This is a genomic window from Bradyrhizobium sp. 141 (assembly GCF_023074055.1).
Classification (GTDB): Bacteria; Pseudomonadota; Alphaproteobacteria; order Rhizobiales; family Xanthobacteraceae; genus Bradyrhizobium.
This window is the reverse complement of the sequence record NZ_JADPKR010000053.1, coordinates 1-54583: the sequence shown is the minus strand read 5'-3', so window position 1 is coordinate 54583 and position 54583 is coordinate 1. Positions and strand designations below refer to the sequence as shown.

Sequence of the window (54583 nt, the reverse complement as noted above, 5' to 3'; positions counted from 1 at the left end):
CGAGGTCAAGCTGCGCGACTATTACCGCGGCAAGGGCGGCGGCAAGACCGATGCCGAGCTCGACGAGCTGTTCGCAAAGCGCTTCGAGTACCAGAAGGCCTATGCCGCCACCAACATGCGCGAGATCGTGGCGCTGGCGCAGGCCTACAAGATACCGCTCGCAAGCCATGACGACACCACCGACGAGAACGTCGCGGACGCCGTGCGCGACGGCGTGGCCGTGGCGGAGTTCCCGACCACGCTGGAGGTCGCGCGCGGTTTGCACGAGGCCGGCATCGATATCCTGATGGGCGCGCCCAACGTCGTGCGCGGCGGTTCGCATTCCGGCAACATCGCCGCGGTCGATCTCGCCCGCGAAGGCCTGCTCGACATCCTGTCGTCGGACTACATCCCCTCGAGCCTCTTGATGGGCGCGCTGCAGCTGCCCGAGCACGTACCCGCGATCAGCCTTCCCGCCGCGATCCGCACGGTGACGAAGACGCCGGCCGAGGCGGTTGGCCTCACCGACCGCGGCGAGGTCGCGATCGGCAAGCGCGCCGATCTCATTCGCGTGCACGTCGCCGGCAGCGTTCCGGTCGTCCGCAGCGTCTGGCGCGAAGGAAGCCGCGTCGCATGAGCGAGACCGCGACCATGGCGCAGGACGAGACAGGCAGGATCGGACCCGGGCGGCTCGTGCTCGTGGTCGGCCCCAGCGGCGCCGGCAAGGACACGCTGCTGCGGCTGGCGCGAGCGGCGAGCGTCGATGACGACAGCGTCGTCTTTCCGCGCCGTGTCGTGACGCGCGAATCCTCCGCCGACGAGGACAACATCGCGGTGACATCCGACGAATTCCGCCGTGCGCGCGAGCACGGCGATTTCGCCGTGCATTGGCAGGCGCACGGGCATTCCTACGCCTTGTCGGCCGAGATCAACGACGATATCCGTGCCGGACGCACGGTCGTCGTCAACGTCTCGCGCACGGTGATCTCCGCACTTCGCCAGACCTATGCCAACGTCGTGGTGGTCGCGATTACGGCGCCACCGGACGTGTTGGCCGCGCGGCTTGCCGCGCGCGCGCGGCACAGCGACGGCAACATCGCCGAACGCCTCACCCGCAGCGTCGATGAGGCCTCGGCGCATGCCGATGTCACCATCCTCAACGCCGGCAGCGCGGATTATCATAGCCGCCAGCTCCTGCGCGTGATCAGGAACCAGGGCTGGCAGGAATAGCCAGCACAACCAGGAGAACGGAATGTCGGTGATCGAAACGGTCGAACAGCTGGAGGCCATCTACGGCGTCACCAATGACGCCTCTACCGTGAAAGTCGCCGACCATGTCACGCCGCTCTACCGCATCTACATCGAGAAGGCGCCGTTCGCGGCCCTCGCCACCATCGGACCGGAGGGCATCGATTGCTCGCCGCGGGGCGATCTGCCCGGCTTCGTCCGCATCCACGATCCCAAAACGCTGATGCTGCCGGATCGCCGCGGCAACAACCGCGTCGATTCCTTGCGCAACATCGTGCGCGATCCCCGGGTGTCGCTGATGTTCCTGATCCCCGGCTCCGGCAACGCGACCCGCGTCAACGGCCGCGCGCATCTCTCGGTCGATCCCGAGTTGCTGGCCTCGTTCAAGGTCGAGGGCAAGGCGCCGCGTAGCGTCATGGTAATGAAGGTCGACGAGATCTACTTCCAGTGCGCCCGCGCCATCGTGCGCTCCGACCTCTGGAATCCCGACAAGCGGGTCGACCCGAAGACGCTGCCGACGCCCGGCCAGATCCTCGCCGAGATGAGCGAGAACAAGGTCGGTGGCGCGGAATATGATCGCGCGTGGCCGGAGCGCGCTGCCGCGACCATGTGGTGACCTTTCTTGAGTGAGGGGTCTCTCTCCTCACGAAAAGAATCGTAGGGTGGGCAAAGGCGCACTTGCGCCGTGCCCACGAACTCTCTCCAGTTACACGCACTTCTTTCCCTCTCCCCTTGTGGGAGAGGGTGGCTCGTCGCGAAGCGGCGAGACGGGTGAGGGGTATCTCCCTCACGAAAAGTGTTGCACGCGGACAGATACCCCTCATCCGGCGCTTCGCGCCACCTTCTCCCACAAGGGGAGAAGGGAACGGGAGCGCCGCGCGAGATGAATCTGGCTGTCGGCGTTTGCTGCGAGAGAAGCGCCCCAGCGCGCTCACGACAAATATGGATAGCCATTTCATTGACCAATCGAGCCAACCGCTCGATATTCGGAGCGTTGAGACTGCTCCTCGAGCCCGAAGCCGCGATATGAGAACCGATCACCAGCGCAATCCCGATGACATGCATGCGTGCATGACGCGGCGCTGTTTCTCGGCGGCGACGGGCGCCTGTTGTTGTTGCTGACCGCCTCCTAGCAACTCCCAGCACCAAGAACTCCCTAACAGGAACGCCGAGCCATCGGCGAACGAGCAGCCATGTCCCAAGCCCAGTCGAACGCCTACATCATCGAGATCCACGATCGCGCCGCCGGCATCGTCATGCGAGATGCGCGCGGTTTCCGCTTCTTCTCCTCCGAGCGGCTGTTCGACAGTCTCGAAGGCCGCCAGTTCCGCACGGCGCGCGAGGCCGAGCGTGCTGCCCGCGCCGTGTTCGCCGATCGGAGCCGCCGCGCGACCGCCTCACTCTTCGCCAACTGAACCGGACGCAAAGGACCGCAACATGTATGCACGACGACATATCCTCACCGCAGCGCTGCTCGTCGCCACCGTAATCGCCGTGCCGGCACGCGCCGAGGACAAGCCCACCGAAATCCGCATCGGCACGCAGAAGGGCGGGTTCTTCCCGGCGGTACGCCAGCGCCAGACGCTCGAAAGCGCCTTCAAGCCACTGGGCATCGACGTCAAGTGGATCGACTTCCAGTTCGGCCCGCCGCTGCTGGAAGCCATCAATGTCGGCAGCGTCGATTTCGGCTTCGTCGGCGACACGCCGCCGATCTTCGCGCAGGCCGGAGGCGCCAGGATCCGCTATGTCGCGGCCGTGAAGTCCGAAGGCGACAACCAGGCGATCATCGTGCCCAAGGACTCGCCAATCAAGACGCTGGCTGATCTCAATGGCAAGCGCGTGGCTTTCGGCAAGGGATCGAGCGCGCATAACCTCCTCGTTACCTCGCTCGAAAAGGCCGGCCTGTCCTGGTCGGACATCACGCCGGCGCCGCTCGCGCCGGCGGATGCGACAGCGGCCTTCGTGAAGGGCTCGGTCGACGCCTGGTCGATCTGGGATCCCTATCTCGCGCTCGCCGAATTGAAGGAGAATGCCCGAGTCCTGGTGTTCGACAAGGATGTTCACAAGCCGAACGCCTACTACATCGCCAACACCGATTTCGTCGAGAAGTACCCGTCACTGGTCGCAAAGCTCAACACGGCCTTCGCGTCCGAAGGCAAGTGGGCGGATGCGCATCACGAGGAAGTCGCGAAAGCGCAGTCCGAGGCTACCGGCGTGGACATCGAGGCCGTCAGGCGTTTCGTCAACCGCTCCACCTATAGTGTGGTGCCGCTCGACGCCGAGGTGATCAAGACCCAGCAGGCGGTCGCCGATCGCTTCGCAAAGCTCGGCCTGATCCCGAAGCCGGTCAGCGTTTCCGACATCGTGTGGAAGTGGACGCCGGGCTCCTGATCGGTCCGCGCACGCCTCGTCCTTCGAGACGCGCGCGAAGGGCGCCCTCCTCAGGATAAGGCCAAGCGGCATCGGTGCCAGTCAAGTTGCTGCCGCGAACTCCGCCCTCATCCTGAGGAGCCCGCTAAAGCGGGCGTCTCGAAGGATGGCCGCAGGGAATAAAGCCTCGTCACCCCCTGCGGCGCGTCCTGGTGCGCGCTGCCTTCTTTGCCGCGGCGGCTGAACGCGACGCGGCGGTTCGCCGGCTCGCGGCACGCTTGCCCTGCTTCGACAGCGCGCTGCGCGATGCGGTCGAGCGCGGCTCCTTCTTCAACACGCCTTCGACGGCGCGTGACACTTTCGGCCGGCGCTTCGGCGTGCGCTTGCCCTGACCGACCTCGTAGGCGTATTTGGCGCTGCGGCGCGTCGCCTTCTTGGTTCGCCCCTTGCGCGGCGGCGGCAGATCAACGCCGGCGCGCCGCGCTTCGGAGAGGCCGATGGCGATGGCCTGCTTCGTCGAGCGTGCGCCGTGCTTGCCTTTGCGGATTCTGTCGATCTCATCCTTGACGAATTCGCCGGCCTGCGTGCTTGCCGATTTGCCGGCGCGCTTGTCCTGCTTCGCTTTGCGAATGATCTCTTCTCTCGGCATGGGTCGAGTTCCCTCTGAAGACATAGGGATATCTGACCGCAACGCATGACGCGGAGGATTGATCCTTTTCAGTTCCGTAGGGCCGCCAGCAGTTCATCAGGGTGCTCGGCCATGATCATGTGCCCGGCGCCCGGCACCACGACGGTCTTCGCATGCGGGATCGCCGCCGCGAGCGCCTTCCCGGCCTTCGCCGGCGTCATCATGTCCCGCTCGCCGAGGATCAGCGTTGTCGGCACCTTGACGCTCGCGGCGGCGGCAAGCGCGTTCGCGTAGGCATTGCAGGCCGACAAATCCCTGAACAGCACGCCGGGCTCGCAAGCCTTCAGCACCGCCTGCGCGCCACCATGCATCCACAGGCCCGGCGCGAGACTGCCGCCGAGCTCCGCGTTGAAGCCAAGGCCCCAGATCGACACCATGTCGTTTGCGTCCTGCGAGTTGGCCTCGGCTGCCTTCAGCAAATCCGGGCCGACAGTCATGGTCGCGGCAGTGCCGATCAGGCTCAGCGCGGACACCTTGTCGGGATGCCGCGCCGCCGTCTCCAGTGAGATCAGCGATCCCATGGAATGGCCGATCAGATGCGCCTTCGCAGCTCCCGCCGCATCAAGCAGTGCCGCGGTCCAGTCGGCCATCTCGGCGATGCTGCCGAGCGAAGGTCCGGCCGAGCGGCCGTGACCGGGGAGATCAGGTGCCAGCACGGCAAAGCCGTGATGGGCGAACCAGCGCGTATGCAGCGCCCAGGTCGAATGGTCGAAGCCGGCGCCATGGATGAAGGCGACTGCGGGCAGGGATTTGTCGAAGTCGCGGCCGCCGGTCGCGACAAACACCTCGGTGCCGTTGACGGAGAGCTTCATGGCTTAAACCTTTTGCGAGATGCGCAGCGCTTGGGCGAGATCGTCGATGATGTCGCTCGCGGTCTCGATGCCGACCGACAGCCGCACCAGCTCCTCGCCGATGCCGGCCGCCTTGAGCTGCTCGGCATCCATCTGCTGATGGGTCGTCGAGGCCGGGTGGATCACCAGCGTCTTGGCGTCGCCGACATTGGCGAGATGGCTGATCACGCGCAGGGATTCGATGAACTTGCGCCCGGCGGGACGCCCACCCTTGATGCCGAAGGAGATGATCGAGCCGGCGCCGCGCGGCAGGAGCTGCTTTGCGAGCTGATAGTCCGTGTGCGTCTCCAGCGAGGGATGCAGCACCCAGTCGACGGCCTTGTTGGACTTCAATGCTTCCAGCACGAGGTGCGTGTTCTGCATGTGGCGGTCCATGCGCACGCCGAGCGTCTCGACGCCCTGCAGCAGCTGGAAGGCGTTGGTCGGCGACAGGCAGGCGCCGAAATCGCGCAGGCCTTCGGTGCGCGCGCGCATGATGAAGGCGGCCGTGCCGAACTGCTCGTCGAAGACGATGCCGTGATAGCCGCCATAGGGCTCGGTCAGCACGGCGAACTTGGAGGACGCCCGCCAGTCGAAGCGGCCGCCGTCGACGATGGCGCCGCCGATCGCGATGCCATGGCCGCCGATCCATTTGGTCGCCGAGTGCATGACGATGTCGGCACCAAGCTCGATCGGGCGGCTGAGATAGGGCGTGGCAAAGGTGTTGTCGATCAGCAGCGGAATCTTTGCGTCATGCGCGATGGCCGCGACCTTCGGAATGTCCAGCACCTCCAGCCCCGGATTGCCGATGGTCTCGCCGATTACGAGCTTCGTGTTCGGCTTGATGGCGCTGCGGAACGCGTGGAGATCGCGCGGCTTGACGAAGGTCGTGGTGATGCCAAAACGCGGCAGCGTGTGCGCCAGGAGGTTGATGGTGCCGCCATAGAGCGAGCTCGACGCCACGATGTGATCGCCGGCATTTAAAAGCGTCGCGATCGCCAGATGCAGCGCGGCCATGCCGCTCGCGGTGCAGATAGCGCCGACGCCGCCCTCCAGCGCCGCGAGCCGCTCCTCCAGCACGCCGGTGGTCGGATTGGAGATGCGCGTATAGATGTGGCCGGCGCGTTCGAGATTGAACAGCGCAGCCGCGTGATCGGAGTCCTGGAACACGTAGGACGTGGTCTGGTAGATCGGCACCGCGCGGGCCCCGGTCGCGGGGTCCGGATGCTGGCCGGCATGCAGGCTCAGGGTCTCGAAGGCAGGCGGTTTTGGCGCGGGCATGCGTGGCCTCGTTGGGTCTGTCGGCGATGGGGGCGTTGTGCCATAAAATCGCACGCGGCGTCAGCCCATTGACTCTCCGCAGGAGGCCGTCATGCCCGGGCTTGTCCCGGGCATCCACGTTCTTCATACCGCATGGCAAGGCGTGGATGGCCGGGACAAGCCCGGCCATGACGCCGTGGAAGCATGAGTGCACCCAACTTCTATCCGCAGGGCTATCCCCCGATCGCCTGCTCGATAATCCGCGCCTCCCGCAGCAATATCTCCACAACCTCCTGCTCGCGCCTTGGCCCGAGCCTCGTCCGAACGGCGGAGACGGTGATCGCCGCAGCCGGCTGTCCGTCCGGGGTCTTGATCCAGGTCGAGATCGATTTCGTGCCCTGCACGAGGCCGATCTCTCTCATGTTGTAGCCTCGTCGCCGCGCCGTGGTGACATGGCTCATCACGGCGGCGACGTCGGTCTGGTAGGTCTCGAACCTCTTTTCGTTGGCTGCGACGATCTTTCGCGCGTCCTGCGCCGGCATCGCGGCAAGGATGGCGACGCCTGCACTGGAGACGCCGAGCGGCCGGCGCGCGCCGATCTCGATCGACAGTACCTGGATCGGATAGACGCCGATCCTGCGATCGACGCAGAGTGTGTCGTTGCCGGTGCGCACCGTCAGGAACAGCGTGTCGCCGATCTCGGTGGAGGCACGTTGCAGCGACGGATTGGCGGCAATCAGCAGCCGCGACGGTCGCGGCCGGGCCAGCGCCAGCTCCGGCACCTGGTTGCCGATCGCGTAGCGGCCGCTCCGCTCGTTCCACTCGACGATGCCTTCCTCGATCAGCACGTGGACGATGCGATGCACGGTCGGACGGGCGAGGCCGGTCGCGCGCACGACGTCGGCCAATGGCACACCGGCCTCGCGGCCTGCGGCGAGAATGCGCAGCACCGCGAGCGCGCGCCGGATCGCCTGCGCGCCTTGCCGCGGTGCCATCGCGTTGCGGGCTACTCTGGTTCTGTCCATAATATGGACAAGAACGCCACAATTCACTCGACAGGTAAAGCGCGCCTTTGGAGATTGCGCTCCGATCGAGTTGCCTCAGCGCGACGTCAGGCCATTCGACGAAATTGGAAGCGCCGCCGGGAGGTTAACATGAGATTAATCTGGATTGCCATAGCTGCCGCAGCCGCGATGCTGGCGGGGCCCGCGTTGGGCCAGCAATGGCCGGCACGCAACGTCAAGCTGATCGTGCCTTATCCCGCCGGCGGCAATGTCGACAGCGCCGCGCGCATCGTCGCCGACAAGCTGCAGGAAAAGCTCGGCCAGCCCTTCATCATCGAGAACAAGGCCGGCGCCGGCGGCATGATCGCGGGCGAGGCCTTCGCGAAATCGGCGCCCGACGGCTACACGCTGTTCGTCGGCGCCAACGGCCCGGTGCTGTTCGCGACCGAGATCAACAAGCGCGACGCCTACAACTGGAAGAAGGACTTCCTGCCGATCTCGACGATCTCGATGACGCCGCTGGTACTCGAGGTCCATCCGTCGGTGCAGGCGACGACGCTCAAGGAGTTTATCGATCTCGCCAAGCGCGAGCCCGGCAAGCTGACCATGGCCTCGCCCGGTCCCGGCACCACCAACCATCTGCTCAGCGAGCTGATGCAATCCAGCCTCGAGGTGCAATGGGTCACCGCGCATTACCGCGGCAATGCGCCTGCGATCAACGATCTGCTCGGCGGCCAGGTGCAGTTCGCGTTCGACCAGCTCACCGTCAGCCTCCAGCACATCAAGGCCGGCCTGTTCCGTGCGCTGGCGGTCACCAGCCCGCACCGCCTGAAGTCGCTCCCCGACGTGCCGACCTTCGCTGAACTCGGCTACAAGGATTTCGACGGCCAGACCTTCACCGGCCTGTTCGCGCCCGCGGGCACGCCGGCGCCGATCGTGGAGAAGCTGCACGAGACGCTCGTCGCGATCCTGAAGGACCCCAGCGTGGTCGACAAATTCGAAAAACTCGGCGGCGAAGCCACGCCGATGACGCCGGACGAATTCAAGGCCTATCTCGAGCGCGAGGACGCCAAGTGGATTCCGGTCGTGCGCAAGGCCAACATCACGGCGAATTGAGCCATGCGGATCGATCCCACCGAGCTCGGCGCCGAGCGCATCTACCGCCTGATGACCGGCATCGTGGTGCCGCGTCCGATCGCCTGGGTGACCAGCCTGTCGCGCAGCGGCGTGCTCAACCTCGCCCCGTTCAGCGCCTTCACCTTCGTCTCGCAGAAGCCGCCGATGCTCGCCATCAGCGTCGGCCGCAAGGGCCCCGATTACAAGGACACCGCGCACAACATCCTCGATACCGAGGAATATGTGATCCACATCGCCGATACGCCGCTGATGTCGGCGGTGCACGATTCATCGGTCGAGCATCCGCCTGAAATCAGCGAGGTCGAACATCTCGGGCTCGAAACGCTGCCCTGCGAGCTCATCAAGGTGCGCCGGCTGGCGGCAGCGCCGGTCGCGATGGAATGCCGCTTCCGGCAGTGCCTCGAATTCGGCGAGGCCAGGAGCCGGCTCATCGTCGGCGAGGTCGTGATGTTCCACATCCGCGACGGCCTCGTGAATGACGGCAAGGTCGAGACCGCCGCGCTCGACCCGATCGCCCGCATCGGCGGTCCCCGTTACGCCCGGCTCGGCGAGATCGTGACGCTCAAGACCGTGTTCCAGACCCCGAAATCGAAAGACTGAGCGCCGCCGCCCGCCGCGCTGCCCGAACACCATTGGAGAACACCATGCGCCTCGTAAGCTATCTCGTGGATGGAGAGCCGCGCTACGGCGCGGCCGTCGAAGGCGGTGTGATCGATCTGACCAGGCGGATCGGCCGCGACTTCTCCGACGTGCGCGCCCTGATCGCGGCCAACGCGCTCGCCGATGCGCAGGAGGCGACGGCCGGCGCCAAGCCCGACTACGCGCTGGACGAACTCGTCCTGCTTCCGCCGGTGCTGGCGCCGGAAAAGCTCTGGTGCATCGGCGTCAACTATGCCGAGCGCAACGCCGAATACAAAGACGATTCAGACCTGCCCAAATATCCGAGCCTGTTCGTGCGCAGCATGTCGTCCATGACCGGTTCCGGCCAGCCGCTGGAGAAGCCGAAGGTTTCGGAACAGCTCGACTACGAGGGCGAGCTCGTCATCGTGATCGGGCAGGGCGGCCGTCACATCCCGCGAGAGAAGGCCTGGTCGCACATCTTTGGCATGACGCTGTGCAACGAGGGCACGATCCGCGACTGGCTGCCTCACGGCAAGTTCAACGTCACCCAAGGCAAGAACTTCGACCGCTCCGGCAGCATCGGCCCGTGGATCGTCACGGCCGACGAGCTCGACCCGCGCGGACCTCATGACATCACCACGCGAGTCAACGGCGAGGTACGGCAGCAGGACACGACCGAGCGGCTGATGTTCCCGTTCGATTTCATCATCTCCTATCTCTCCACCTTTGCCACGCTGAAGCCCGGCGACATGATCGTGACGGGCACGCCAACCGGCGCGGGCGCACGCTTCAATCCGCCGCGCTGGCTGAAAGTCGGCGACGTCGTCGAGGTCGAATCGAGCCGCATCGGCGTGCTGCGCAACACCGTGGCCGCGGAGAGCTAGATCATGCTGGATGCCGCCACGATCGAACGTCTTGCCGCGCGGCTGGATGAGGCCGAGCGCACCAAATCGCTGATCCCGATGTTCACGAAAGAGTATCCGGATTTCAGCATCGAGGATGCCTATGCGGTCCAGCGCGCCTGGACAAAGCTTCAGCTCGGTCGCGGCCGCATCATCAAGGGCCACAAGATCGGCTTGACCTCGAAGGCGATGCAGAACGCGGTCGGCATCTCCGAGCCCGATTACGGCGTGCTGTTCGCCGACATGTTCTATGCCGACGCGACGCCGATTCCATTCGACCGCTTCCACGCGCCGCGCATCGAGGTCGAGCTCGCCTTCGTGCTGAAGGCACCGCTGCGCGGTCCTGATTGCACCATCTTCGACGTGCTCAACGCCACCGATTACGTGACGCCGGCGCTCGAGATCCTGGAGACGCGGATGCATCGCATCGATCCGGAAACCGGCAAGACCCGCAAGGTCATGGACACCATCTCGGACAACGCGGCGAATGCCGCGCTGGTGCTCGGCGGCCGGCCGTTCCGCCCCTTGGATGCGGATCTGCGCTGGATCGGTGCGCTCTTGTTTCGCAACGGCGAAGTCGAGGAAACCGGCCTTGCAGCCGGCGTGCTCAATCACCCCGCCAACGGCATCGCCTGGCTCGCCAACCGCCTCGCGCCGCATGACGAGCATCTCAAGGCCGGCGAGGTCGTGCTGGCGGGATCGTTCACGCGCCCGGTCGACATCCGCCGCGGCGACACTTTTCATGCCGACTACGGCGCGTTCGGCTCGGTGTCGTGCCAGTTCGTCTGAACCAATAACAAACAGGGAGCGCATCATGAGTGGTCACACGCGCCGCAAGAGCATCCATATCGGCGGCTTCAAGCACGTCAATCCGATTCCGAACGCCTGCCGCATCGGCAATCTCGTGATGTCGGGCGTCATCCTCGGCCGCGATCCCACGACCAACGCCATGCCGGAGAGTCTCGACGCCCAATGCGCCAACATGTTCGCGCATATGAAGGCGACGGTGGAGGCCGCCGGCGGCAGCACCGACGACATCATCAAGATGACGGTGTGGCTGAAGGACCGCAACGACCGCGGGCCCGTCAATGTCGAGTGGCTCAAAATGTTTCCGGACGAGCATTCGCGCCCGGCGCGCCACGCGCTGCCGATGGACAACATGGACGGCGGCGCGCTGGTGCAGTGCGACTTCACCGCCGTGATCGACTGAAGGAGTTCCAGCGCATGCCGACCTATCTGCCGTTCGATCCCAATCCGCGCCGCCCAAGCAAGGCGCCGCCGCCGAAGACCGTCGACAGCCAGTTTCACGTGCTGGGTCCGATCGACAAATATCCGGAGCGTCCCGGTGCTGCCTATCGCATGCCGAGTGCGACCTGGGAAGCGGCGCTGCGCATGCACAAGGCGCTCGGCATCGAGCGCGGCATCATCGTGCAGACCACGACCTATGGCGCCGACCACGCCGTCGTGCTCGACGGCCTCGCCGCGATGGGCCCGAACTATCGCGGTTGCGCCAACGCGCTGGTGTTCGCGGAGGCAAGCGATTCTTATCTCGCCACGCTGCACGATGCCGGCGTGCGCGGCGCGCGCTTCAGCTTCCGCCAGGAGCTCGGTGCCGTGCTGTCCGATGCCGATTTCGCCCGCGCCATCGCCCGCATCCGCGAGCTCGGCTGGTACGTCAAGATCCAGCCCGAGAAGGACGGCATCATGTCGAGCGTCGCCAAGTACGAAAATCTCGACGTGCCCGTGCTGATCGACCACATGGCGCGTCCCGATCCCGAAGCCGGCAAGGCCGATCCGAATCTGCGCAAGATGCTCGAGCTGCTCGCCAAGGGTAATTTCTGGGTGATGCTGTCGCTCGGCGAGAAGACCTCGAAGGCCGGCGCGCCCTACGACGACGTCATCCCGATCGCGCGTGCCTATATCGAGGCAGCCCCCGACCGCTGCGTCTGGGCCAGCGACTGGCCGCATCCGGTCTCGGTCAAGCAGCCGCCCAACGATGCCGACCTGTTGGAGCTGATGTATCGCTACGCGCCGGACCAGGCGGAGCTGGAAAAGATTTTGGTGCACAATCCGGCCAAGCTGTTCGGGTTTGCGGATTAGAGTCTGGGCGCACGCCACGCGCGCAGTGCGCTCCCTCTCCCGCTTGCGGGAGAGGGCGGGGGTGAGGGCTCTTTCCTCTAGGGGATTGCCCCATTGCGGAGGCACCCTCTCCCCAGCCCTCCCGCGCAAGCGGGGGAGGGGGCGCACCGCCGTCGGTGCGAACGCTCACACCACCGCCTGCTTCCCCACCCTGTCCCGCACCTCGGCCGCGATCTCGAATGAGCGCAGCCGCGCGGAATGGTCGTAGATCTGCCCCGTGGTCATCAGCTCGTCCGCGCCGGTCTCGGCGATCAGTGCCTTCAATTTCTCTTCCACCATTTCGGGCGAGCCGACCGCGGAGCAGGACAGCGACTGGTCGACCATGGCCTTCTCCGCCGGCGACCATAGCGCGTCCATGTCGTCCACCGGCGGCGGCAGCGGGCCTGGCGTGCCGCGGCGCAGATTGATGAATTGCTGCTGCAGCGAGGAGAACATGCGCTGCGCCTCCGCCTCGCTATCGGCGGCGAACACGTTGACGCCGATCATCGCATAGGGCTTGTCGAGCTGCGCTGATGGCTCGAAGCGCGCGCGATATTCGCGCAGCGCCGGCATCATCATCTGCGGCGCGAAATGCGAGGCGAACGCGAACGGCAGCCCGAGCATCGCGGCAAGCTGCGCGCCAAAGGTGCTGGATCCCAGGATCCACAGCGGCACCTTCGTCCCCATGCCGGGCACGGCGCGGATCGCCTGGTTCGGTTTGATATCGCCGAGCAGCGCCTGCAACTCCAGCACGTCATGCGGAAAATTCTCGGAACTGGTCGCGAGATCGCGCCGCAGCGCCCGTGCGGTGAACTGATCGGTGCCCGGCGCCCGCCCGAGCCCGAGATCGATCCGCCCGGGATAGAGCGATTCCAGCGTGCCGAACTGCTCGGCGATGACCAGCGGCGAATGGTTCGGCAGCATGATCCCGCCCGAGCCGACGCGGATCGTCCTGGTCCCGCCCGCGATGTGCCCGATCACCACCGATGTCGCCGCGCTGGCGATCCCCGTCATGTTGTGATGCTCGGCCAGCCAGAACCGCTTGTAGCCCCAGGTCTCCGCATGCTGCGCCAGATCGAGCGAGTTGCGAAACGCCTGCGCGGCGTCGCCGCCTTGGCAGATGGGCGCGAGGTCGAGCACGGAGAAGGGGATCATGGGGGGACCTGAAGGGGAGGATGACGCGTGTCTGTAGCGTCACATGTAGTGTCGGGACGAAGCCGTTGCCGCCACGGTTTGACCTGCGGCGCTATCGTTCACAACACTGTTATTGCGGCCTATGGCGCCCTTCGTCGCAACTGGGCGTTTTGCGCCTGTTGTTGTAGCTTGCGCAGCCATTGCACGGCAGTCCCGTGTCCCGGACGCGGTGCGGCGTGAAACGCTGCGCCGCAGGGCCGGGACCCATACCGCCATGTGGGCCCCCGGCTCAGCGACGCACCACTACGTGCTGCGTCGCGTCCGGGGCAAGCGAATTCATCGCACGGCGCGCATCTCGCCGCTCGCCAGGAGGAACCGACATGACCACGGTCCTATTCAACCGCCGAAGCCTGCTCGCGGGCGGCTCCGTCCTCGCAACCGGCGTCTTGGTATCAGGCGTTTCCGGATTGCTTTTGCCAGCCCGTGCGGCAGGCCTCGCGCCGACCGAAACGATGTCGGGCGGGGCGAACAATTATCGCAAGGGCGCGGCGACCGTGGACCGGATCGGCAAGGGCGGCTTCTGGATGAGCGGCACCGTCCGCCGCGCCGGCGACGGCGCGCCGCTTGTCGGGCAGCGCATCCAGATCTGGGCGCACACGGTCGAAGGGCAGGAGCACGAGCCGCAGAGTCACGGCGCCACGCTCACCGACAAGGACGGCAAGTTCCGGCTGGAGATGCCGCAGATCATTCCGATCTTTGGCCAGCCGCATGGCCATCTCGCCTATGACAGCGGTGAGTTCAAGACCGTCTTCCTGCGGCCGGTGATGCGGAGCGCAAAGGAAACCAGCCTCGAGGCGCACTTCGTCCTGCAGCCGGCCTGACCGGGCCAGCGAATGGCGGGGTGGAGATCGGCGCGGGTGATCCTGATCTGGGTCGCCCTTGCTTTGGCCGTCGGCGTGCCGATCGCGCTGGCTGCGACAAGCGAGCAGCTCGCATGGCGCGGTCCGGTCTACATCCTCGCCGGCTTCGCCGGGATCATTGCCCTCGGCCTCGTGCTGGTTCAGCCTCTGCTGGTCGGCGGTTATCTGCCGGGACTGTCGGCCTATCGCGGCCGACGTGCCCATCATTGGATCGGCCGCGCGCTTGCGCTTGCGGTCGTGATCCACGTCGCCGGCCTCTGGATCACCAGTCCGCCCGATATGATCGACGCGCTGACCTACGCATCGCCGACGCCGTTCTCCCCCTTCGGCGTGACCGCGATGTGGGCCATCTTCATTGTTGCAATTCTCGCCGCGTTGCGCCGGCGATTGGGACTGCGCCTCCGAACCTGGCGCATCGTCCATATTCCCCTCGCAATCGTCATCGTCGCAGGCAGCGTCGCCCATTGCCTGCTGATCGAGGGGACGATGGAGACGATCTCGAAGGTCGCGCTTTGTGCGCTGGTCCTCGCGGCGAGCATCAAGGTCATGGTTGATCTGCAGGTGTGGCGAAAGCGAAGGACGCTGCGCGGGGAAAGCCCGTAGCCCGGATGGAGCGACTTGTCCGCCGTAGCTCCAAAGAGCGAAGGCGGAAGCGAAATCCGGGGTAACTGCATCCGTGGTTGACAGCCCCGGATTACGCTTGCGCTCCATCCGGGCTACTCAGCTTGCCGCAAATAGCGACGGGGCGTATTCTCGCCCGATGATTGTGACTGCCCCCGATCTGAAAGCGTTCCTGCTCGCGACGCCGTTCTTCGGCGGCCTTTCGGACCCGGGCCTCGATCTGCTGATGTCGATGCTGGTCGAGCGCCGCTTCGATTGCAACGCGACCGTCGTGGCGGAGGGCGAGCCGGGACGCTCGATGTTCATCGTCAAATCCGGCCGGCTGGCGGTGAGCAAGCGGGCGAATGCAGGCAGCGCCATCCCCATTTCCCGTCTGGAGCCCGGGGACTTCTTCGGTGAAATGACGCTGATCGAAATGCAAAACCGCTCTGCGACGGTGGTCGCGGAGGCACCGACGGTGCTGTACGAGCTGACGGCCCAAAATCTCTACGCCTGCTACAAGGCCGACATCCACGCCTATGTGGTCGTCCTGCAGAACATCAACCGCGAACTGTGCCGGCGCTTGCGCCGGGCAGACAATCGGTTCACGAGGCAGCAGCTGGGTGACGACAATTGATGGTGCGCAGGCGGGTAGAGCGGTCGCGAAACCATCATGTCTCGCCACTGAGCAAGGCCTCGACGGGTCTTGGAAGTCACGACTTATCGTGCGCGTACTTCTCCAAGACCAGCCGATTATATTCATCTCTTACGGCTCTTCGTGAAACTTGCCCTTTTCGGTCTTTGGCAATTTTCAGAAGGTCGGGATCGGTCGGTACCCTCCGCCTAAATCTCGCAAAGAGTCGGGTCGGAGGCGCCGACGTCCTTCCAAACAGCCGGTCAAGCCATTCCATCATGTCCTCCCGGACAGACCGCGAATTACGACACTATCACCATGAATCTAGTGGTCAAAAGGACAGTGTGACGCATCTTTTCGAAGGGGCGCCATCAAAGCCGACATCGATTGCAACGATTTGACACGTCGGGCAACACACCTGCCTCCCGCCAAAACCCGTCAACCCCTCCTAGCAAAAATATTCTACTTTACCGAAATTCGGAATTGCGGCATATTCCTGCCATCCCGGCCCAAGGAGAGGGGCGATCGTACGTCGCAACGAACGTGGGCCGGGGTGCGGTGGACGCGGCTGCGTCGGGCACGGGAAGGCGGGACCAGGGCGGATGAACCTCGTGAGGTCCTTCTCCGTGCGACGAACGATGTTGCTGCGTACGGCAAAACCATGTCGTCCTGGCTGTCGTTGCTACAGCCAAGCTCTCGCGAAGATGCATCGGCCGACCGGACGCGGTGCATCGGTTTTCGCGAGGTGACGGAGGCCAGAAGGAACTCGGCTCCGGGGAGAGCAGGCATAAGCCGTCAACCCATCGCGCAGGGAAGGCCGGGTGTTTTCCGGCCCACCTGTTGTCCGCCTGCGCATTTGCGTGTGCAAATCTTTCGCGCAGCGGGTCATGGGTGCCAGCCGGCACCCGGTCTTCCCTGCGCCCTCTTCAAAGAAGAGGGTCAAGGAAACGAGCAAAACTCGGGCGTTTCAAGCCGCGAGAACGCGGCTTCATGTGTGGACGCAGACCGAGCGTTCTCGCCTCGCCGGTGCCGCCTGTATCAGCGACGGGCGGCGATCGCCGTCAGCTCCAGCCTGACGCTAGGTCCGAGATCCGCAACGCCGATGGCGGCACGCGCCGGCAGATGGTCCGCGGTGAAATAGCGCTTCCACACTTGGTTGAACGCCGCCTTGTCGGCGAGATCAGCCATAAAGATGGTCACCTGCAGAACGCAGGAGAGATCGGAGCCGGCCCCATCAAGCAGGGTCTTCAACTGTCGAAGCACATCGTCGGCCTGGCCTGCCATGTCGAGCCCCGCATCTTCAGGGACGATGCCGCCGAGATAGAGCACGCCGTTATGCTCGACGATCTCGTGGAGCAGTCCTTCATAGGGCAGGGAACGTTTGATCACGATGGCATCCGTGGAAGTTGCGGACTCGCTGGCCGGGGGGCAAGACTTGTTTCAACAAGGCTTGTTTCAATAGGGCTCGCTTCAGGAGGGGAAGCTGGTGCTGCCAGACAGGATTGAACTGTCGACCTCTCCATTACCAATGGAGTGCTCTACCACTGAGCTACGGCAGCATGTGCTGGTGAAGAATCGGGCGCCCGAGGGGCCTACCAAGCGGGCCGATATCTGCCACAAGCCCCCCTCCTGTGCAAGCTTGCTCGGCCCGTCAAAACGAGAAAATCGGGCCGATATCGAGGCCAAATTGGCTATTTTGGCTCGAAACGGCCGGCTTTCCGTCGATTCGGGTCCGATATCCCCACCCAACTGGCCAGTTGCCTGAAAGCTTGCGCTGGATCCATTTCGCGTTTCGCACGATCGGATCGCGCGGGCCTCTTGAGCTGCCGTATTCCTCGGGCATGGTATCGCCGATCGCTGCGATGGACACGTGATGGCCGACGAGACCGACAAGAGCGCGAAGCAGAATCAGGGCCGGGCGTCCCGGGACGACCGGCTGAAATCGGCGCTGCGCGAAAATTTGAAGCGGCGGAAGGTGCAGGCGCGCGAACGCGCCGCAAGCACTGAGCCCTCGCAGAATGACGATGATTCCCTAGATGAGGGGACTGCCGGGAAAGCCGGCGGCTAGAATTTTGGAATGAGCGAGAGTGACGATGGCGCAGGACGAGGTGCAACGAACCGGCAGGGAGGCGCAGTTGGCGCAGTTCTCGCGTCCCGAGCAGACTTTTCCGGTGCTGATGCCTGCCGAGATCGAGCGCCTCCGCCATTTCGGCGAGCTCAGGCAATATAAAGACGGCGAACTCCTGTTCGAGACCGGCAAGCGGGGGCCGGGCATGTTCGTGGTGCTGTCGGGTCATGTCGCGATCACCCAGCGCGACGGGCTCGGCCACGTCACGCCCGTGATCGACCAGGGGCCCGGGCAATTCTTGGCCGAACTCGGCCAGCTCTCGGGACGGCCGGCGCTGGTCGACGGACGTGCCGAAGGCGAGGTCGAGGTGCTGCTGGTTCCGCCGGACCGGTTGCGCGCGCTGCTGGTGGCCGAAGCCGATCTCGGCGAGCGCATCATGCGCGCACTCATCCTGCGCCGGGTCAGCCTGATCCAGGCCGGCATCGGCGGCCCCGTGCTGATCGGGCCGTCGAACTCCGCCGGCGTGGTGCGCCTGCAAGGCTTTCTCACCCGCAACGGCCAGCCGCATCATCTGCTCGACCCCGACAGCGAGCATGACGCCGCCGAGATCATCGCGCGCTATTCGCCGAAGCCGGAGGATTGGCCGCTCGTCGTCACCGCCGACGGCACCGTGCTGCGCAATCCCAGCGAAACCGCGCTCGGCCGCGCCATCGGCATGATCGGCGGGGCCAAGGACAACCGCATCTACGACGTCGCGATCGTCGGCTGCGGACCGGCGGGGCTTGCGACGGCGGTCTACGCGGCCTCCGAAGGCCTGTCGGTCGCGGTCGTCGACACCCGTGCCTTCGGCGGCCAGGCCGGCGCCAGCGCGCGCATCGAGAATTATCTGGGCTTTCCGACCGGCATCTCCGGTCAGGCGCTCGCTGGCCGTGCCTTCACCCAGGCGCAGAAATTCGGCGCCGACATCATGATTCCGATGTCGGTCAAATCGCTCGATTGCTCGCGCGCCAGCGGCACCTTCGCGCTGGCGCTGGATTGCGGCGACACCTTGCGCTCGCGCGCGGTGGTGGTCGCGAGCGGCGCGCGCTATCGCCGGCCGGAGATCGACAAGCTCGACAAATTCGAAGGCCGCGGCGTCTGGTACTGGGCTTCGCCGGTCGAGGCGCGGCTCTGCGCCGGCGAGGAGGTGGCTCTGGTCGGCGCCGGCAATTCGGCCGGGCAGGCGGCCGTGTTCCTGTCGGGGCACGCCAAACGCGTGCTGATGATCATCCGCGGCGGCGGCCTGGGGGCCAGCATGTCGCGCTATCTCATCGAGCGCATCGAAGCGACGCCGAACATCGAACTGCTGTTCAACACCGAGATCACGGCGCTCGAGGGTGACGAGGCCTCGCTGCTGCGGCGCATCCGCTGGAAGAGCCGGCTGTCGAGCGACGAAGACTCCGCCGACATCCGCAATCTGTTTCTGTTCGTCGGCGCCGATCCCGCCACCTCCTGGCTCGACGGCTGCGGTGTCACGCTCGATCGCGGCGGCTTCGTCGTAACAGGCGCGCAGTCCGAGCAGAACCAGGGCCGGTTGGTGGCGCCGCTGGAGACCTCCGTGCCCGGCGTCTATGCCGTCGGCGACGTCCGCTCCGGTTCGGTCAAGCGCGTCGGCGGCGCCATCGGCGAGGGCGCCCAGGTCGTGGCCTCCCTGCACGGCTATCTCGGCGACGCCGCAAAACCGGCGCTTTAGAGCACGATCCGGAAAAGTGTGAAGCAGTTTTCCGCAAGATCGCGCTCACCAATAAGTCAAGCAGAAGACAAGCGGGTGGCAAGACGAATCCGGCTTGCCATTGCGCCGCGTCATGCGTGACTATCTCCCCTCATCCTGAGGAGCGCGCCCAAGCGCGCGTCTCGAAGGATGAAGGCCCGGATGCATCTGGGCCTTTCGTGGTTCGCGCGGCGATGCGCAAGCATCGTCCGCAAGCGTGCTTCGCACGCTCCTCACCATGAGGATCTACAAACAAAATATCTAACGGGAGGACTAAATGGCTGAAATCGTCGTGCTCTACAAGACACCCAAGGATGCTGCCGCCTTCGACAAGTACTATGCCGAGACGCACATTCCGCTCGCCAAGAAGCTTCCCGGCCTGAAGAAATACGCCATCAGCAAGGGGCCGGTCGCATCTCCCGCCGGGCCTTCCGGAATCCATCTCGTCGCCATCCTCACCTTCGATAGCGTGGCCGCCATCCAGGCGGCATTCGGCAGCGAGGAAGGCAAGGCGACCGGCGCCGACGTGCCGAAATTCGCCAGCGGCGGCGCCGACCTGCTGATCTTCGACACCAAGGAAGTGTGAGGAATCGATTCAACTTTCGTCGAAGGCGACGAACCACCAACTGCTGTCGCTTGTGACAGCGATGCAAAAAATTCAGCCATGCGTTTGTCGATTTGCACGATGACGCATGGCTGCGCGCATGCATGCGACGACAACGCATGTGGCAATTCCATGAGCACCGTAATACTACTCTCCCCATCTCAACGCGGAGAGTAGGAGAGATGTCATGGTCCTTGGCTTGAGCCTGCCCGCCCTTACTCTGATCCATGTCGTCATCAGCCTGATCGCGATCGCCGCCGGCCTCGTCGTGATGTTCGGTCTGCTCGGCTCGAAGTCGATGCCGGCCCTCACCGCGATCTTCCTGGCTTTCACGATCCTCACCAGCGCCACCGGCTTCCTGTTTCCGTTCGAGAAGCTGCTGCCCTCGCACATCATCGGCATCATCTCGCTGGTCCTGCTCGCGATCGCCTGCGTCGCGCTGTACGGCATGAAGCTCACCGGCGTCTGGCGTCCGGTCTACATCGTGACCGCGATGATCTCGCTCTATTTCAACGTCTTCGTGCTGGTGATCCAGTCGTTCCTCAAGGTGCCGGCGCTGGCCGCGCTCGCGCCGGCCGTGGCGCCCGCGCCACCGTCGGGTCCCGTGTTCGCGGTGGTGCAGGGCATCGTGCTGGTGTTCTTCGTCGTGATCACCATCGGCGCCTGGCGGCGCTTCAGGCCGATGGCGTTTGCCTGATCACACGATTCTCAACGTTCCCAGTTGATGCGCGCATCGCATTCGGACCTCGCGCACCTATCTGCGCATCATCGGCGCGTGCTTGATCACGCGTAGCGCAACTGATTTTCACTGAAAGAGAGCAGTCCATGCCCACCATTACCAGCAAAGACGGCGTCGAGATCTTCTACAAGGACTGGGGAAGCGGTCGGCCGATCGTGTTCAGCCATGGCTGGCCGCTGTCGTCCGACGACTGGGACGCGCAGATGATTTTCTTCGTCAACAACGGCTACCGCGTCATCGCCCATGACCGCCGCGGTCATGGCCGCTCGTCGCAGGTCGCCGACGGTCACGACATGGATCACTATGCCGACGACCTCGCGGCCGTCACGGCGCATCTCGACCTCAAGAACGCCATCCATGTCGGCCATTCCACCGGCGGCGGCGAGGTCGTGCATTACATCGCGCGCCACGGCGAGAGCCGGGTGGCGAAAGCCGCGATCCTCTCCGCGGTGCCGCCGCTGATGGTGCAGACCGCGGCCAATCCCGGCGGCCTGCCGAAGAGCGTGTTCGACGATCTCCAGAAGCAACTCGCCGCCAGTCGCACGCAATTCTATCGCGACCTCCCCGCCGGCCCGTTCTATGGCTACAACCGTCCCGGCGCAAAGCCGTCGGAAGCGGTGATCCAGAACTGGTGGCGCCAGGGCATGATGGGCGGCGCCAAGGCGCATTACGACGGCATCGTCGCCTTCTCGCAGACCGACTTCACCCAAGACCTCAAGAAGATCAACGTGCCCGTGCTGGTGATGCACGGTGACGACGACCAGATCGTGCCTTACGCCGATTCCGCCCCGCTCTCGGCCAAGCTGCTCAAGAAGGGCATTTTGAAAACCTACAAGGGCTTTCCGCACGGCATGCCGACCACGCACGCCGAAATCATCAACGCGGATCTCCTGGCGTTTTTCAGGGAGTAAGGCGTAACTTGCGTACCAATACGCGACGCTCTCTTCCCCTCTCCCACAAAGGGGAGAAGGGAAGAACTCTCACTTCAAGATCGCTCTGATCGCATCGAAGGTGCGCTTGACGAAAGCTTCCGGCTTCTCCCGCGCGCCTTCGCCGATCCAGCTCTCGCCGCCGACGCGCATCGCGCCGGTGGCGATCATGGCGACGAGCCGCGCCTTCAGCTGGTCCGATTTGGTTCTGGCGCGCCGGGCAAGCCCGTCGGCCAGCGCGCGTTCGAGCTTCTCGTATTTGAGCTGGTCACGGGCCCGAAGCGCGGGATTGTCGCGCTTGAGCCGCGACATCGCCGCGGCTTCCGCCGGATCGATCCGCTTGACCGTTGCTGCGATCGCATTCTCCGCGGCCGTCAGCATGGGTTCATCCGCAGGTCGGGCAACGATCTCGGCGACCAACGCGCTTGCTGCGCCTTCCTGCCAGGCGGCGACCACGTCCTCCTTGGACGCGAAATAATGGAAGAAGCTGCGGCGCGACACGTCCGCCATTGCTGCGATGTCGTCGATGGTCGTGGCTTCGAAACCGCGCTCCAGGAACAGCGTCATCGCCGCCCGGGTCAGCCGCGCGCGGGTCTCCTGCTGCTTGCGCTGGCGCAGGCCGGTGCCTTCAGGGGAATTTCCGCCCGCAGGCAATGACTTGACGCGTTTCCGGACGACCTTTGAAGGCTTCAAATCGGTTCGCCTCTTGCAAACTTGCACTCAGTGCACATTTAGACCGGTCGCGGGCCTCATTCCAGCCCCGAAGGGAGACATGGCATGACCGACTGGACCACGGCAGACATCCCCTCTCTCGCCGGCAAGACGGCCGTCGTGACCGGAGCGACGGGCGGCCTCGGTTATGAGACGGCGATGGCGCTGGCGGGCGCCGGTGCCATTGTCATACTCACCGGACGCAGCGACGCAAAGGGCCTGCGGGCGATCGAAGGCATTTGCGAGCGGTTTCCCAACGCGCTGATCGCCTACGAGCATCTCGATCTCGCAAGCCTCGCTTCCGTCGCCGATTTCGCCAGGCGCTTTGCCGCCGGCAACGAGCAGCTCGACCTCCTCGTCAACAATGCCGGCGTGATGGCGCTGCCGAAACGACAGCAGACCGAAGATGGTTTCGAGATGCAGCTCGGCACCAACTATCTCGGTCACTACGCCCTGACGGCGCACCTGTTGCCGCAGCTTCGCCGCGCGAAAGCCACTCGTGTCGTCAATCTCTCGAGCCTTGCGCACCGCTCCGGCGCGATTAATTTCGACGATCTGCAAGGCAAGCATTGCTATCGCGCGTGGCGCGCCTACTGCCAGTCCAAGCTGGCGATGCTGATGTTTTCGCTCGAATTGCAGCGCCGTAGCGACGCAGCCGGCTGGGGCCTGATGAGCCTTGCGGCGCATCCCGGCTTTGCGCGCACCGATCTCATCGCGAACGGCCCGGGCGCCAACACGCTCCAGTGGCGGGTCGGCCGGCTATTCCAGCCGCTGTTCAGCCAGTCCGCTGCCGAGGGCGCACTGCCAACGCTGTTCGCCGCGACTTCGTCCACAGCGGAGCCCGGCGGGTATTACGGTCCGAACGGATTCTACGAAATGAAGGGGGCGCCCGCGGTGGCGAAGATCATGCCGCACGCGAAGGATTTCGCTGCGGCGGCCATGCTGTGGGATGCCTCGGCGACATTGACTGGTGTATCCTTCGACGAGATCGCGGCCGCCGCATGAGCCGCGACGCTGTTGGGGACGTCCCGATGCAAATCATCATCTTCGGCGCGACCGGCATGGTCGGGCAGGGCGTTTTGCGCGAATGCCTGATCGATCCCGGCATCGACCGTGTGCTCGTGGTCGGCCGCAGCCCGACCGGCGTGCGCAGCGCCAAGCTCGTCGAGATCATCCACGACAATTTTCTGGACTATTCGGCGATCGAAACGCAGCTGACCGGCTTCGATGCCTGCTTTTTCTGCCTCGGCGTCTCCTCGATCGGCATGAGCGAGGAGCGCTATCGGCATCTCACCTATGACCTCACGCTCGCGGCAGCGACGACGCTGGCACGCCTCAACCCGCAGATGACCTTCACCTACGTCACCGGGGCCGGCACTGATTCCACCGAGCAGGGTTCGCGGATGTGGGCGCGGATCAAGGGCAAGACCGAGAACGATCTGCTCAAGCTGCCGTTCAGGGCCGCCTATATGTTCCGGCCCGGCGCGATCCAGCCCCTGCACGGCGCCCGTTCCAAGACCGCCTGGGTGCAGGCGGTCTATACCGCAACCTGGCCCCTCTGGTCGGTGCTGCGCCGGCTCTCGCCGCGGCTCGTCACCTCCACCGAGCAGATCGGCCGCGCCATGATCCACGTCGCCCGGGAGGGGTATCCGCGCAAGGTGCTGGAGATGGAGGATATCAATAGCCTCTGACCCGCCGACCCGGTAGTTTGGACGGAAATTTCGGGGCCCGCGCGCGTTGAGCCCGGTCCACTCCGAAGGAGAAGCGTCGGCGATGCCGCCCCAGCTCAAACTGATCGCACTCGACGCCGACGATCTCGCCGTGATCTCGACCCATGTCCAGGACGCGCGTGTGCAGGCCTCCGACATCCTCTGGCGACAAAGCGAGAAGCGGCTTGTGGTCGGGATGAGCCGGCTGGATTGGGAGCAGACGCTGGAGGGCGAGGCCGAGCCGCGTCGGCTGGTCGCCGCGCTCCGCTTCGACCGCGTGCTCGCCTGCAAGTCGCGCAACATCGACCTCGCTGCTCCCGACAAGGTCCTGGACCTCGTCGGCATTGAATTTCACCCGAGGGACGGGCGCGACGAGGAGCCCGCCGGCAGCGCACTGCTTTTGTTCACCGAGGGTGGCGCCATCCGGCTCGACGTCGAATGCCTGGAATGCGAGCTGACTGACCTCGGGGCGGACGCACTGGGAACGGGGCTGGAGATCGAGGGGGAGGTGTGAGGTTGCCTGTATACCAGCCGCACCGCCTCGCTCCCGCGCCAGAACGGCGCCTTGCGAGGGTTGACGCCGCTTCCCCGCCGCGCCATTGAGCAGGGGACCTGGTGCGCCAATCCGCCCCAAAGACCAGCCAGAAGCCAAGCCAGACATGCCCGTTCGCCTCGACCGCAGCAGCGCCGATTTTGACCAGCGATTCGCGGCCTTCCTCGCCGCCAAACGCGAGGTCTCGGCCGACGTCGAGGCCGCCGCGCGCGCGATCGTCGACGACGTCGCCAGACGGGGCGACGCGGCCCTTCTCGAGGCCACGGCAAAGTTCGACCGGCTGACGCTGGATGCATCCAACCTTCGCGTCACCGCAGCCGAGATCGAAGCCGCGACAAAGGCCTGCGATGCCGCCACGCTGGACGCGCTCAAGCTCGCGCGCGACCGCATCGAGACCTATCACCGCCGCCAGCTGCCGACGGACGAACGCTTCACCGACCCGCTCGGCGTCGAACTCGGCTGGCGCTACACCGCGATCGAATCCGCCGGCCTCTACGTGCCCGGCGGCACCGCGGCCTATCCGTCCTCGGTGCTGATGAACGCAGTGCCCGCAAAAGTCGCCGGCGTCTCGCGCCTCGTGATGGTGGTGCCCTCGCCCGATGGCAAGCTCAATCCGCTGGTGCTGGCGGCCGCGCATCTCGGCGGCGTCAGCGAGATTTACCGCGTCGGCGGCGCGCAGGCCGTGGCGGCGTTGGCGCACGGCACCGCGACCATCGCGCCGGTGGCAAAGATCGTCGGCCCCGGCAACGCCTATGTCGCCGCCGCCAAGCGGTTGGTGTTCGGCAAGGTCGGCATCGACATGATCGCCGGCCCGTCTGAAGTGCTCGTGATTGCCGACGACACCGGTAATGCCGACTGGATCGCCGCCGATCTCCTGGCGCAGGCCGAGCACGATGCCAGCGCGCAGTCGATCCTGATCACTGACTCGGCACGGCTTGCCGCCGACGTCGAAAAGGCGGTGGAGGCGCAGCTGAAGACACTGCCGCGCGCCGCGATCGCGGGCGCGTCGTGGGCCGATTTCGGCGCCGTCATCATGGTGAAGAACCTCGACGCCGCCATCCCGCTCGCGGACGCCATCGCCGCCGAGCATCTCGAGATCATGACTGGCGATCCCGACGCGCTAGCCGCCAGGATCCGCAACGCCGGCGCGGTGTTCCTCGGGCCCCATACGCCGGAGGCGATCGGCGATTATGTCGGCGGCTCCAACCACGTGCTGCCGACGGCGCGCTCGGCGCGATTCTCCTCAGGGCTTTCGGTGCACGACTTCATGAAGCGCACTTCCATCCTGAAATGCGGCCCGGATCAGCTGCGTGCGCTGGGGCCGGCCGCGATGACGCTCGGCAAGGCGGAGGGGCTCGATGCCCATTCGCGTTCGATTGGATTGCGCCTCAATCTGTCATGACAAAGCCGCCCGAACAGGACGACTCGACCAATCGCATCGTCGGCGTCACGCTCGACGAAGAATCGATCGGCCGTTCCGGGCCGGATATCGAGCACGAGCGCGCGATCGCGATCTACGACCTGATCGAGCAGAATTTGTTCGCGCCCGATGGCGCCGACGGGAAGGGCCCGTTCACGCTGCATATCGGCATCACCGGCAACCGGCTGATGTTCGACATCCGCCGCGAGGACGGTACGCCCGTCGTCGCGCATCTGTTGTCGCTGACGCCGTTCCGGCGGATCGTGAAGGATTATTTCATGATCTGCGACAGCTACTACCAGGCGATCCGCACCGCGACCCCCGACAAGATCGAGGCCATCGACATGGGCCGCCGCGGCATCCATGACGAGGGATCGCGCACGCTGCAGGAGCGGCTGAAGGGCAAGGTGCGGGTCGATTTCGAGACCTCGCGTCGGCTGTTCACGCTCATAACCGTCCTTCACTGGAAGGGCTAAGCGCGATGGCGGCGCCGCCACGCGCACGCGATCCGCAATCGGTGCTGTTCGCCTGTGCGATGAACAGCGTGCGCTCGCCGATGGCCGAGAGCCTGTTACAGCACATGTTTCCGCAGGGTCTCTACGTGAAGTCGGCCGGCGCGAGGCGCGGCGAGCTCGATCCGTTTGCGGTGTCTGTGATGGCCGAGCTCGGCCAGGACATCTCCGCCCACAAGCCGCAGACCTTCGAGGAGCTGGAGGATTGGGAGGGGCTGAATTTCGACCTCATCATCACGCTCTCGCCCGAGGCGCACCACAAGGCGCTGGAGCTGACGCGAACACTCGCGGCCGACGTCGAATACTGGCCGACGCAGGATCCCACCACCATCGAAGGCAGCCGCGACCAGAAGCTTGCCGCATACCGCGACGTCTGCGACCAGCTGCTGCTGCGCATCCGCCGGCGCTTCGCCAAGGTAGGCGCGGCGAGCGGGTAGTCTCGTGCCCCGGACGCAGCGCAGCGCCCTTCGCAGTGCGCTGCAGAGCCGGGGCCCATCTCACCGCAGGCGCAAGCCCATGGGTCCCAGCTCAGCGTCGCAGCATTTCATGCCGCGCCGCGTCCGGGACACGAAGCCTCCCGTAACACCGGCGTCACAGACTGAGAGCACAGCCATGTCGGAAACCTCGAATCACCAAACCTGGGGTTCCCGGGTTGTGAAACCGGCCCCCTTCCGATAGGTTCCGCGCGCAATTCACCCCCGCTTCATCCCCCAAATCACCTGATGCTTGGCCGCCCCAAATTCGTACTTGCCTCCGGTTCGCCGCGGCGCCTGTCGCTGCTCAACCAGGCCGGCATCGAGCCGGACGCGCTCCGGCCGGCCGACGTCGACGAGACGCCGAGGCGGGGCGAGCTGCCGCGCGCCTGCGCCAATCGCCTGGCCCGGGCCAAGGCCGATGCGGCGCTGAAATCGGTGCAGCTCGACGACGAGCTGCGCGGCGCCTTCATCCTCGCAGCCGACACCGTGGTGGCGGTCGGCCGCCGCATTCTGCCCAAGGCCAATCTGGTGGACGAGGCCGCGCAGTGCCTGCGCCTGCTGTCGGGCCGCAACCACCGCGTCTATACCGCGATCTGCCTGGTCACGCCGCGTGAGGCCTTCCGCCAGCGCCTGGTCGAGACCCGCGTCCGCTTCAAGCGCCTCTCGGAAGACGACATCCAGGCCTATATCGGCTCCGGCGAATGGCGCGGCAAAGCCGGCGGCTACGCCGTGCAGGGCATCGCCGGCTCCTTCGTGGTCAAGATGGTGGGGTCCTACACCAACGTGGTCGGCCTGCCGCTCTATGAGACCACCACGCTGCTTGGCGGCGAGGGTTTTCCGATCCGCTTCGGCTGGCTCAACGCCACCACCGCGGTGTGAGCCGACAAGCCGCGGCCCCAACAAAAATCGCGAAACAACCCCATGCAAAGTAAAATGGCCTGACCGGGCGCATGCGCTGTCGCCCAAGGAACCTGTTTGCCGACAGGCTCTTGAACAGTTTCACCCCGTGCAAGCCGCCGACATCATGGACGACCAGGTCAAAAATCCCGCCAGCCCGCTCAAAACCTGCCCGATCTGCGGCAAGCCGCAGTCCGAGGCCACCCGTCCGTTCTGCTCCTCGCGCTGCCGCGACGTCGACCTGAACCGCTGGCTGAAGGGCTCCTATGTCATCCCCGGCCACGCCGACGACGCGGACGATGTCGAATAATTAAATAAGATCAATAGCTTATTTGGATGGCAAGCGCGTCGCGCGCCAGCCGCGGCAAACCCGTCCCACCTTGTGCACAGCCGGACCCCGCCCGGCGAAGCCTCTTGGCGAAGCCGGGTGGACACGCCGCCCCGAGCCCACTATAAACCGCCCGCTCGATGGGCCTTGGGTCCTTCGCTCAGCACGCCCAGGTAGCTCAGTTGGTAGAGCATGCGACTGAAAATCGCAGTGTCGGTGGTTCGATTCCGCCCCTGGGCACCATTCCGTGTGACACGCGCCCGGTGCTCGCCGCTTTGCCTCAACTTCCGTACAGATAGTTCGGCAGCCACAGCGTCATGCCGGGCCAAAGATACATGATCACCATGCAGAGGATCACGATCAGCATGTAGGGCATCATGCCCGAAAAGATCTGGTTCAGCGTGACATGCTTCGGTGCGACGCCTTTGAGGTAGAACGCGGACATCGCCACGGGCGGCGACAGGAACGCCGCCTGCAGGTTCACGAACACCAGCACGCCCCACAGCACCGGGTCGATGCCGAAATGCTTCAGCATCGGCAGGAAGATCGGCACGAAGATGATGATGATCTCGGTCCATTCCAGCGGCCAGCCGAGGATGAAGATGATCGCCTGCGACAGGATCATGAACTGCACCGGCGACATGTTGAGCGAGAGCACCCAGCTTTCCAGCAGCGCCTGACCGCCGAGGATGGCGAACACCGCCGAGAACAGCGCGGAGCCGACGAACAGCCAGCACACCATCGCGGTCGTCTTCGCGGTCAGGAACACCGCTTCCTTGGTGCGCTTCCAGTCGAGCGTGCGGGCGTGGAAGGCAAGGATGAAGGCGCCGGCGGCGCCGACGCCGGCGGATTCGGTTGCCGTCGTGATGCCGAACAGGATCACGCCCAGCACCACGACGGTGAGAATACCCAGCGGCATCACCGACGAAGTCAGGAGTTTCAGCACTTCGAAGCGCTCGCCGTCCATGCGCAAGTAAGAGCGCACGGTCCATGCCGCCAAAACGGCGGCCGATATCGCGAACCAGATATAGAACTGGGTGTCCGGTCCCTTTTCGGCCGGCGACAGCTCCTTCGTCTCGACCGCGCTGCCGAGCTGCTGCAGGCCTTCGACGGCCTCGCTCGCCGCGCCGGCCTGCTGGTGGATCACGACATACCACCAGACCGTGCCGAGCATGATGACGGTCAGCAGCAACGGCACCAGCGAAATGAGGAAGTGCTTCATGATCGCGCCATAGCCCATCGGCTTGCCGTCGATCTCGAGCGTCATGGCCCTTGTGGGCGACAACAGCGCCTTGAACAGGCCGACGAACAGATTCGGCGAATACAGTGTCGCGAACCTCTTGATCCATTCAGGCAGCGGGACGCGGGTCTGTTCCTCCGGCAGCGGCGGGGCGATCTTCGGGTTAATCATCGCCCAGCCGATGACATAGACGAGATAGAGGAACGCCAGGAAGAAGCCCGGGAACATCGCCGCCGCGTAAAGCTTGACCACGGACTGGCCGGCGACCGCGGCATAGACGATGATCATCACCGAAGGCGGGATCAGGATGCCGAGCGTGCCGCCCGCGGTGATGACGCCGGAGGCGAGTTTCACGTCATAGCCGGCGCGCAGCATCGGGTTGAAGGCGATCACGCCCATCAGCACCACCACCGCACCGACGAGCCCGGAGGCGATGCCCCAGAACGTGCAGACGATCAGGGTCGCAACGGCGAGCGAGGCAGGCAGGCGGCGGAAGGCGAGCTGGATCGAATAGAACATCTTGTCGACCAGCGCGCCGCGCTCCATCACGTAGCCCATCAGCACGAACAACGGGATGGAAATCAGCACGTCATTGGTCATCGCACCGTAGGTGCGTTGGACCATCAGCTCGAAAACCCTGTTGTGCGTCCAGCTCTGCGACGGGTCGTAGAAGGCGATGAAGCCAAAGAACATGCCGAGGCCCATCAGCGTGAAGGCCGTGGCAAAGCCCATCATGATGACGACGACGATGAGCGTCAGCATCAACAGGCCAAGTGCCGGGTCGCTCATGTGTTCAGGTCCCCACCCATACCACGCTGCCGCGCCATTTCATCGATGCGCGCCGCGCCCTCGATGGCGAGCTTACGCGATTCCTCGTCCACGAATTCAGAGTGTGCGAGCTGTTCCTCGATGACGTCGGTCTCGGCGACGTCGGCAAGCCGGCTCGGCCATTCGCCGGTCTTCAGGCACGCGATGCAGCGGATCATCTCGCCGATCCCCTGAAGCATGACCAGCGCGCCCGCGATCGGAATGACGGTCTTGAAGTGGTAGACCGGCGGGCCATCCGCCGTGACGTTGGAATGCTCGTTGATGTGCCAGGAATCGGCGGCGTAGAAATAGCCTGCATAGATCAGCGCAGCGATGCCCGGAATGAAGAAGACGAAGTAGAGAATGAGGTCGAGCGCGGCCTGCGTTCGCGGCCGCATCGAGGAATACAGGAAGTCGCCGCGGACATGGGCGTTCTGCGCCAGCGTATAGGCGCCGGCCAGCATGAACAGCGACCCGTACAGCATGTTCTCGGCGTCGAAGATCCATGCCGTCGGCATGTTCACGGCGTAGCGTTTGAAAACCTCGATACAGACGACGCTCATCAGGACGATCATCAGCCAGGCGGTCGCCTTGCCGACCCAGGTCGAGATGCCGTCGATCGTGTGCAGTAAACTCTGGACGCTCATGTGATGCGGCCGCCTCGGTGAAAAGAGGATAGCTGAACATAGCACAAGGCACCGCCCAGGTGATGATCCGGACGGTGCCTTGCCGGTATTATTTCGCCGCTAGAGCTTCTTGGCCGCCGCGTTGGGCCCGAAATAGTGGTCGTAGGCCATGCGGCGGTTCACCACCGTATCCTGCTCCCACTGCGTCGCGCGCTTGGCGAATTCGATCTGCGACTGCACGATCTCCTTGAACAGGGGATTCTCCGCCGCTTTCTTCTTCACCACGCTATCATAGATCTCGAGCTGCTGCTTCAGGATGGCGTCGGGAGTCTTGTAGAACTTGACGTTGTCCTTGGTCTGCAGCTCCACATAGTCCTTGGAGTAGCGGTCGATCGCCTTCCAGGACATGTCCGCCGAAGCCGCGTCCACCGCGTTGGCGATGATCGCCTTTATCTTGTCCGGCAGCGCGTTGTACTTGTCCTTGTTGAACGTGATCTCGAACTGCTCGGCATTCTGGTGATAGCTCTGCAGCATGCAGACCTTGGAGACATCGGGGAAGCCAAGCACGCGGTCGGAGGTGGCATTATTGAACTCCGCCGCGTCCAAGAGGCCGCGGTCCATGGCAGCTACGATTTCGCCGCCGGGCAGCGCGTTCACGGCCGCGCCCATTCCCGAATACACGTCGATGGAGATTCCGACAGTGCGGAATTTCAAACCCTTGACATCCTCGGGCTTGGTGACCGGCTTCTTGAACCAGCCGAACGGCTGCGTCGGCATCGGCCCGTAAGGGAACGAGACCACGTTGGCGCCGATCGATTCATAGAGTTTTGCGAGCAGCTCCTTGCCGCCGCCGTAGCGGTGCCAGGCCAGCAGCATGTTGGCGTCCATCGCAAAGCCCGGACCCGATCCCCACAAAGCGAGCGCCGTCTGCTTGCCGTAGTGATAGACGAGCACGCCGTGGCCGCCGTCGAGCACGCCCTTGGATACCGCGTCGAGCAGGCCGAAGGCAGGCACCACGGCGCCGGCGGGAAGCACCTCGATCTTGAGGTCGCCACCGGTCATGTCGTTGACCTTCTTGGCGTAGTCGAGGGCGTATTCGTGGAAAATGTCCTTGGATGGCCAGGTGCTCTGCCAGCGCATGCTGATCGGTCCCTGCGCACTGACGATGGCCGGCGCGGCGACCGTGGCGGCGGCGCCAGCGGCAGCAACTTTCAGGAAGCGGCGTCGACTGGACGTGCCTCCTTTACCTGGTTTGGTCATGGCTTCCTCCCTCTGGTGTGGCGATCCATTGCGGATCACCCTGTTTTATGAGGAGAAGACAAAGACGCGCGCCGGGGTTTGGCAAGAATGTTCCCGGTGATGCGACGCTACGACGCGGATTGCAGTAATGACGCGCCGCAGTAGGACCAGATCACGAAGCGTCGCTACTTTTCAGAAAAGGCAGATCATCGGAATTTTGAATGAGCATGAGGCCGACGTTTCGGTCTCCGATCTGCCGCAAGCATGGCGTCAGCGCCGCCAGCAGCTACAAATGAAAAGCGACGTTCGGCGGGATGGAGGTGTCGGAGGCCAAGCGGCCGAAGACGCTCGAGGACGCGAACACGCGGCTGAAGCTGTTGCTGGCCGACGCATAGGCAATTCGGCCTAAGGACGTTCTGGAAGGTGGACTGCTGTTACAGCCAGCCGGGATGAGATCCGCGCACGCGGTTCAGGCGCTTGTGTCTCAATTGTATAGTTAATTCAATGGTGTACGAGTTCGCAATTTTGTCCTGAATGGCGCACCACGCCCCTGACGTCGGACATCCCCGAGATGTGGCTGCTCTCGAGCCACTACCATGGTTCGCTATACCAGACCGGCTGCCGCTGATATGATCTCTCGGCATTGGGACGGTAAACGGCAGCTCGCCACCGGACCTTTTTCTGCGATGCCGGCCTTCTGATCGGATTCGATCCCGCTCGCGCGCTTTTCGCATTGCCTCGACAAGAACGCTGAACAAATTCGTCAATGGCTGCCGCTGTCCCCGCTCACATTGGGAGATGTGCCATGGCTGCATCGGACTGGCGTCTCGAAGGCGAATGGATGAAGAACTGCACCTGTGCGTTTGGCTGCCCCTGCGATTTCAACGCGCCGCCGACCCAAGGCTATTGCAAGGGAATGGTCGCGATGCGGATCGCCAAAGGACATTTCGAAGGGACCAAGCTCGATGGTCTCTGCTTTGCGATCACGGTCGATTTCCCCGGGGCCCTTCATGAAGGCAACGGGACAATCCAGCCCATCATCGACGAACGCGCCACGGCGGAGCAGCGTCAGGCGTTGTTCGATATCTTTTCCGGCAAGCATTCGGCCGAAGGCACGCTTTTCCAGATCGTCAGCATGATCGTGACCAAGATCCACGATCCGGTGTTTGCGCCGTTCGAGTTTTCCTTCGACAAGGACGGACGCGTCGCAAAACTCGTCGCCATGGGCGTGCTTGAGACCGATGTCGAGCCGATCAAGAATCCGGTGACGGGTGATCCGCACCGCATTCAGGTGGTCATGCCCGAGGGATTCGAACATCGGGCGGCCGAGGTCGCATCCGCCAACATTCGCTCGACCGGTGCGATCCCGTTCGAGACCCGCGGTACGCATAGCTCGCTCGCCAATGTCGTGCAGACGCCCGAAGGCGTTGCGGCATGATGCGGCGCTGAAACCGAGACAAAACCTCGGTGTCAGCTCCTCATCGCTATGGACAAGTCGATGCAGGGGCGCTCGATACTGGAACACTTGCTCCACCGCGACCGGCTGATCGTCGCGATCGGGACCGCCGCTGTGGCGGCGCTCGCCTGGGCCTATCTCGCGGGCGGCGCCGGTATGGACACCGACATGATGGCCGAGATGCCGGACATGGCGCCGATGCCGTGGACGCTGCGCTCTGCCGCGCTGCTGTTCGCGATGTGGTGGGTGATGATGATCGCGATGATGGCGCCGAGCGCGGGGCCTACCGTCCTCTTGTATGCGACCGTCCGGCACAAGCACGAGACTGCATCCCGCGCGACAATCGATGCCTGGATCTTTCTCGCCGGGTACCTCGTGACATGGGCTGGGTTCAGTCTCGCAGCAGTCCTGGCGCAATGGGGGCTTGAGCGCCTCGGCCTCTTGTCGATGGCGATGGCAAGCACCAGCGCGGTTTTGGGCGGCATCATCCTGCTTGCCGCGGGCGTCTACCAGTTCACGCCTCTCAAACATGCCTGCCTGAGGTACTGCGAGAGTCCGCTGCTGTTTCTCAGCCGGCATTGGCGGCCCGGCACGCGCGGGGCATTCCGCATGGGGCTGCGCCACGGCAGCTACTGCGTCGGCTGCTGCTGGTTTCTGATGCTCTTGCTGTTTGTCGGCGGCGTGATGAACCTGGTCTGGATCGTCGGCCTCATGCTCTATGTCGCCGGCGAGAAGCTGCTGCCGTTCGGCCGAAGATTGAGCCATATGGCAGGCGTAATCCTCATCCTGTCCGGCGCGATCGTTCTTGCGCGCGCGGTGTGAGGCCCGAAAACTTCAGGGCCGCTAGAATACCGCCTCCCAACATGCCAACACCGCCCGGTTGCTGAAAAACGGCCGACCTCCGGGATCATACGAGCGCCGCAAGCTTAAGAATTGAGCATTGTTCCAACCGAAATTTAAGGCTGTCCCGCCTAACTTCGGCGCCATGGACAGGCCCGCGTCCGGTTTCCGGCCGGGGCCGTCCCTGTGCAAGGCGGAGAGAGGCGGTGCTGTTTTCGGCGATGAGCTCTGCCCTGCCCCTGTGGCTGACGCGGGGAGTGGGCAGGATGATGCTCGCGAGATCAATCCGCAGGGCGGCGCTGACGATTCTGCGCAATGCTCCGCTGCAGATCGCATTGTTCTTCCTGCCCCTGGCCTGGATCGGCTACTTCGCGATCACGTCATCGGAGCGGGCGGACGCGATCGGGCAGGCGCGGTCGCACGGCGACAGCGTCGCCGAACTGTTCGAGGAAAACACCGAACGCATCTTCGAGCGCGTCGATCAGTCGTTGCTGGTGGTGCGAACGCTCTACGCCCAGGATCCGCTCACCTTTAGCCTGAAGTCATGGTCCGACAAGGCCCGCATTGCGAGCGGCGACGTGGTTCAGTTCGCGCTGATCGGACTGGACGGCTACATGATCAATACGACCACGGGCTATTCGGGTCCGCCGCTCTATCTTGGCGATCGCGAGCACTTCATCAACGTCATGGCGCAAGCCGATGACCGCCTCTACGTCGCCACGCCAGTGCTGGGGCGGGCGTCGCACAAATGGACCATCCAGCTCGCGCGAAAGCTGTTCGACCTCGCCGGGAATCCGGTAGGCGTGGTCGTCGGCTCGCTCAGCGTCGACGTCGTCGGCAGGTTTTACGACACCGCAAAGCTCGGCGTCGGAGGAACGCTGGTGCTCAGAAATGCGAATTACGTGGTGCTCGCCGCCCGGGGCGTGGACCAGGGCTCCGTGATGGGTCAACGCGCGCCGAGCCGCGTCGAGGGCGAGCTGGGGGACGGCTTCTATGTGCAATATTGGAACGAGAACCGACCGAACCGCAGCGACCGGCTGATCACCGCGCGCAGGTCGCGGGCGTTTCCGCTCATCTTCACCGTCGGCATTTCGGAGCAGGAGATTTATTCCCGCTCCGCCTTCAGGCAGAAGGTCTATCTCGGCGGCGCGCTGCTGCTTACGTTCATCATCCTGGCCGCGACGACATTCCATTGGCGGCGGCAGCAGGCGCTGAATCGCGCCCACCGCGAGCTGCGCGATTTTGCCAGCAAGTTCGAGGATGCGCTCAGGACCCTTCCCCAGGGCTTGAGCATGTTCGACGGCCGTGACCGACTGATCGCGTTCAACCGGCAGTGGCTCGAACTCTACGGACTCGTACCGGAAGACATTCGGATCGGCATGGACTTCCGGGAGGTGTTCGCCAAGCAGACCGCCGTGCTCGACGTTGAGGCGTACCTCGTCGATTTGAAGAACCGGCTCGCGCAGTCGGAGCAGATCTCGAACACCGTGCAGTTTCCGGATGGACGGGTCGTCTACATCTCCTACGGCCGGCGCGAGGGTGGCGGCTGGGTTGCTACTCATGAGGACATCACCGAGCGCAAGGCGTCGGCGGACCGCATCGAGCGGCTGGCACATTACGACAGCCTGACCGGCCTTGCCAATCGCAACCTGTTCAAGGAGCGCATCGACGAGGCGCTGGCCCGCTCGCGGCGGCTGGAGCCCGCGTTCGCGGTACTCCTGCTCGATCTGGACAAGTTCAAGTCCGTCAATGACGCGCTCGGCCATCAATGCGGCGACGCGTTGCTGAAGCAGGTTGCCGACCGGATCAAGGCGCAGATTCGTGACGTCGATACGGCGGCGCGGATCGGCGGCGACGAGTTTGCCGTGATCGTGGCGCCGGGCCGGGCCGCGATGCGCGACGGCGCTGCGAGCCTGGCGGCGCGGCTGGTCCAGGCCATCGCCGAACCCTATCACATCGATGGCCATCCCGTCGTGATCGGCTGTAGCATTGGCCTTGCGCTCGTGCCCGAGCATGGCACACGGGTCGACGAGATACTTCGCAACGCCGATCTTGCGCTCTACAGGTCAAAGAATTCCGGCCGAAGCTGCTTCCACGTCTATTCAGCGGAGCTCAAGGCCGAAGCGGATCAGCGCAACGTGCTCGAGATCGAGCTGCGTGAAGCGATCTGGCGCGAGGAAATCGAGGTGTTTTATCAGCCCGTGATCGAGCTCGGCACCGGTCGGGTAAAATCGGTCGAGGCCCTGGCGCGCTGGCATCACGGCAGTAGGGGCTACATTCCTCCGGCGGAGTTCATTGCGGTTGCGGAGGCCGGGGGCTTGATCGTCGAGCTCGGCAATCAGGTGCTCGCCAGGGCCTGTCGCGATGCGACGAGCATGCCGGCCGACGTCAAGGTCGCTGTCAACCTCTCCGCCCTGCAATTTGCCAGCACCAATCTCGTCGACACCGTGACGTTTGCGTTGGCGCAGAGTGGCCTTCCGCAAACCCGGCTCGAGCTCGAGATCACCGAGAGCGTATTTCTCGCCGACAGCGAGGAGAACCTCAAGACGCTCCAGCGCCTCAAGGCGCTCGGCGTCTCCATTGCCCTCGATGATTTCGGTGTCGGATACTCGTCATTGTCCTATCTGACGGCGTTTCCGTTCGACAAGGTCAAGATCGACAAGTCATTCATCGACAGGATCGATCGCTGCGAGACCGTTGCCGTGCTCAAGTCCATCGTGCAGCTCGCGAAGACGTTGAAGCTGTCGATCGTCGCCGAGGGGGTCGAGTCCTCCGAACAGGTCAGACGGCTCCAATCACTCGGCATCTCGCTCGGCCAGGGATTTCACTTCAGCAAACCAGTGCCGCTCACCGGCTTGTCCTGGCAAGTCCCCGTGGCGCGCCGGAGACGACGTGCGGCGTGAGACGGGGCGTCGGGCCCCCATGGCGCGTTCGAGGCCGAAGCATCGCGCCGCGCGCAGCTAATTCCCGAGCCGGATCGCCTCCGCCCATTCCTGGCACTCCGCTTGCTCAGTCTCGACCAAATCCAGGCCTCAGCAGGGAGGCCGTTTCAGGTTGAGGCAAGCGATGCAGGAAGTGTCCCGTTCTGGTGCTACCGGTGAACTCAAGCTCGACGCGTTGATCGCCGATTTGTGGTGGCGCGTTCGGCTCTTGAATACCGATATCCTCGAAGAGGAGGCCAAATCCGGGGTGTTTGACGTGCAGCAGCCGACATATCCGCTGCTGGCCCTTAACCTTCGCGCGCGGCGCGACAATCTGGTCTCCACGATCGGCGTGCTCGAGGAGCGTGCGAAATCGGTGGCGGAAGCCGCTTGAGAACGGTCTCCTCCGATTGGACGATGCGAGATCGCCGACCGCATCGACGAGCATTCGTGATCGACGACACATATTATTCCGCTCCGTCAATCTAGCTTTGCGTCAGGTGGCTCGCAGTGATCCACCAGGCAAAGGACAAGACTGATGCGCAATTTCATTCTCGTGGCTTTCGCAGCGATCACGTTGGCAAGCGCGGTGACGCCCGCGAGCGCGCTAACGATCGTGCGCGATCATCGCGACCCGCCCGTCGTGCGCGACCATCGCAATCAGACCATCATCAGGGACCACCGCACTCATCCCGAGGTCCGCGATCACCGCCACTAAGCGTCTCGGCGGCGGAGTCGAACCAGGCCGGTTCGGCTCCGTTTCGCCTCACATGAAGCTCGACGATCACCTGCGCATGGCGCTTATGTCATTCGCGATTGTGAGGTCTGAGCACGAGCCACGCCCGCGCTCTCATGCTATTGCTGCCTCCGCAACGATTTGAGGCCGCCATGCTTCCCATTCCCGCCGACATCTTCACCGAGCCCGAGGACGTCTCGCCCGACGGCCTTGCCAATCTCGGCCCGCTCCGCCGCCTCGCAGGCCGTTGGCAGGCGGACAAGGGCATCGACATCAATCCGAAGGCGGAGGGTCCGGAGCGGCGGACCTTCATCGAGCGCATCCGCATGGACCCGATCGATCCGCAGGCCAACGGGCCGCAGCTGTTGTACGGGCTGCGCTATCACATCCACATCAACACGCCCGAGGAAGACATCACCTTCCATGACCAGGTCGGCTATTGGCTGTGGGAGCCCGCGACCGGGCTGATCATGCAGACGCTGGCCATTCCGCGCGGACAGGTGCTGCTGGCCTCGGGCAAGGCCGGGCCTGATGACAGGACAATCTCGGTCACCGCGAAGCGCGGCGACACCGCCTACGGGATCTGCTCGACCGATTTTCTGGAACAAGCCTTCCGCACCGATGCTTACCGTTGCGATATCACCTTCAACGACGACGGCAGCTGGACCTATCTGATCCAGACCGAGTTGTTCGTGCGCGGCGCGCCGTTCAATCATCGCGACACCAACACGCTGCAGCTGGTCGCGCCGCCAAAGCTCAATCCGCTCGCGGCGATCGTCAACGATCGCGCCAAGGAGAATGCGCCCGGCAATGGATCAGCGGCCTGAAGCGCTGCCCGGAGACTTGCATGAAACCGTATGTCATCTGCCTGATGCACTCCAGCCTCGACGGCCGCACGCACCCCAGCCGTTGGCGCCCGAAGGGGGCGGGGACGGACTGGTTCGAGAAGATTCATGACGAGCTCGGCGGCGATGCCTGGGTGATCGGCCGCGTCACCGGGTCGGAGTTCGCCAAGGGCCAGCCCTATCCCGCGAATGACGCGAAACTCCCGCGTGAAAACTGGTTCGCGCGGCGCGACGCGAAGACCTATGGCGTCGTGCTCGATGCGCAGGGCAAGATTGGCTGGGGCCGCTCGGACATCGGCGGCGACCCGATCGTCGTCGTGCTGACCGAGCGCGTGCCGGATTCGCATCTCGCCGGCCTGCGCGGCGAGGGCGTATCCTACATCTTTGCCGGCAAGTCCGAGATCGACCTGGCGCTGACACTGGACGTTCTCGGCCATGAGCTCGGCGTGAAGCGCCTGCTGGTGGAAGGCGGCGGCGTTGCCAATGGCGCGTTCCTGCGCGCCGGTCTCATCGACGAATTCAACCTGATCCTCAGCCCCGCGATCGACGGCGCAATGGGCGCGCCCTTCGTGTTCTCCTCGACGGAGGCGGACAGCGACAAGCGCGCGCCGATCGCCGCGATGACGCTGGAGAGCACGCGCGAGCTCGGCGGCGGTGTTCTGCTGCTGCGCTATCTGATCAGGAACGATCCCCAAGCCGCGAGCCGGTAGCTGCGGCCATGCCCGCGATAACAGAGCACATCGTCATCGTCGGCGCAGGCGCGGCCGGCCTGATGGCGGCGCGCGAGCTGGCGCGTGCTGGCCGGAAGGTGACGGTCCTGGAGGCGCGCAAGCGCTGCGGCGGCCGCGTCTATCCGCTGCCGGCCTCGCAGTTCGGCTACCCCGCCGGTGGCGGCGCCGAATTCGTCCATGGCGAGGCGCCGGTCACGCGCGGATTGCTGCGCGAGGCCGGCCTGTCGCTTCAGGTGATCGAGGGCGAGCAGTGGAGCTTTGACGGCACAGTGCTCTCGCGCGAGGAGCGCGACGATCCGCACGAGGCGGAGCTCCAGGCCGTGCTGGGGGATTTAAAGGACGATCTCACCGTCGCCGAGTTCCTGCGCCGGCATTTTGCCGGGGATGAATATGCGCCGATGCGCCATTCGATCGAGCGGATGGTCGAGGGCTATGACGCGGCCGATCCCGAGCACGCCTCGACGCTGGCGCTGCGCGAGGAATGGATGGATGGCGGGCACGCGCCGCAGGCGCGCATCGATGGCGGCTATGGCGCGCTGATCGACTTTCTGGCGGCCGACTGCCGCAGGCAGGGCGTCACCATTCATCTCGGTTGTGTGGTGTCGGCGATCGAGGAGGACGGCGGCATGCTCGCCGTTCACTGCACCGGCGGCGATGTGCGCGGCTGCGACCGCGCCATCCTCACCGTGCCGCTGCCGTTGCTGCGCGAGATCGCGCTGCCGGCGAGTGCGCGCGCGAGGCTTGCTGTTGCCGACGACATCGGCTTCGGCAATGTCGTCAAGATCCTGCTGCGCTTCGCGCGGCCATGGTGGCGCGAGCAACATCAGGATCTCGCACGCATGACCTTCCTGTTGTCCGACCAGAAGATCCCGGTGTGGTGGACCCAATATCCGAGCCGGCATGCCGTGCTCACCGGCTGGTTCGGCGGCCCGCGCACGGCGGAGCTGGAAAGCCTCGATCCGCAGCAACTGATTGAGGCCGGGCTCGATTCGCTCGCCGCCATCTTCAAGCTGTCGCGCGACGACATCGCGCGCGAGCTCGTGGCGGCGACGGCGACCAACTGGGCGCACGATCCTTTTGCCCGCGGCGCCTATTCATGGGCGACGCCGCGGACGCGCGCGGCACAAGCGATCCTCGCGCGTGCCGACGGCCTGGTGTTGTTCTCCGGTGAAGCGCTCTATCGCGGAGCCGACATGGGCACGGTGGAAGCGGCGCTCGCGAGCGGCCTGGAGACGGCCGGGATGATCCTGCGGGGATAGCTGCATCGTCATGCCCGGGCTTGTCCCGGGCGATCCACGTCTTGGCCACTGAACAGAACGTGGATGGCCGGGACAAGCCCGGCCATGACGATCGGGATGTCGTCAAGAAAAAGGCCCGCTGCGTGCGGGCCTCATCTCTCACCAGCGACTGCCGCCGAAGCCGAATGTCACGCTGGGGCCGCCGCCGTAATAGCCGTACGGCCCGCCGCCGTAATAGCCGTGATGCCTGGGGTAATAACCATAGTTGCGATAGTGCGGACGGTAGTAGCCGTGATGGTGGTGATGAGAGCGCCAATGATGGTGATGGCGATGGCCATGATGATGGTGCCGGTGCTGCGCGCTGATGTCGGTCGATTGGCCGGCCGGCGCGTTCCGCTTCGCGCTTGAATTGTCGGCCGCGTTTGCCGCCGATCCGCCGGCAAGCGCCGCAGCTCCGACCGCCATCGCGACAATGAGATACTTCATGTCATCACTCCAGTTGAATGTCGTGTGACAACAGATGGGCGTTCGCCGCGTTCCGGCCAGTGCGGGCGTCGAAACGACGCAGTTTCGCGACGCCCCGATTCGCGCCCATGAGTGCGTGTCGTGAGATTTATTGTCGCATCAACGGCGTTGCTCGCATTGCTGCCATCACTTGGCCGCGAACGACGCGATCACGTCACCAGTGGTAACGATGCGGGCGAACTCCCCATTCAGATTCGAAAGCGTCATCGCATGGATGTCCTCGGCGGAGTGCCTGTCGCCGTCGGGGCCGATGCGATCGAACGTCCATGTCGCATCGCGCACGAGGCGCGCCTCGAAGCCGAGATTGCCGGCCATCCGCGTCGTCGTTTCCACGCAATGATTGGTGGTGGCGCCGCAGATCACCACCGTGCCGATCCCGGCCGCGCGCAGGCGCTGTTCCAGATCGGTGCCGATGAAGGCGCTGTTGACGCGCTTGACGATCACCGTCTCGCCCGGCTGCTCGCGCGCCTCGTCCTTGACGGCATAGCCGGAACGCGATGGCAGAAACGATGAATTCGGCTTCGTGCCTTCATGGCGGATATGAAGGATCGGTGCGCCGCGCGCCCTGAATGCCTGCAGGAGAGCGGCAATCCGTGCCACCGCATCCGGATTGTTTCGTCGTTGTCCCGCCGCCTCCCATTCGTCGAACGCGCGCTGTACGTCGACGACGATGAGAGCGGGGAGGGGGTGAGGCATGATCGGACCTATCGGACGGGTGTGAAAGCGAATATGCGAGGAGGCAGACAACGCGCAATGCCAATCTTCCCTCGTTTCGCGACGCCATTACGGATCTGTAGCCCGGATGAGCGCAGCGATATCCGGGGCCGCTGACCCCGCATGTCGCTGCGCTCATGCGGGCTACGGGACGTACCCTCACGGGTGCGGATCGGGAAAGCCGTGGCGCTCTGAGAGTGCGGCGAGGATCGCGTCCTTGTCGGCGATGAAGGCGTGGCCCTGATGAGTGCCGGTCTGGTGCGGCGAGGTCGCTCCGTCAGCCAGAACCAGCAGCGGCAGCGACTGGTTCTCCTCGCCGAGAAGCGCGATCACCGGCTGCCTAGGGCGCGGCCATGCGATGCGCTCGACATCCAGCTTTTCGGCGAGCTGTGGAAACGAGGCCAGCACGCCCTCGATCAGCGCGCAATGCCAGCAATAGAACAGGCGCCCCGGAAAGGCCGGATCCTCGAAACCGGGGCGCAGCAAAATCAGGCGGTCGCGCGTCATGGATCGCTCCGAAGCATGGCCGCGACCATACACGCTGACCCCGGCGGAGGATGCCGCTACTTGAACGGATCCTGGATCGACGGCGACGACTGGCGGATGCGGCGCACACTCACCGGCTTACCGTCGGAGACGAACAGCAGTTCATATCGACGGCCTTCGTTGTCGGTCGCCGAGCAGGTGACGTCGTTGACCTTCCTGGCGGCGAAATTGCCGGTCTGGCGACAGAGGCCGGTGGAGGTCTGCTCGGCCGGCACCGGCAGGCCGTCGACCTTGGGACGGTCCTTGGAGTTGAGCAGCATGCGGTCGATCGGCAGCTCGTAGGAATTGTCGTCGGCGCGCTTGCCGTTCTCGCCGGAGAACGACACCACGTGGCTGTCGTCGGAGGGATCGTCGACCGCGACCGCGAAATTGACCCGGCCCTTGTCGCCATGGGCGTAGGCCACCGTCTTGCAGGCGAAGGTGCGGCCCGCGACCTTGAAGGTCTTGCAGTGGCCGGACATCAGCGCCAGCAGGTCGATATAGGCGTTCTGCTGTGCCGGGGGATTGTTGACCGGGATCGGCTTGGAAGTTTCGGCAAAACAAGGGCTTGCCGAAACGGCAAGGGTGGCGGCCAAAGCAAGCGTGGCGGCCAGCGGCGGTCGGCAGAGGCGCATCGGAGGGCTCACGTGCCAGGGAACCAGGGACAAGTTCCGCACCATAACCATCGAACCGCAAATTGGTTGCGATCCCGTTTGTTCAGCCAAGCCCGCCTGGAATACCACCGCGCCACCCCAACGGCGAATTCGCCCAAATCGCCCAACCCGTCCTAGCAGGCACTTGCCGTCAGGCCGGTGTTTTTTTCGTGGCGAAGCTTAGCCCATCGCCGCCTGCCAGCGCCTGTCGCGCAGAGATGGGCGGCGGTGCAGGCGGGCGTCCAGCAGGTCGCGGGCGCGGGGCAGCTCACCGCTGCGCATGAGCGCGACGACAAAGGTGTCTTCGATCAACTCGCGCTGGGCATGGCTGCCGCCGATCCGCACGACCTCGGTGAGAACAGGCGCGAGCGTTTGCACGCATGACGCGTAATCCTCATCCGCAAAGGCCGCCACCGCGCGGAAGATCGCCGGCACGACGGGGCCGGCCGGCAGCTTGCCCTTGGCGAGCCGCTGCTCGATGGTCGCAAGGCGCGTGGTGAGCGCCTCGCGGTCTTGCGTCGCGGCCGCGAACAGCGCCATGTGGACGTCGGCGAAAGACAGGCTCGACTTCGGAAACAGTTTTTGCGCGGCGTTGTCGGCTTCCTGCCAAAGCGTCCTCGGCACGGTGTGGCCGTAAGCCGACAGGCGCCAGAGCAGCGAGGCGGCGTCGGTGATGACGTTGAGCGGCGGCGCCTGGGTGGCCGAGGGTTGGAGCACGTCGGCATAGATCGACAGCGCGCGTGCCGCATCGCCATGCTCGAGCGCGCCGAGCGCCTGGTGCCAGCGGATATGGCCGTGCAGGAGTCCGGCGCGGTCGTAGGAGGGAATCCACTCATCGACGAGGCGGTCGGCCGCTTCGATCGAGCCGTCCTCGAACATCGCATGCAGCACCGCATGCGCGGCATGGGCATTCGCCCGGCGCAAATTGAAGCCGCGCTCGGTGACGACGCGGCCGCGCGCGACGTCGCCATTCTCGGTCATCGCCCAGCCGGCCATGGTGAGGAACCACCAATCCTCGCCGTAATGCTGCGCCACGCGCTCGCACAGCTCATGGCGTGCGCGGTCGTGGTCGGCCATGCCGGAGAAGGCGAACAAGCCGAACGCGCCGAGCGGCAGCGACAGCACCAATGCATCGCGCGGCCATTCGTCGATGTGCTTCAGCGTCGATGCGATCGCTTCAGGCAAGCGGCCCTCGATCGCGAGCGCCAGCGTCTCGACATGCGAGCGCTCGCGCGCGGTGCCGCGCTTCGCCATCAGTTCGCGCGCGAGCGCCGCCTTGCCTCGGGCGAGGTCGCCCTGCTGGTAGAAGGCATGCACGCGGGCGCGGGCAATGTGCGGAAGCGCGAAATCCGGGTCGGCCGCAATCGCGCGTTCCAGCGTCTCCGCCGTGCCGGTCCACCCCGCAAGCATGAGGTCGATGCCTTCGCAATAGGCGCTTGCTGCCGCATCGGATTCGGTGGAGAGCGGCAGGCCGTAGCGGTCTTGATGCGCCATCGTCGTCTCCGAAAGTTCACGCCGTCCGCGCGCGGCGGCCTTCGATCGGGTAGGCGGGATCGTTGTAGCCCGGCGTCGAGGGATGGCCCGGAACGACCAGCCTGTCGATCAGTGCCTCGTCATCCCCAGTGAAGCGATAGTCGAGCGCGCCGATGTAGCCATCCCACTGGTCCTCGGTGCGCGGGCCGGCGACGATCGAGGAGACGAAGGCGGAGTTCAGCACCCAGGCCACTGCGAACTGGCCGGCGGTGATGCCCTTCTTCTCGGCGTGGGTCTTGATCTCCTGCGCGAGCTGGAGCGATTCCGACCGCCACTCGGTCTGCATCATGCGGGTGTCGTTGCGGCCCGCGCGCGTTTCCTTGTCCGGGGCCGCGTCAGGCCGGTATTTGCCGGTCAGCACGCCGCGCGCCAGCGGGCTGTAGGGCACGATGCCGAGGCCGTAATAGGCGCAGGCCGGAAAATGCTCGACCTCGGGCATGCGGTTCATCGCATTGTAATAGGGCTGGCTTACCGCGGGCCGGTCGATGCCGAGGCGGTCGCAGATGTTGCAAATCTCTGCGACGCGCCAGGCGCGGTAGTTCGAGACGCCGAAATAGCGCACCTTGCCCGCGCGGATCAAATCGCCCATCGCGCGCACCGTCTCCTCCAGCGGCGTCGCATGGTCTTCCTTGTGCAGATAGTAGATGTCGATGTGGTCGGTGCCGAGCCGCCTCAGGCTCTCGTCGGCGGCCTGCAACACCCAGCGCCGCGACAGCCCGCCGCGATTGGGATCATTGCCCATTGGGTTGGCGAGCTTCGTGGCGAGCACCCAGGCGTGGCGATTGCCGGCAATGGCGCGGCCCACGACCTCCTCGGAGCCGCCTTTCGAATAGGCATCCGCCGTGTCGATGAAATTGATCCCGGCATCGAGTGCCTTCGCGATGATCCGCTTGGACGCGGCTTCATCGGTCGGCCCGCCGAACATCATGGTGCCCAAACAAATCGGCGACACTTTCAGGCCGCTGCGGCCGAGCTGGCGGTATTGCATGGGCTGTTTCCTCAACGCTTTGGTGGGCCGCAGCATAGCTGCCTCACTCCGTCATTGCGAGCGCAGCGAAGCAATCCAGAGCTGCGTCCGCGGAACGATCCTGGATTACTTCGCCGCGCTCGCAATGACAGTGCGGGGACGCTCGTGCCCCATACTCGATGTCATCGCCCGCCTTGTGCGCAATTGCGCACTGGGGCGGACGATCCAGTACTCCGAGACAGCTGTGGTCGATTGAGATGCTGCGGCGTACTGGATTCCCCGCTTTCGCGGGGAATGACAGCTGGGTGTAGCGCAGGCCTGACCGCACACCTACCCCGGCCCCTTCAATATCTTGAACACGCCATTCGCCATCACGATGCAGCGATCGTGCACTGTCACCTCCGTGCTCATGAAGATCAGACTGCGCGTCGAACGCACCACGCGCGGTCGGGAGATCAGGATGTCGCCGATCTGGCCGGCCTCGACGAAATGGGTGTCGAGCTGCACCGTCGCCAAAAATTCCTTGCCTGAGACGTAGCGGGCGGTCATGCCGCAGGTGCGGTCGGCGAAGGTCATCATCACGCCGCCCTGGACCATGCCACGGCGGTTGTGGTGCTTGTCTTCGGTCGCGAGCGCGAATTCGTACTGGCCGTCGACCTTGCGTTCCCACAAGGGGCCGATCAGGTGCAGGAAGCCCGTGGTCTCCAGAATGCTCCAGCCGTCTGATTTCAGCCTTGCGGCGGTCTTGTTGGTCATGCCGTCGTCCGTTCCTGTACGGGCCTTGCTATCTCGTTTCATCGAGGCCGGACGTGGTGTAGTCAAGCATCATGAGACCGTTCGACGATGCCACACGGCGGAATATCGCGGCCGCCTGCGCCGCCTTCAGCCGGCTGCCGGAGGAAGAAGCACCAATGGCATTGAAGCGTGCTGCGGTGGCGGTTGCGCTGACAGCAGCAGGCGAGGGCGATGACACTGCGCTGCTGCTCACGTTGCGCGCGTCGCACTTACGCGCCCATCGCGGCCAGTGGGCGCTGCCGGGCGGTCGCTGCGATGCCGGCGAGACGCCGGTCGAGGCCGCGCTGCGCGAGCTCGACGAGGAGCTTGGCCTTCGCCTCACCAGCGCGGAAGTGCTCGGCACGCTCGACGACTATCCGACCCGCTCCGGCTATCTGATCACGCCGGTCGTGGTCTGGGCCGTCGATAGCGCAGCGATCAGGCCGAACCCGGACGAGGTCGCTTCCGTCCATCGCATCGCGCTCGCCATGATCGAGCGCGAGGACGCCTTCGACTTCGTCGCCATCGCCGAGAGCGCCCGACGCGTGATCCGCTTTCATCATCAGATGAGCCTGATCCACGCGCCGACCGCGGCGCTGATCTACCAGTTCCGCGAGGTGCTGGCAGGCCGGCAGACCCGCGTGACCGAGCTGGAACAGCCGGTGTTCGCCTGGAGGTGACGCAAGGGACGAAAAAAATAGGTAAACGGCGCGTTAACGTGACGGTTACCGGATGCCTGCTAGGAAGGCAGCATGCATCATTCGATTCGAAATAGCCTGACGCTGGTTCCACTCGCGCTCGCCTTGCTCGCGCCGCCCGCGCGAGGCGGCGAGGCCGACGCATTGCCGCCCGCCATCCGCGATGCCAATGCTCAGTTGCTGTCGCAGTTTTTTGCGCAAGGCGGCGCCTCGCCCGCTGTGCTCGAATATCGCCGCAAGCTCGCGGAATATCAGGCGGCGCGTGCCGCTTTCGACGCCGAGGCCGGGGCCTATTGGAGCCAGATCTCGGAGAAGCGGAAAGGCCGCAACGCCAAGCGGCGCAGCGGGCAGCAGATCACGCTCGATGATTACGTGCTGGAGCATCCACCGCTCTATAACGGGCCGAAGAAGCCGGTGAATCCGGAGCCGGAGGAAACGCCGGATCGTCCCGTCAAAAGGCCGATCCCCGTAGTCGCCGATTTCCTGCGCGCGGCGCAGGAGCTCTACCAATTCACGCCGCAGCGCCCGGCGAGCGAGGTCGAGTTCAAGCGCGCCTATGCGCGCTACGCGCTCGCCTCCGGGCTGACGCGCGAGCAGGCGGTGCGGGTCTATGCGTTCGAGACCGGCGGCACCGGCAGCCACGACGTGCAGGCGGGAATCGAACATGGCGGCAAGCGCGCGATCTCGACCGCGATGGGCTACAACCAGCTTCTGACCACCAACAGCGTCGAGCTGCTGGCCGAGCAGGGCCACGAACTCATTCGTGCGCTCTCCGAGAAGGTGGCGCGTACGTCCGGGCCGGCGCGGCAGGCGCTCGAGCACAAGCTCGTCGTGCTCAAGAAAATGGTGGCGCATGCGAAGTCGGTGCCCGACACCTGGTCGGAGCATGAGAAGATCGGCAACACCGCGCAGGGCTGGGCCATGCATGCGATGGTGATCGACATCGATGTCGGTCCGATGCTGCAGACGCATAAGCTTCTGACCTCGGTGCTGTTCGCCCGCGCCAAGGGCTACAGCCGTCCGCTCACCGCGGCCGAGCTCGAGATGATGAACCTCACCGGCGACGGCACCGGCCTCGACATGGTGACGATGCCGCAGGCGATGCGGGAGCAGGTGCCGACCTCGAACTTCTTCCAGCGCGGCGGCTACGAGCGCAACCCGGTCGCGATCCGCCACAACACGGTGGCCAAGCTGCTTGCGGTGACGGATGAGCGGATGGATTCGAACAGCGGCAAGGCCGGCGCAAGGGAGCTGGCAGGGGCGTTTTAAGGGACCGCCGTAGGGTGGGCAAAGCGAAGCGTGCCCACCATTCTCATGAGAGCGCGCTGATAGATGGTGGGCACGGCGCTAGCGCGCCTTTGTCCACCGTACGGCGGCGTCGTCGTGGTGAGCTGCGCGTCCCCTATTGATCCGGCCCGAACTTGAACTTGCCGTCGCCTTCCAGATACGGGCCGCTGCGCATGTAGAGCTGGCCGTTGTGGCCGAGGAAGAACAACGTGCCCTTCGGCACTTTCTTGGCGCCCTTCAGCAGTTCGCCGGCGTTGCTGGTGCCCATCTTGTAGGAAAAGGTCTTGCCTTCCTTGTCATAGGCGTAGCCCGTGTCGGGCTTGAGCTCCCAGGGCGTTGCCGGGACTTGCGCCAATGCGGGCGCGGCAAAGGCGCCCAGCGCGACTGCAATTGCAAATGGCTTGATTGAAAATGCCGTCATTCCCATCCTCCCACGATCGGGACATTCCGGGCTTGAACAAATCACGAACGACATGTCCGGGTCAATTTGCGAAAGCGCCGCAGCGCATCACGTCTTGCCCAGTAGCTTGTGATTTTCCCTTCGTCCCCTCGCGACTATGTTCCGCTTTCCGTCTAGAACGCAACTCGACAAGATTATTGGTGGGGATGATTCGGATGCGCCATGTGATTAAACTTTGCTGGGCTGCTGCATTGTCGCTGACGGCGCTGGCGCCGGCCGCCCGGGCCGATGATTACCAGCTGAGCCACAACCAGCGCATTTCATGCAGCCGCGGCCTTGCGCCGGGCAAGCTGAACACGGCGACCTGCAAGTCCTACACTTATCTCTTCAACACCAAGACCTCGGAATATTTCCGCTGTCAGGTCTCCCTGGCGCTCACCCGCGATAACAAGGAAGTCATCAACGTCCAGACCGACGGCGGCTGTACCAAGAAGCCGCGCATCTTCGAGACCGACGGCCGTTACGATTTCGACGCGACCGAGACCGAGCCGCCGAACACCAATTCGTTCTTCGGCCCCGGCGGCTATTCGGTGTGGGCCGCCGACGTCAGCGCGCAGAAGATCCGCGGCTGCATCACCATCTCCTCCGGGCTCGGCTCCGACATCTCCAAGTGCCTGGACATGACGTTCCAGTGAGGGCGCGTGACGGAGCGTTCAATCGTCGCCTCGTAGGAGGTGCGCTCCCTCCCCCGCTTGCGGGGGAGGGTCGGGGAGAGGGTGTCTCCACAAAGGGATACTGCCCTAGAGGAAAGAACCCTCACCCGCGCCTTCGGCGCGACCTCTCCCGCATCCGCCTTCGCCAAGGCTTCGGCGGACAAGCGCGGGAGAAGGTGAGTGCGCCACCTCGCCGCGGCCGCCAGGTTCCCGAATAATCGAGTCGGAACGGCCATTTACCGCAGTTCTGTTTTGCCTTTTGGATGGGTTGACCCGCCCCTCTCATCCGGCCAATTTCCCCGCCGGTTTGGGGAGTACAACAACCATGAAACGGACGATTTTCGGCGCGGCCGCGGCTCTTGCTCTGGCGGCGTCGGCACCTTGCGCGCAGGCGCAATCCTTCATCAACGTGCTGACCGGCGGCACCTCCGGCGTCTACTATCCGCTCGGGGTCGCGATCGGAAAGATCTACGGCGACAAGATTCCGAACGTGAAGACGCAGGTGCAGGCCACCAAGGCGTCGGTCGAGAATTTGATCCTGCTGCAGCAGGGCCGCGGCGAGCTGGCGTTCACGCTGGGCGATTCGCTCAAGGCCGCCTGGGACGGCGAGGAGGAAGCGGGCTTCAAGACCAAGCTCGACAAGCTCAGGACCATCGGCGCGATCTATCCGAACTACATCCAGATCGTCGCCACCGCTGAGTCCGGCATCAAGACGCTGGCCGACCTGAAGGGCAAGAGTCTCTCTGTCGGTGCGCCGAAGTCGGGCACGGAGCTGAATTCGCGCGCGATCCTCACGGCGGCCGGCATGAGCTACAAGGATCTCGGCAAGGTCGAGTATCTGCCGTTCGCCGAATCCGTCGATCTCATGAAGAACCGCCAGCTCGCAGCGACGCTGCAATCGGCCGGAGCGGCGTCGCCTCGCTGAAGGATCTGTCGACCTCAAGCCCGATCACGGTGGTGTCGGTGCCGAAGGAGACCGTGGACAAGATCGGCCCGCCGTTCATCTCCGCGATCATTCCGGCCAATACCTATACCGGCCAGGACAAGGACGTGCCGACCGCTGCTGTGGTCAACTACCTCGTCACCAGCTCGGCCGTGTCGGACGATCTCGCCTACCAGATGACGAAGCTGGTTTTCGAGTCGCTGCCGGAATTGCAGAATGCCCACGCGGCCGGCAAGGAGATCAAGCTCGAGACCGCCGCCAATGGCAGCCCGGTTCCGCTGCACCCCGGCGCGATCCGCTATTACAAGGAAAAAGGGCTGATCAAGTAAGGTCGGCTCTCGTAACAGGGCGTCATGGCCGGGCTCGTCCCGGCCATCCACGTTCTGGGGCAAGGCGAGAAAGATCGTGGATGCTCGGGACAAGCCCGGGCATGACGGCGCGGGTGGACCGTGCCAAGCTATAAGCGCTGGACGGCTGGGGACGACTTAAAATGCTAGAAAAGGCAGAGGCCACTAAGGCCCCCATCAAAGTCGAGTTCGATAATTTCGAGCACGGTTTTCCCGAAGGCTTTGGCCCGGGCTGGTGGGGGCATCTCGCTTACTGGATCGGGATCGCCTTCGCCACCTTCCAGCTCTATGTCGCTGCCTTCAACTATCTGCCGAGCCAGGTGGTGCGCGGCGTCCATGTCGGCTTCCTCGTCCTGCTCACCTTCGGCCTGATTGCCAACTTCACGGCGAAGAGCAGTTTCGGCCGCGCGCTCGGCTGGGTGGTCGGCGGCGCCGGTTTTCTCTGCGGGCTCTACCAGTGGATCTTCTATGCCGATTTGATCGCGCGCGATGGCGATCCGACGCGGCTCGATCTCGTGGTCGGCACGCTGCTGGCGGTGCTGATCTTCGAAGGCACACGGCGCCTGATGGGCGCGGCGCTGCCGCTGATGTGCGGCGCGTGCCTCGTCTACTGGTTCTTCGGTCAGTACCTGCCGTCGCCACTCAATCATCGCGGCTATGATTTCGATCAGATCGTCACGCATCTGTCGTTCGGCACCGAGGGCTTCTACGGCGTGCCGATCTACGTCTCGGCGACCTACATCTTCCTGTTCATCCTGTTCGGCTCGTTCCTGGAGCGCGCCGGCATGATCCAGCTGTTCACCGACGTTTCGCTCGGCCTGTTCGGCCGCACCCGCGGGGGACCTGCGAAAGTCGCGGTGTTCGCCTCGGGGATGATGGGCACGATCTCCGGCTCGGGCGTCGCCAATGTCGTGACCGTCGGCCAGTTCACGATCCCGCTGATGATCAGGTTCGGTTATCGCCGCGCGTTTGCGGCGGGCGTCGAGGCCACGGCCTCGATGGGCGGACAGATCATGCCGCCGGTGATGGGCGCGGTCGCCTTCATCATGGCCGAGACGCTGGGCGTGCAATATTCGGAGATCGTGAAGGCGGCGGCTATCCCTGCGATTCTCTATTTCGCGTCCGCATTCTGGATGGTGCATCTGGAAGCCGGCAAGCACGGCCTCGTCGGCATGAAGCGCTCGGAAATCCCGAGTGCCTGGAAGGCGCTGGTGACGCGCTGGTATCTCGTGCTGCCGCTGGCCGCCCTGATCTACATGCTGTTCGAGGGTTTTACGCCGCTCTATGCCGGCAGCATGGGCCTTGCTCTCACGGTGACGCTGATCCTCGGCACCGCCATCACGACGGGAGCCTCTTCGAATGTGATCCGCTACATCTTCTGGATCGGGCTCGCGCTCGTCGTTGCCGCGCTGTCGCGTGACGGCCTCCAGATCGTGCCGGTTACGACCGTCGTGGTCGGTCTGATCGTGATCACGGCCTTCGTCCGCGGTGGCTTTGCGGCGTTGCGTGCCTGCCGCGACGCGCTGGCCGAGAGCGCCAAATCCGCCATCACGGTCGGCATGGCCTGCGCCATCGTCGGCGTCATCATCGGCATGATGTCGCAGACCGGCGTCGGCACCATCTTCGGCGGCTGGGTGATCGGGCTTGGCGAGAAGAGCCTGTTCCTGGCGCTGATCATGACCATGCTGCTGTCGATCCTGCTTGGCACCGGCATTCCGACCATACCGACCTATATCATCACCGCCGCGCTCGCCGCGCCCGCGCTGGCCAAGTTAGGGGTGCCGCTGATCGCGAGCCACATGTTCGCGTTCTACTACGGCATCATGGCCGACCTCTCGCCGCCGGTGGCACTGGCCGCGCTCGCGGCGGCGCCGATCGCCAAGGAGAACCCGGACAAGATCGGCTGGGAGGCGATGCGCATCGCGCTCGCCGGCTACGTCATCCCCTTCATCTTCGTCTATTCGCCGGCGTTGATGCTCCAGGCCGGCGATCCCATGGCGGCCAAGCTCGGCTTCTACGGTGCGGTGGCGCTGGCAGCCGTCAAAGCGCTCGCGGCGATCGCCCTGTTCGGCATGGTGGCGATCGGCTTCCTGTTCACGCGGCTGACGCTGATCGAGCGCCTGGTCGCGCTCGGCGCCGCGTTATGCCTGCTCGGCGAATTCCCGTTCAGCGACACCGCGGGCTTCGTGCTGACGGCGGCGATCGTGCTGTGGCAATGGCGGCAGCGCCCGCCGGCGCCTGTCGAGGCGGTGTGAGCCTCTGCTTCGCAACAGCAGGTGGCGTGAAGGCGCTGACGCTCACCGCCTTCACGCTGGTCTGGACGCATTCGATCGCCAAGGTCGACTGGCAGGAGGATTGGCGCGTCACGCCCGCCGGCCTCGAACTGGTGCAGGCCCGGGTCAAGGGCACCGGCCCCGGCATGGAGCCGCCGCCCGAGGCGCGGCTGGTCGACGGCTGGTTTCAGTGGCAGCCGAAGCGGGCAGCCATGCAAGAGGTCGTGCTCGGCAATTCGGGCGCGGCGGGGGAGTGGCGGCTGTGCCATGACGGACAGTGCCGGACGCTGTCGGAGATTGTCGGGCATCCGATCGGTGCTAACGTCACCACGATGAAAGTCTGCAACGATCCGTAGCCCGGATGGAGCGAAGCGTAATCCGGGACCACTGCCCCGGATTGCGCTGCGCTCCATCCGGGCTACAACAAGAACAACAACAAAGGAGACAGGCGATGAATCGGCTCAAGGGCAAGGTTGCGATGGTGGTGGGGGCCGGCTCGATCGGTCCCGGCTGGGGCAACGGCAAGGCGACCGCGGTGACCTTCGCGCGCGAGGGCGCGCAGGTGTTTTGCGTCGACCGCAACGGCACTGCGGCCGAGGAGACCGCGAAGATCATCGCCGGCGAGGGCGGCAAGGCGACCGCATTCACCGCCGACGTCTCGCGGGCGAGCGAGATCGAGGCGATGGTGGCGGCATGCCTGAAGGCCTATGGCCGCATCGACGTGCTCGACAACAATGTCGGCATCGCCGAGATGGGGAGCGTGGTCGAGGTGACCGAGGAGAGCTGGGACCGCGTCTTCAGCGTCAACCTCAAGAGCGCCTATTTCGCCATGAAGCACGTCATCCCAGTGATGGTGAAGCAGGGCGGCGGCTCGATCATCAACATCTCCTCGATCGCCTCGATCCGCCACATGGGCATCTCCTACGTGACCTACGGCACCTCGAAGGCGGCGATGAACCAGATGACGCGCACCACGGCGATCGAGTTCGCGCGCCACCATGTGCGCGTCAACGCGATCCTGCCCGGCCTGATGAAAACGCCGATGGTCGAACATTCCGCGGGCCTTGCCGCCAGCTACGCCAAGGGCGATGTCGAGGCGATGTGGCGCGCCCGCGACGCGCAAGTGCCGATGGGGCACATGGGCGATGCCTTCGACGTCGCCAACGCCGCATTGTTCCTGGCGTCGGACGAGTCGAAATATGTGACGGGGATCGAGCTCGTGGTCGACGGCGGGATCACGTGCAAGGCGGGGGCGTAGCACAACTAGCTCACAGCCGGGCCGTCGCCCTTCGAGGGCCGCTAAAGGAGCGGCCACCTCAGAGGCTGTGAATCTATGTGATTTGGCGCGTTTCCGTTTGCCGAACGGTGAGCCGAATGATTCTCTGCTTTCAAAGGTCGATGGAGGCAGGGA

The 54583-nt window shown here is 64.6% G+C and carries 60 protein-coding genes, 2 tRNA genes and 2 pseudogenes (1 of these 64 cut by a window edge); 44 read left to right on the top strand and 20 right to left on the bottom strand.

Going from position 1 to position 54583, the window contains the following annotated elements:
• The 5 genes from IVA81_RS14750 to IVA81_RS14730 all read left to right on the top strand — a co-directional run.
• Positions 1-616 carry the 3' portion of an alpha-D-ribose 1-methylphosphonate 5-triphosphate diphosphatase gene (locus IVA81_RS14750; protein ID WP_247319144.1) on the top strand. It extends 539 nt beyond the left edge of the window, so the window shows 616 of its 1155 coding nt (coding positions 540-1155); the start codon falls outside the window, past its left edge; its stop codon occupies positions 614-616.
• Entirely contained in the window at positions 613-1209 is a 597-nt protein-coding gene (gene phnN, locus IVA81_RS14745) for a phosphonate metabolism protein/1,5-bisphosphokinase (PRPP-forming) PhnN (RefSeq protein ID WP_247319143.1), read from the top strand. The genes IVA81_RS14750 and phnN overlap by 4 nt, the downstream gene beginning before the upstream one ends.
• Before the next feature lie 22 nt (positions 1210-1231).
• Complete coding sequence (locus IVA81_RS14740) at positions 1232-1843, top strand: pyridoxamine 5'-phosphate oxidase family protein (protein ID WP_247319141.1); 612 nt, start codon at positions 1232-1234, stop codon at positions 1841-1843.
• 577 nt (positions 1844-2420) lie between these two features.
• On the top strand, positions 2421-2642 hold the full coding sequence (locus IVA81_RS14735; RefSeq protein WP_247319140.1) for a hypothetical protein: 222 nt from the start codon (positions 2421-2423) through the stop codon (positions 2640-2642).
• Between the two features lie 22 nt (positions 2643-2664).
• Complete coding sequence (locus IVA81_RS14730) at positions 2665-3618, top strand: aliphatic sulfonate ABC transporter substrate-binding protein (protein WP_247319139.1); 954 nt, start codon at positions 2665-2667, stop codon at positions 3616-3618.
• A gap of 169 nt (positions 3619-3787) precedes the next feature.
• On the opposite strand, the gene IVA81_RS14725 is transcribed toward IVA81_RS14730, so the two are convergent.
• From IVA81_RS14725 to IVA81_RS14710, 4 genes are all read right to left on the bottom strand, one after another.
• The gene (locus IVA81_RS14725) at positions 3788-4246 is read right to left on the bottom strand and encodes a DUF6496 domain-containing protein (RefSeq protein ID WP_247319138.1); all 459 of its coding nucleotides are present in this window, start codon (positions 4244-4246) and stop codon (positions 3788-3790) included.
• A 68-nt stretch (positions 4247-4314) separates the two neighbouring features.
• The gene (locus tag IVA81_RS14720; RefSeq protein WP_247319136.1) at positions 4315-5097 is read right to left on the bottom strand and encodes an alpha/beta hydrolase; all 783 of its coding nucleotides are present in this window, start codon (positions 5095-5097) and stop codon (positions 4315-4317) included.
• A gap of 3 nt (positions 5098-5100) precedes the next feature.
• A complete protein-coding gene (locus IVA81_RS14715; RefSeq protein ID WP_247319133.1) occupies positions 5101-6396 on the bottom strand; it encodes an O-acetylhomoserine aminocarboxypropyltransferase in 1296 nt (431 codons plus the stop codon).
• Between the two features lie 212 nt (positions 6397-6608).
• Positions 6609-7400, bottom strand: a complete 792-nt coding sequence (locus IVA81_RS14710; RefSeq protein WP_247319129.1) for an IclR family transcriptional regulator — start codon at positions 7398-7400, stop codon at positions 6609-6611.
• A gap of 129 nt (positions 7401-7529) precedes the next feature.
• Here IVA81_RS14710 and IVA81_RS14705 point away from each other — a divergent pair, with 129 nt between their 5' ends.
• The 6 genes from IVA81_RS14705 to IVA81_RS14680 are packed head-to-tail and all read left to right on the top strand — an operon-like array spanning position 7530 to position 12139.
• Positions 7530-8495, top strand: coding sequence for a tripartite tricarboxylate transporter substrate binding protein (locus IVA81_RS14705; RefSeq protein ID WP_247319126.1), 966 nt, complete (start codon positions 7530-7532; stop codon positions 8493-8495).
• Between the two features lie 3 nt (positions 8496-8498).
• On the top strand, positions 8499-9116 hold the full coding sequence (locus IVA81_RS14700) for a flavin reductase family protein (RefSeq protein ID WP_247319124.1): 618 nt from the start codon (positions 8499-8501) through the stop codon (positions 9114-9116).
• Positions 9117-9160: 44 nt separating this feature from the next.
• A complete protein-coding gene (locus IVA81_RS14695; RefSeq protein ID WP_247319122.1) occupies positions 9161-10021 on the top strand; it encodes a fumarylacetoacetate hydrolase family protein in 861 nt (286 codons plus the stop codon).
• Between the two features lie 3 nt (positions 10022-10024).
• Positions 10025-10828, top strand: a complete 804-nt coding sequence (gene hpaH / locus IVA81_RS14690) for a 2-oxo-hept-4-ene-1,7-dioate hydratase (protein WP_247319120.1) — start codon at positions 10025-10027, stop codon at positions 10826-10828.
• Between the two features lie 25 nt (positions 10829-10853).
• Positions 10854-11249 (top strand): RidA family protein, encoded by a 396-nt coding sequence (locus tag IVA81_RS14685; protein WP_247319118.1) that lies wholly within the window; start codon positions 10854-10856, stop codon positions 11247-11249.
• A gap of 14 nt (positions 11250-11263) precedes the next feature.
• The gene (locus tag IVA81_RS14680) at positions 11264-12139 is read left to right on the top strand and encodes an amidohydrolase family protein (RefSeq protein WP_247319116.1); all 876 of its coding nucleotides are present in this window, start codon (positions 11264-11266) and stop codon (positions 12137-12139) included.
• A gap of 165 nt (positions 12140-12304) precedes the next feature.
• On the opposite strand, the gene IVA81_RS14675 is transcribed toward IVA81_RS14680, so the two are convergent.
• A complete protein-coding gene (locus tag IVA81_RS14675; RefSeq protein WP_247319114.1) occupies positions 12305-13312 on the bottom strand; it encodes an LLM class flavin-dependent oxidoreductase in 1008 nt (335 codons plus the stop codon).
• Between the two features lie 359 nt (positions 13313-13671).
• Between IVA81_RS14675 and IVA81_RS14670 the strand changes: the two genes are divergently transcribed.
• The 3 genes from IVA81_RS14670 to IVA81_RS14660 all read left to right on the top strand — a co-directional run bounded on the left by IVA81_RS14670 (position 13672) and on the right by IVA81_RS14660 (position 15448).
• Complete coding sequence (locus IVA81_RS14670; RefSeq protein ID WP_247319112.1) at positions 13672-14172, top strand: Twin-arginine translocation pathway signal; 501 nt, start codon at positions 13672-13674, stop codon at positions 14170-14172.
• 12 nt (positions 14173-14184) lie between these two features.
• The gene (locus IVA81_RS14665; RefSeq protein WP_247319109.1) at positions 14185-14814 is read left to right on the top strand and encodes a ferric reductase-like transmembrane domain-containing protein; all 630 of its coding nucleotides are present in this window, start codon (positions 14185-14187) and stop codon (positions 14812-14814) included.
• 157 nt (positions 14815-14971) lie between these two features.
• Positions 14972-15448 (top strand): cyclic nucleotide-binding domain-containing protein, encoded by a 477-nt coding sequence (locus IVA81_RS14660; RefSeq protein ID WP_247319591.1) that lies wholly within the window; start codon positions 14972-14974, stop codon positions 15446-15448.
• Between the two features lie 1035 nt (positions 15449-16483).
• On the opposite strand, the gene IVA81_RS14655 is transcribed toward IVA81_RS14660, so the two are convergent.
• The 3 genes from IVA81_RS14655 to IVA81_RS14645 all read right to left on the bottom strand — a co-directional run bounded on the left by IVA81_RS14655 (position 16484) and on the right by IVA81_RS14645 (position 17315).
• Positions 16484-16834 carry a RidA family protein gene (locus IVA81_RS14655; RefSeq protein WP_247319106.1) on the bottom strand — a complete coding sequence of 117 codons (351 nt, stop codon included), beginning with the start codon at positions 16832-16834 and terminating at the stop codon, positions 16484-16486.
• 95 nt (positions 16835-16929) lie between these two features.
• Positions 16930-17004: transfer RNA gene (locus IVA81_RS14650), tRNA-Thr, on the bottom strand.
• Positions 17005-17096: 92 nt separating this feature from the next.
• Positions 17097-17315 (bottom strand): hypothetical protein, encoded by a 219-nt coding sequence (locus IVA81_RS14645; RefSeq protein ID WP_247319103.1) that lies wholly within the window; start codon positions 17313-17315, stop codon positions 17097-17099.
• A gap of 3 nt (positions 17316-17318) precedes the next feature.
• Here IVA81_RS14645 and IVA81_RS14640 point away from each other — a divergent pair, with 3 nt between their 5' ends.
• From IVA81_RS14640 to IVA81_RS14620, 5 genes are all read left to right on the top strand, one after another.
• On the top strand, positions 17319-17513 hold the full coding sequence (locus tag IVA81_RS14640) for a hypothetical protein (RefSeq protein ID WP_247319101.1): 195 nt from the start codon (positions 17319-17321) through the stop codon (positions 17511-17513).
• A gap of 25 nt (positions 17514-17538) precedes the next feature.
• Entirely contained in the window at positions 17539-19245 is a 1707-nt protein-coding gene (locus tag IVA81_RS14635; RefSeq protein ID WP_247319084.1) for an FAD-dependent oxidoreductase, read from the top strand.
• A gap of 295 nt (positions 19246-19540) precedes the next feature.
• Positions 19541-19849 carry an EthD family reductase gene (locus tag IVA81_RS14630; protein ID WP_247319074.1) on the top strand — a complete coding sequence of 103 codons (309 nt, stop codon included), beginning with the start codon at positions 19541-19543 and terminating at the stop codon, positions 19847-19849.
• 205 nt (positions 19850-20054) lie between these two features.
• Positions 20055-20564 carry a hypothetical protein gene (locus IVA81_RS14625; protein ID WP_247319072.1) on the top strand — a complete coding sequence of 170 codons (510 nt, stop codon included), beginning with the start codon at positions 20055-20057 and terminating at the stop codon, positions 20562-20564.
• A gap of 128 nt (positions 20565-20692) precedes the next feature.
• Entirely contained in the window at positions 20693-21517 is an 825-nt protein-coding gene (locus IVA81_RS14620) for an alpha/beta hydrolase (RefSeq protein WP_247319069.1), read from the top strand.
• A 69-nt stretch (positions 21518-21586) separates the two neighbouring features.
• Here the strand turns inward: IVA81_RS14620 and IVA81_RS14615 are convergent, their stop codons facing one another.
• Positions 21587-22228, bottom strand: coding sequence for a TetR/AcrR family transcriptional regulator (locus IVA81_RS14615; RefSeq protein ID WP_247319065.1), 642 nt, complete (start codon positions 22226-22228; stop codon positions 21587-21589).
• A gap of 84 nt (positions 22229-22312) precedes the next feature.
• Here IVA81_RS14615 and IVA81_RS14610 point away from each other — a divergent pair, with 84 nt between their 5' ends.
• The 9 genes from IVA81_RS14610 to IVA81_RS14570 all read left to right on the top strand — a co-directional run bounded on the left by IVA81_RS14610 (position 22313) and on the right by IVA81_RS14570 (position 28384).
• Positions 22313-23251, top strand: coding sequence for an SDR family oxidoreductase (locus tag IVA81_RS14610; RefSeq protein WP_247319062.1), 939 nt, complete (start codon positions 22313-22315; stop codon positions 23249-23251).
• Between the two features lie 26 nt (positions 23252-23277).
• Positions 23278-23937: an epimerase gene (locus IVA81_RS14605; protein ID WP_247319059.1), complete on the top strand. Its 660-nt coding sequence runs from the start codon at positions 23278-23280 to the stop codon at positions 23935-23937.
• A gap of 82 nt (positions 23938-24019) precedes the next feature.
• Positions 24020-24469, top strand: a complete 450-nt coding sequence (locus IVA81_RS14600) for a DUF2948 family protein (RefSeq protein WP_247319056.1) — start codon at positions 24020-24022, stop codon at positions 24467-24469.
• A gap of 145 nt (positions 24470-24614) precedes the next feature.
• The gene (gene hisD, locus IVA81_RS14595; RefSeq protein WP_247319054.1) at positions 24615-25910 is read left to right on the top strand and encodes a histidinol dehydrogenase; all 1296 of its coding nucleotides are present in this window, start codon (positions 24615-24617) and stop codon (positions 25908-25910) included.
• On the top strand, positions 25907-26404 hold the full coding sequence (locus tag IVA81_RS14590) for a UPF0262 family protein (RefSeq protein ID WP_247319050.1): 498 nt from the start codon (positions 25907-25909) through the stop codon (positions 26402-26404). The genes hisD and IVA81_RS14590 overlap by 4 nt, the downstream gene beginning before the upstream one ends.
• A gap of 5 nt (positions 26405-26409) precedes the next feature.
• Positions 26410-26877: a low molecular weight phosphatase family protein gene (locus IVA81_RS14585; RefSeq protein ID WP_247319048.1), complete on the top strand. Its 468-nt coding sequence runs from the start codon at positions 26410-26412 to the stop codon at positions 26875-26877.
• 285 nt (positions 26878-27162) lie between these two features.
• Entirely contained in the window at positions 27163-27795 is a 633-nt protein-coding gene (locus IVA81_RS14580; protein WP_247319046.1) for a Maf-like protein, read from the top strand.
• 145 nt (positions 27796-27940) lie between these two features.
• Positions 27941-28123, top strand: a complete 183-nt coding sequence (gene yacG / locus IVA81_RS14575; protein WP_247319589.1) for a DNA gyrase inhibitor YacG — start codon at positions 27941-27943, stop codon at positions 28121-28123.
• Between the two features lie 185 nt (positions 28124-28308).
• A tRNA-Phe gene (locus IVA81_RS14570) sits at positions 28309-28384 on the top strand.
• A gap of 37 nt (positions 28385-28421) precedes the next feature.
• Here IVA81_RS14570 and IVA81_RS14565 read toward each other — a convergent pair.
• The 3 genes from IVA81_RS14565 to IVA81_RS14555 form a co-directional block, all read right to left on the bottom strand.
• Positions 28422-30170: a TRAP transporter large permease subunit gene (locus tag IVA81_RS14565; RefSeq protein ID WP_247319045.1), complete on the bottom strand. Its 1749-nt coding sequence runs from the start codon at positions 30168-30170 to the stop codon at positions 28422-28424.
• Positions 30167-30835, bottom strand: a complete 669-nt coding sequence (locus IVA81_RS14560) for a TRAP transporter small permease subunit (RefSeq protein ID WP_247319043.1) — start codon at positions 30833-30835, stop codon at positions 30167-30169. Before IVA81_RS14560 ends, IVA81_RS14565 begins: the two co-directional genes overlap by 4 nt.
• A gap of 99 nt (positions 30836-30934) precedes the next feature.
• Positions 30935-32074 (bottom strand): TRAP transporter substrate-binding protein, encoded by a 1140-nt coding sequence (locus tag IVA81_RS14555; RefSeq protein ID WP_247319041.1) that lies wholly within the window; start codon positions 32072-32074, stop codon positions 30935-30937.
• 127 nt (positions 32075-32201) lie between these two features.
• Here IVA81_RS14555 and IVA81_RS14550 point away from each other — a divergent pair.
• The 9 genes and pseudogenes from IVA81_RS14550 to IVA81_RS14500 form a co-directional block, all read left to right on the top strand.
• A pseudogene (locus IVA81_RS14550) lies at positions 32202-32445 on the top strand (transposase); the annotation flags it as partial.
• A gap of 413 nt (positions 32446-32858) precedes the next feature.
• Complete coding sequence (locus IVA81_RS14545; protein WP_247319038.1) at positions 32859-33491, top strand: DUF1326 domain-containing protein; 633 nt, start codon at positions 32859-32861, stop codon at positions 33489-33491.
• Between the two features lie 132 nt (positions 33492-33623).
• Positions 33624-34331: a DUF2182 domain-containing protein gene (locus IVA81_RS14540; protein ID WP_346659391.1), complete on the top strand. Its 708-nt coding sequence runs from the start codon at positions 33624-33626 to the stop codon at positions 34329-34331.
• Between the two features lie 284 nt (positions 34332-34615).
• Positions 34616-37252, top strand: a complete 2637-nt coding sequence (locus tag IVA81_RS40580; protein WP_276578185.1) for an EAL domain-containing protein — start codon at positions 34616-34618, stop codon at positions 37250-37252.
• 163 nt (positions 37253-37415) lie between these two features.
• The gene (locus tag IVA81_RS14520; protein ID WP_247319030.1) at positions 37416-37664 is read left to right on the top strand and encodes a hypothetical protein; all 249 of its coding nucleotides are present in this window, start codon (positions 37416-37418) and stop codon (positions 37662-37664) included.
• A gap of 144 nt (positions 37665-37808) precedes the next feature.
• Positions 37809-37988: a hypothetical protein gene (locus IVA81_RS14515; protein ID WP_247319027.1), complete on the top strand. Its 180-nt coding sequence runs from the start codon at positions 37809-37811 to the stop codon at positions 37986-37988.
• Between the two features lie 170 nt (positions 37989-38158).
• Positions 38159-38833 carry a heme-binding beta-barrel domain-containing protein gene (locus IVA81_RS14510; RefSeq protein ID WP_247319014.1) on the top strand — a complete coding sequence of 225 codons (675 nt, stop codon included), beginning with the start codon at positions 38159-38161 and terminating at the stop codon, positions 38831-38833.
• A 20-nt stretch (positions 38834-38853) separates the two neighbouring features.
• Positions 38854-39561 (top strand): dihydrofolate reductase family protein, encoded by a 708-nt coding sequence (locus IVA81_RS14505; RefSeq protein ID WP_247319010.1) that lies wholly within the window; start codon positions 38854-38856, stop codon positions 39559-39561.
• 8 nt (positions 39562-39569) lie between these two features.
• A complete protein-coding gene (locus tag IVA81_RS14500; RefSeq protein WP_247319008.1) occupies positions 39570-40841 on the top strand; it encodes an NAD(P)/FAD-dependent oxidoreductase in 1272 nt (423 codons plus the stop codon).
• Positions 40842-40979: 138 nt separating this feature from the next.
• On the opposite strand, the gene IVA81_RS14495 is transcribed toward IVA81_RS14500, so the two are convergent.
• From IVA81_RS14495 to IVA81_RS14465, 7 genes are all read right to left on the bottom strand, one after another.
• Positions 40980-41306 carry a hypothetical protein gene (locus IVA81_RS14495; protein ID WP_247319006.1) on the bottom strand — a complete coding sequence of 109 codons (327 nt, stop codon included), beginning with the start codon at positions 41304-41306 and terminating at the stop codon, positions 40980-40982.
• A 165-nt stretch (positions 41307-41471) separates the two neighbouring features.
• Positions 41472-42041, bottom strand: coding sequence for a cysteine hydrolase family protein (locus tag IVA81_RS14490; protein WP_247319586.1), 570 nt, complete (start codon positions 42039-42041; stop codon positions 41472-41474).
• Between the two features lie 177 nt (positions 42042-42218).
• Complete coding sequence (locus IVA81_RS14485) at positions 42219-42566, bottom strand: DUF3088 domain-containing protein (protein WP_247319004.1); 348 nt, start codon at positions 42564-42566, stop codon at positions 42219-42221.
• A gap of 56 nt (positions 42567-42622) precedes the next feature.
• Positions 42623-43219, bottom strand: coding sequence for a hypothetical protein (locus tag IVA81_RS14480; RefSeq protein WP_247319003.1), 597 nt, complete (start codon positions 43217-43219; stop codon positions 42623-42625).
• A gap of 198 nt (positions 43220-43417) precedes the next feature.
• Complete coding sequence (locus IVA81_RS14475; RefSeq protein ID WP_247319001.1) at positions 43418-44731, bottom strand: tetratricopeptide repeat protein; 1314 nt, start codon at positions 44729-44731, stop codon at positions 43418-43420.
• 16 nt (positions 44732-44747) lie between these two features.
• Entirely contained in the window at positions 44748-45758 is a 1011-nt protein-coding gene (locus IVA81_RS14470) for an aldo/keto reductase (RefSeq protein ID WP_247319000.1), read from the bottom strand.
• A 309-nt stretch (positions 45759-46067) separates the two neighbouring features.
• On the bottom strand, positions 46068-46493 hold the full coding sequence (locus IVA81_RS14465; protein WP_247318999.1) for a PaaI family thioesterase: 426 nt from the start codon (positions 46491-46493) through the stop codon (positions 46068-46070).
• Positions 46494-46564: 71 nt separating this feature from the next.
• Between IVA81_RS14465 and IVA81_RS14460 the strand changes: the two genes are divergently transcribed.
• Complete coding sequence (locus IVA81_RS14460; RefSeq protein WP_247318998.1) at positions 46565-47191, top strand: CoA pyrophosphatase; 627 nt, start codon at positions 46565-46567, stop codon at positions 47189-47191.
• 72 nt (positions 47192-47263) lie between these two features.
• Complete coding sequence (locus IVA81_RS14455; RefSeq protein ID WP_247318997.1) at positions 47264-48478, top strand: hypothetical protein; 1215 nt, start codon at positions 47264-47266, stop codon at positions 48476-48478.
• Positions 48479-48611: 133 nt separating this feature from the next.
• Here the strand turns inward: IVA81_RS14455 and IVA81_RS14450 are convergent, their stop codons facing one another.
• The gene (locus IVA81_RS14450; RefSeq protein ID WP_247318996.1) at positions 48612-48917 is read right to left on the bottom strand and encodes a hypothetical protein; all 306 of its coding nucleotides are present in this window, start codon (positions 48915-48917) and stop codon (positions 48612-48614) included.
• A gap of 194 nt (positions 48918-49111) precedes the next feature.
• Between IVA81_RS14450 and IVA81_RS14445 the strand changes: the two genes are divergently transcribed.
• The 5 genes and pseudogenes from IVA81_RS14445 (at position 49112) to IVA81_RS14425 (ending at position 54430) form a co-directional block, all read left to right on the top strand.
• A complete protein-coding gene (locus IVA81_RS14445) occupies positions 49112-49591 on the top strand; it encodes a hypothetical protein (RefSeq protein ID WP_247318995.1) in 480 nt (159 codons plus the stop codon).
• A 343-nt stretch (positions 49592-49934) separates the two neighbouring features.
• Positions 49935-50881: pseudogene (locus tag IVA81_RS14440) on the top strand (TAXI family TRAP transporter solute-binding subunit).
• A 161-nt stretch (positions 50882-51042) separates the two neighbouring features.
• Entirely contained in the window at positions 51043-53154 is a 2112-nt protein-coding gene (locus IVA81_RS14435; RefSeq protein ID WP_247318991.1) for a TRAP transporter permease, read from the top strand.
• Positions 53115-53528 (top strand): DUF1850 domain-containing protein, encoded by a 414-nt coding sequence (locus tag IVA81_RS14430; protein ID WP_247318987.1) that lies wholly within the window; start codon positions 53115-53117, stop codon positions 53526-53528. The genes IVA81_RS14435 and IVA81_RS14430 overlap by 40 nt, the downstream gene beginning before the upstream one ends.
• Before the next feature lie 95 nt (positions 53529-53623).
• A complete protein-coding gene (locus tag IVA81_RS14425; protein WP_247318984.1) occupies positions 53624-54430 on the top strand; it encodes a glucose 1-dehydrogenase in 807 nt (268 codons plus the stop codon).
• Positions 54431-54583 lie beyond the last annotated feature (153 nt).

Bases quoted from the DNA above. Each gene is read 5' to 3' on its own strand.
- phnN (WP_247319143.1), top strand. From the start codon at position 613: ATGAGCGAGACCGCGACCATGGCGCAGGACGAGACAGGCAGGATCGGA.
- IVA81_RS14740 (WP_247319141.1), top strand. From the start codon at position 1,232: ATGTCGGTGATCGAAACGGTCGAACAGCTGGAGGCCATCTACGGCGTC.
- IVA81_RS14735 (WP_247319140.1), top strand. From the start codon at position 2,421: ATGTCCCAAGCCCAGTCGAACGCCTACATCATCGAGATCCACGATCGC.
- IVA81_RS14730 (WP_247319139.1), top strand. From the start codon at position 2,665: ATGTATGCACGACGACATATCCTCACCGCAGCGCTGCTCGTCGCCACC.
- IVA81_RS14725 (WP_247319138.1), bottom strand. From the start codon at position 4,246: ATGCCGAGAGAAGAGATCATTCGCAAAGCGAAGCAGGACAAGCGCGCC.
- IVA81_RS14720 (WP_247319136.1), bottom strand. From the start codon at position 5,097: ATGAAGCTCTCCGTCAACGGCACCGAGGTGTTTGTCGCGACCGGCGGC.
- IVA81_RS14715 (WP_247319133.1), bottom strand. From the start codon at position 6,396: ATGCCCGCGCCAAAACCGCCTGCCTTCGAGACCCTGAGCCTGCATGCC.
- IVA81_RS14710 (WP_247319129.1), bottom strand. From the start codon at position 7,400: ATGGACAGAACCAGAGTAGCCCGCAACGCGATGGCACCGCGGCAAGGC.
- IVA81_RS14705 (WP_247319126.1), top strand. From the start codon at position 7,530: ATGAGATTAATCTGGATTGCCATAGCTGCCGCAGCCGCGATGCTGGCG.
- IVA81_RS14700 (WP_247319124.1), top strand. From the start codon at position 8,499: ATGCGGATCGATCCCACCGAGCTCGGCGCCGAGCGCATCTACCGCCTG.
- IVA81_RS14695 (WP_247319122.1), top strand. From the start codon at position 9,161: ATGCGCCTCGTAAGCTATCTCGTGGATGGAGAGCCGCGCTACGGCGCG.
- hpaH (WP_247319120.1), top strand. From the start codon at position 10,025: ATGCTGGATGCCGCCACGATCGAACGTCTTGCCGCGCGGCTGGATGAG.
- IVA81_RS14685 (WP_247319118.1), top strand. From the start codon at position 10,854: ATGAGTGGTCACACGCGCCGCAAGAGCATCCATATCGGCGGCTTCAAG.
- IVA81_RS14680 (WP_247319116.1), top strand. From the start codon at position 11,264: ATGCCGACCTATCTGCCGTTCGATCCCAATCCGCGCCGCCCAAGCAAG.
- IVA81_RS14675 (WP_247319114.1), bottom strand. From the start codon at position 13,312: ATGATCCCCTTCTCCGTGCTCGACCTCGCGCCCATCTGCCAAGGCGGC.
- IVA81_RS14670 (WP_247319112.1), top strand. From the start codon at position 13,672: ATGACCACGGTCCTATTCAACCGCCGAAGCCTGCTCGCGGGCGGCTCC.
- IVA81_RS14665 (WP_247319109.1), top strand. From the start codon at position 14,185: ATGGCGGGGTGGAGATCGGCGCGGGTGATCCTGATCTGGGTCGCCCTT.
- IVA81_RS14660 (WP_247319591.1), top strand. From the start codon at position 14,972: ATGATTGTGACTGCCCCCGATCTGAAAGCGTTCCTGCTCGCGACGCCG.
- IVA81_RS14640 (WP_247319101.1), top strand. From the start codon at position 17,319: ATGGCCGACGAGACCGACAAGAGCGCGAAGCAGAATCAGGGCCGGGCG.
- IVA81_RS14635 (WP_247319084.1), top strand. From the start codon at position 17,539: ATGGCGCAGGACGAGGTGCAACGAACCGGCAGGGAGGCGCAGTTGGCG.
- IVA81_RS14630 (WP_247319074.1), top strand. From the start codon at position 19,541: ATGGCTGAAATCGTCGTGCTCTACAAGACACCCAAGGATGCTGCCGCC.
- IVA81_RS14625 (WP_247319072.1), top strand. From the start codon at position 20,055: ATGGTCCTTGGCTTGAGCCTGCCCGCCCTTACTCTGATCCATGTCGTC.
- IVA81_RS14620 (WP_247319069.1), top strand. From the start codon at position 20,693: ATGCCCACCATTACCAGCAAAGACGGCGTCGAGATCTTCTACAAGGAC.
- IVA81_RS14610 (WP_247319062.1), top strand. From the start codon at position 22,313: ATGACCGACTGGACCACGGCAGACATCCCCTCTCTCGCCGGCAAGACG.
- IVA81_RS14605 (WP_247319059.1), top strand. From the start codon at position 23,278: ATGCAAATCATCATCTTCGGCGCGACCGGCATGGTCGGGCAGGGCGTT.
- IVA81_RS14600 (WP_247319056.1), top strand. From the start codon at position 24,020: ATGCCGCCCCAGCTCAAACTGATCGCACTCGACGCCGACGATCTCGCC.
- hisD (WP_247319054.1), top strand. From the start codon at position 24,615: ATGCCCGTTCGCCTCGACCGCAGCAGCGCCGATTTTGACCAGCGATTC.
- IVA81_RS14590 (WP_247319050.1), top strand. From the start codon at position 25,907: ATGACAAAGCCGCCCGAACAGGACGACTCGACCAATCGCATCGTCGGC.
- IVA81_RS14585 (WP_247319048.1), top strand. From the start codon at position 26,410: ATGGCGGCGCCGCCACGCGCACGCGATCCGCAATCGGTGCTGTTCGCC.
- IVA81_RS14580 (WP_247319046.1), top strand. From the start codon at position 27,163: ATGCTTGGCCGCCCCAAATTCGTACTTGCCTCCGGTTCGCCGCGGCGC.
- yacG (WP_247319589.1), top strand. From the start codon at position 27,941: ATGGACGACCAGGTCAAAAATCCCGCCAGCCCGCTCAAAACCTGCCCG.
- IVA81_RS14565 (WP_247319045.1), bottom strand. From the start codon at position 30,170: ATGAGCGACCCGGCACTTGGCCTGTTGATGCTGACGCTCATCGTCGTC.
- IVA81_RS14560 (WP_247319043.1), bottom strand. From the start codon at position 30,835: ATGAGCGTCCAGAGTTTACTGCACACGATCGACGGCATCTCGACCTGG.
- IVA81_RS14555 (WP_247319041.1), bottom strand. From the start codon at position 32,074: ATGACCAAACCAGGTAAAGGAGGCACGTCCAGTCGACGCCGCTTCCTG.
- IVA81_RS14545 (WP_247319038.1), top strand. From the start codon at position 32,859: ATGGCTGCATCGGACTGGCGTCTCGAAGGCGAATGGATGAAGAACTGC.
- IVA81_RS40580 (WP_276578185.1), top strand. From the start codon at position 34,616: ATGATGCTCGCGAGATCAATCCGCAGGGCGGCGCTGACGATTCTGCGC.
- IVA81_RS14520 (WP_247319030.1), top strand. From the start codon at position 37,416: ATGCAGGAAGTGTCCCGTTCTGGTGCTACCGGTGAACTCAAGCTCGAC.
- IVA81_RS14515 (WP_247319027.1), top strand. From the start codon at position 37,809: ATGCGCAATTTCATTCTCGTGGCTTTCGCAGCGATCACGTTGGCAAGC.
- IVA81_RS14510 (WP_247319014.1), top strand. From the start codon at position 38,159: ATGCTTCCCATTCCCGCCGACATCTTCACCGAGCCCGAGGACGTCTCG.
- IVA81_RS14505 (WP_247319010.1), top strand. From the start codon at position 38,854: ATGAAACCGTATGTCATCTGCCTGATGCACTCCAGCCTCGACGGCCGC.
- IVA81_RS14500 (WP_247319008.1), top strand. From the start codon at position 39,570: ATGCCCGCGATAACAGAGCACATCGTCATCGTCGGCGCAGGCGCGGCC.
- IVA81_RS14495 (WP_247319006.1), bottom strand. From the start codon at position 41,306: ATGAAGTATCTCATTGTCGCGATGGCGGTCGGAGCTGCGGCGCTTGCC.
- IVA81_RS14490 (WP_247319586.1), bottom strand. From the start codon at position 42,041: ATGCCTCACCCCCTCCCCGCTCTCATCGTCGTCGACGTACAGCGCGCG.
- IVA81_RS14485 (WP_247319004.1), bottom strand. From the start codon at position 42,566: ATGACGCGCGACCGCCTGATTTTGCTGCGCCCCGGTTTCGAGGATCCG.
- IVA81_RS14480 (WP_247319003.1), bottom strand. From the start codon at position 43,219: ATGCGCCTCTGCCGACCGCCGCTGGCCGCCACGCTTGCTTTGGCCGCC.
- IVA81_RS14475 (WP_247319001.1), bottom strand. From the start codon at position 44,731: ATGGCGCATCAAGACCGCTACGGCCTGCCGCTCTCCACCGAATCCGAT.
- IVA81_RS14470 (WP_247319000.1), bottom strand. From the start codon at position 45,758: ATGCAATACCGCCAGCTCGGCCGCAGCGGCCTGAAAGTGTCGCCGATT.
- IVA81_RS14465 (WP_247318999.1), bottom strand. From the start codon at position 46,493: ATGACCAACAAGACCGCCGCAAGGCTGAAATCAGACGGCTGGAGCATT.
- IVA81_RS14460 (WP_247318998.1), top strand. From the start codon at position 46,565: ATGAGACCGTTCGACGATGCCACACGGCGGAATATCGCGGCCGCCTGC.
- IVA81_RS14455 (WP_247318997.1), top strand. From the start codon at position 47,264: ATGCATCATTCGATTCGAAATAGCCTGACGCTGGTTCCACTCGCGCTC.
- IVA81_RS14450 (WP_247318996.1), bottom strand. From the start codon at position 48,917: ATGACGGCATTTTCAATCAAGCCATTTGCAATTGCAGTCGCGCTGGGC.
- IVA81_RS14445 (WP_247318995.1), top strand. From the start codon at position 49,112: ATGCGCCATGTGATTAAACTTTGCTGGGCTGCTGCATTGTCGCTGACG.
- IVA81_RS14435 (WP_247318991.1), top strand. From the start codon at position 51,043: ATGCTAGAAAAGGCAGAGGCCACTAAGGCCCCCATCAAAGTCGAGTTC.
- IVA81_RS14430 (WP_247318987.1), top strand. From the start codon at position 53,115: ATGGCGGCAGCGCCCGCCGGCGCCTGTCGAGGCGGTGTGAGCCTCTGC.
- IVA81_RS14425 (WP_247318984.1), top strand. From the start codon at position 53,624: ATGAATCGGCTCAAGGGCAAGGTTGCGATGGTGGTGGGGGCCGGCTCG.